Annotated in this window: 51 protein-coding genes (2 of these 51 cut by a window edge); 9 read left to right on the top strand and 42 right to left on the bottom strand. The window is 57.0% G+C overall.

Going from position 1 to position 57,671, the window contains the following annotated elements; all coding sequences use genetic code 11:
* The 12 genes from Q1K07_RS03865 to Q1K07_RS03810 form a co-directional block, all read right to left on the bottom strand.
* Positions 1 to 233, bottom strand: partial view of a type VI secretion protein IcmF/TssM N-terminal domain-containing protein gene (locus Q1K07_RS03865; RefSeq protein ID WP_300308108.1) — the 5' portion only. It extends 3,715 nt beyond the left edge of the window; the window shows 233 of its 3,948 coding nt (coding positions 1-233); its start codon is at positions 231 to 233; the stop codon falls past the left edge of the window.
* Between the two features lie 9 nt (positions 234 to 242).
* Complete coding sequence (gene icmH / locus Q1K07_RS03860) at positions 243 to 962, bottom strand: type IVB secretion system protein IcmH/DotU (RefSeq protein ID WP_300308105.1); 720 nt, start codon at positions 960 to 962, stop codon at positions 243 to 245.
* Positions 963 to 970: 8 nt separating this feature from the next.
* The gene (gene tssK, locus Q1K07_RS03855) at positions 971 to 2,314 is read right to left on the bottom strand and encodes a type VI secretion system baseplate subunit TssK (protein ID WP_300308102.1); all 1,344 of its coding nucleotides are present in this window, start codon (positions 2,312 to 2,314) and stop codon (positions 971 to 973) included.
* Between the two features lie 46 nt (positions 2,315 to 2,360).
* A complete protein-coding gene (gene tssJ / locus Q1K07_RS03850; RefSeq protein WP_300308099.1) occupies positions 2,361 to 2,960 on the bottom strand; it encodes a type VI secretion system lipoprotein TssJ in 600 nt (199 codons plus the stop codon).
* Positions 2,961 to 2,971: 11 nt separating this feature from the next.
* The gene (gene tssH, locus Q1K07_RS03845) at positions 2,972 to 5,599 is read right to left on the bottom strand and encodes a type VI secretion system ATPase TssH (RefSeq protein WP_300308096.1); all 2,628 of its coding nucleotides are present in this window, start codon (positions 5,597 to 5,599) and stop codon (positions 2,972 to 2,974) included.
* On the bottom strand, positions 5,596 to 6,675 hold the full coding sequence (tssG, locus tag Q1K07_RS03840) for a type VI secretion system baseplate subunit TssG (RefSeq protein ID WP_300308093.1): 1,080 nt from the start codon (positions 6,673 to 6,675) through the stop codon (positions 5,596 to 5,598). The genes tssH and tssG overlap by 4 nt, the downstream gene beginning before the upstream one ends.
* Positions 6,639 to 8,474, bottom strand: coding sequence for a type VI secretion system baseplate subunit TssF (tssF, locus tag Q1K07_RS03835; protein ID WP_300308090.1), 1,836 nt, complete (start codon positions 8,472 to 8,474; stop codon positions 6,639 to 6,641). The genes tssG and tssF overlap by 37 nt, the downstream gene beginning before the upstream one ends.
* Entirely contained in the window at positions 8,474 to 8,962 is a 489-nt protein-coding gene (tssE, locus tag Q1K07_RS03830; protein ID WP_300308087.1) for a type VI secretion system baseplate subunit TssE, read from the bottom strand. Before tssE ends, tssF begins: the two co-directional genes overlap by 1 nt.
* A gap of 132 nt (positions 8,963 to 9,094) precedes the next feature.
* Positions 9,095 to 10,600: a type VI secretion system contractile sheath large subunit gene (tssC, locus tag Q1K07_RS03825; RefSeq protein WP_300308084.1), complete on the bottom strand. Its 1,506-nt coding sequence runs from the start codon at positions 10,598 to 10,600 to the stop codon at positions 9,095 to 9,097.
* A gap of 15 nt (positions 10,601 to 10,615) precedes the next feature.
* Positions 10,616 to 11,146, bottom strand: coding sequence for a type VI secretion system contractile sheath small subunit (tssB, locus tag Q1K07_RS03820; RefSeq protein ID WP_149284526.1), 531 nt, complete (start codon positions 11,144 to 11,146; stop codon positions 10,616 to 10,618).
* 54 nt (positions 11,147 to 11,200) lie between these two features.
* Positions 11,201 to 11,950, bottom strand: coding sequence for a hypothetical protein (locus tag Q1K07_RS03815; protein WP_300308079.1), 750 nt, complete (start codon positions 11,948 to 11,950; stop codon positions 11,201 to 11,203).
* A 60-nt stretch (positions 11,951 to 12,010) separates the two neighbouring features.
* The gene (locus tag Q1K07_RS03810) at positions 12,011 to 12,532 is read right to left on the bottom strand and encodes a copper resistance protein NlpE N-terminal domain-containing protein (protein WP_300308076.1); all 522 of its coding nucleotides are present in this window, start codon (positions 12,530 to 12,532) and stop codon (positions 12,011 to 12,013) included.
* Positions 12,533 to 13,266: 734 nt separating this feature from the next.
* On the opposite strand from Q1K07_RS03810, the gene Q1K07_RS03805 reads away from it, so the two are divergent.
* Genes Q1K07_RS03805 through Q1K07_RS03795 form a run of 3 tightly spaced genes read left to right on the top strand, consistent with a single transcriptional unit; the run spans position 13,267 to position 15,189 of the window.
* Positions 13,267 to 13,656, top strand: a complete 390-nt coding sequence (locus tag Q1K07_RS03805; protein WP_300308634.1) for a PA2779 family protein — start codon at positions 13,267 to 13,269, stop codon at positions 13,654 to 13,656.
* 20 nt (positions 13,657 to 13,676) lie between these two features.
* The gene (locus Q1K07_RS03800) at positions 13,677 to 14,672 is read left to right on the top strand and encodes a PA2778 family cysteine peptidase (protein ID WP_300308073.1); all 996 of its coding nucleotides are present in this window, start codon (positions 13,677 to 13,679) and stop codon (positions 14,670 to 14,672) included.
* A 13-nt stretch (positions 14,673 to 14,685) separates the two neighbouring features.
* The gene (locus Q1K07_RS03795) at positions 14,686 to 15,189 is read left to right on the top strand and encodes a DUF488 domain-containing protein (protein ID WP_300308070.1); all 504 of its coding nucleotides are present in this window, start codon (positions 14,686 to 14,688) and stop codon (positions 15,187 to 15,189) included.
* Between the two features lie 126 nt (positions 15,190 to 15,315).
* Here Q1K07_RS03795 and sthA read toward each other — a convergent pair whose 3' ends face one another.
* The 9 genes from sthA to Q1K07_RS03750 all read right to left on the bottom strand — a co-directional run bounded on the left by sthA (position 15,316) and on the right by Q1K07_RS03750 (position 25,139).
* Complete coding sequence (gene sthA, locus Q1K07_RS03790) at positions 15,316 to 16,719, bottom strand: Si-specific NAD(P)(+) transhydrogenase (RefSeq protein WP_300308067.1); 1,404 nt, start codon at positions 16,717 to 16,719, stop codon at positions 15,316 to 15,318.
* 100 nt (positions 16,720 to 16,819) lie between these two features.
* Entirely contained in the window at positions 16,820 to 17,077 is a 258-nt protein-coding gene (gene nqrM, locus Q1K07_RS03785) for a (Na+)-NQR maturation NqrM (RefSeq protein WP_149284520.1), read from the bottom strand.
* Positions 17,078 to 17,366: 289 nt separating this feature from the next.
* Positions 17,367 to 18,599, bottom strand: a complete 1,233-nt coding sequence (nqrF, locus tag Q1K07_RS03780) for an NADH:ubiquinone reductase (Na(+)-transporting) subunit F (protein WP_300308063.1) — start codon at positions 18,597 to 18,599, stop codon at positions 17,367 to 17,369.
* A 63-nt stretch (positions 18,600 to 18,662) separates the two neighbouring features.
* The gene (nqrE, locus tag Q1K07_RS03775) at positions 18,663 to 19,280 is read right to left on the bottom strand and encodes an NADH:ubiquinone reductase (Na(+)-transporting) subunit E (RefSeq protein WP_149284518.1); all 618 of its coding nucleotides are present in this window, start codon (positions 19,278 to 19,280) and stop codon (positions 18,663 to 18,665) included.
* 1 nt (position 19,281) lies between these two features.
* Complete coding sequence (locus Q1K07_RS03770; RefSeq protein ID WP_300308058.1) at positions 19,282 to 19,950, bottom strand: NADH:ubiquinone reductase (Na(+)-transporting) subunit D; 669 nt, start codon at positions 19,948 to 19,950, stop codon at positions 19,282 to 19,284.
* A gap of 2 nt (positions 19,951 to 19,952) precedes the next feature.
* On the bottom strand, positions 19,953 to 20,780 hold the full coding sequence (locus Q1K07_RS03765; protein ID WP_300308055.1) for a Na(+)-translocating NADH-quinone reductase subunit C: 828 nt from the start codon (positions 20,778 to 20,780) through the stop codon (positions 19,953 to 19,955).
* Complete coding sequence (locus Q1K07_RS03760; protein ID WP_300308631.1) at positions 20,780 to 22,006, bottom strand: NADH:ubiquinone reductase (Na(+)-transporting) subunit B; 1,227 nt, start codon at positions 22,004 to 22,006, stop codon at positions 20,780 to 20,782. The genes Q1K07_RS03765 and Q1K07_RS03760 overlap by 1 nt, the downstream gene beginning before the upstream one ends.
* Positions 22,006 to 23,358 (bottom strand): Na(+)-translocating NADH-quinone reductase subunit A, encoded by a 1,353-nt coding sequence (locus Q1K07_RS03755; protein ID WP_300308052.1) that lies wholly within the window; start codon positions 23,356 to 23,358, stop codon positions 22,006 to 22,008. The genes Q1K07_RS03760 and Q1K07_RS03755 overlap by 1 nt, the downstream gene beginning before the upstream one ends.
* A 323-nt stretch (positions 23,359 to 23,681) precedes the next feature.
* On the bottom strand, positions 23,682 to 25,139 hold the full coding sequence (locus Q1K07_RS03750) for a glyceraldehyde-3-phosphate dehydrogenase (RefSeq protein WP_300308049.1): 1,458 nt from the start codon (positions 25,137 to 25,139) through the stop codon (positions 23,682 to 23,684).
* A gap of 181 nt (positions 25,140 to 25,320) precedes the next feature.
* On the opposite strand from Q1K07_RS03750, the gene mfd reads away from it, so the two are divergent.
* Positions 25,321 to 28,770 carry a transcription-repair coupling factor gene (gene mfd, locus Q1K07_RS03745; RefSeq protein WP_300308046.1) on the top strand — a complete coding sequence of 1,150 codons (3,450 nt, stop codon included), beginning with the start codon at positions 25,321 to 25,323 and terminating at the stop codon, positions 28,768 to 28,770.
* Between the two features lie 184 nt (positions 28,771 to 28,954).
* Entirely contained in the window at positions 28,955 to 29,998 is a 1,044-nt protein-coding gene (locus Q1K07_RS03740) for a L,D-transpeptidase family protein (protein WP_300308043.1), read from the top strand.
* A 351-nt stretch (positions 29,999 to 30,349) separates the two neighbouring features.
* On the opposite strand, the gene Q1K07_RS03735 is transcribed toward Q1K07_RS03740, so the two are convergent.
* The 17 genes from Q1K07_RS03735 to Q1K07_RS03655 all read right to left on the bottom strand — a co-directional run bounded on the left by Q1K07_RS03735 (position 30,350) and on the right by Q1K07_RS03655 (position 49,791).
* Positions 30,350 to 30,613 (bottom strand): Lpp/OprI family alanine-zipper lipoprotein, encoded by a 264-nt coding sequence (locus Q1K07_RS03735; RefSeq protein ID WP_149284512.1) that lies wholly within the window; start codon positions 30,611 to 30,613, stop codon positions 30,350 to 30,352.
* Positions 30,614 to 30,812: 199 nt separating this feature from the next.
* Positions 30,813 to 31,454, bottom strand: a complete 642-nt coding sequence (locus tag Q1K07_RS03730) for a L,D-transpeptidase (RefSeq protein WP_300308038.1) — start codon at positions 31,452 to 31,454, stop codon at positions 30,813 to 30,815.
* Positions 31,455 to 31,610: 156 nt separating this feature from the next.
* A complete protein-coding gene (locus tag Q1K07_RS03725; protein ID WP_300308036.1) occupies positions 31,611 to 32,084 on the bottom strand; it encodes a DUF6586 family protein in 474 nt (157 codons plus the stop codon).
* Complete coding sequence (topA, locus tag Q1K07_RS03720) at positions 32,081 to 34,726, bottom strand: type I DNA topoisomerase (RefSeq protein ID WP_300308033.1); 2,646 nt, start codon at positions 34,724 to 34,726, stop codon at positions 32,081 to 32,083. Before topA ends, Q1K07_RS03725 begins: the two co-directional genes overlap by 4 nt.
* A gap of 402 nt (positions 34,727 to 35,128) precedes the next feature.
* Entirely contained in the window at positions 35,129 to 37,780 is a 2,652-nt protein-coding gene (locus Q1K07_RS03715; protein WP_300308030.1) for a DUF3141 domain-containing protein, read from the bottom strand.
* A 352-nt stretch (positions 37,781 to 38,132) separates the two neighbouring features.
* Positions 38,133 to 39,134: a lipoyl synthase gene (lipA, locus tag Q1K07_RS03710; RefSeq protein WP_149284507.1), complete on the bottom strand. Its 1,002-nt coding sequence runs from the start codon at positions 39,132 to 39,134 to the stop codon at positions 38,133 to 38,135.
* 39 nt (positions 39,135 to 39,173) lie between these two features.
* Positions 39,174 to 39,854 carry a lipoyl(octanoyl) transferase LipB gene (gene lipB / locus Q1K07_RS03705; RefSeq protein ID WP_300308025.1) on the bottom strand — a complete coding sequence of 227 codons (681 nt, stop codon included), beginning with the start codon at positions 39,852 to 39,854 and terminating at the stop codon, positions 39,174 to 39,176.
* Entirely contained in the window at positions 39,854 to 40,162 is a 309-nt protein-coding gene (locus Q1K07_RS03700; RefSeq protein WP_300308022.1) for a DUF493 domain-containing protein, read from the bottom strand. Before Q1K07_RS03700 ends, lipB begins: the two co-directional genes overlap by 1 nt.
* Positions 40,163 to 40,342: 180 nt before the next feature.
* Positions 40,343 to 41,497 carry a D-alanyl-D-alanine carboxypeptidase family protein gene (locus Q1K07_RS03695; RefSeq protein WP_300308627.1) on the bottom strand — a complete coding sequence of 385 codons (1,155 nt, stop codon included), beginning with the start codon at positions 41,495 to 41,497 and terminating at the stop codon, positions 40,343 to 40,345.
* 151 nt (positions 41,498 to 41,648) lie between these two features.
* A complete protein-coding gene (locus Q1K07_RS03690) occupies positions 41,649 to 42,635 on the bottom strand; it encodes a septal ring lytic transglycosylase RlpA family protein (RefSeq protein ID WP_300308019.1) in 987 nt (328 codons plus the stop codon).
* Positions 42,632 to 43,648, bottom strand: coding sequence for a lytic murein transglycosylase B (gene mltB / locus Q1K07_RS03685; protein ID WP_300308624.1), 1,017 nt, complete (start codon positions 43,646 to 43,648; stop codon positions 42,632 to 42,634). Before mltB ends, Q1K07_RS03690 begins: the two co-directional genes overlap by 4 nt.
* A gap of 131 nt (positions 43,649 to 43,779) precedes the next feature.
* The gene (rodA, locus tag Q1K07_RS03680; protein ID WP_300308016.1) at positions 43,780 to 44,937 is read right to left on the bottom strand and encodes a rod shape-determining protein RodA; all 1,158 of its coding nucleotides are present in this window, start codon (positions 44,935 to 44,937) and stop codon (positions 43,780 to 43,782) included.
* Between the two features lie 2 nt (positions 44,938 to 44,939).
* Positions 44,940 to 46,853: a penicillin-binding protein 2 gene (mrdA, locus tag Q1K07_RS03675; protein ID WP_300308013.1), complete on the bottom strand. Its 1,914-nt coding sequence runs from the start codon at positions 46,851 to 46,853 to the stop codon at positions 44,940 to 44,942.
* A gap of 34 nt (positions 46,854 to 46,887) precedes the next feature.
* Positions 46,888 to 47,355 (bottom strand): 23S rRNA (pseudouridine(1915)-N(3))-methyltransferase RlmH, encoded by a 468-nt coding sequence (rlmH, locus tag Q1K07_RS03670; protein WP_300308010.1) that lies wholly within the window; start codon positions 47,353 to 47,355, stop codon positions 46,888 to 46,890.
* Positions 47,352 to 47,729, bottom strand: coding sequence for a ribosome silencing factor (gene rsfS / locus Q1K07_RS03665; protein ID WP_300308007.1), 378 nt, complete (start codon positions 47,727 to 47,729; stop codon positions 47,352 to 47,354). The genes rlmH and rsfS overlap by 4 nt, the downstream gene beginning before the upstream one ends.
* A gap of 71 nt (positions 47,730 to 47,800) precedes the next feature.
* The gene (nadD, locus tag Q1K07_RS03660; protein ID WP_300308621.1) at positions 47,801 to 48,445 is read right to left on the bottom strand and encodes a nicotinate-nucleotide adenylyltransferase; all 645 of its coding nucleotides are present in this window, start codon (positions 48,443 to 48,445) and stop codon (positions 47,801 to 47,803) included.
* A 47-nt stretch (positions 48,446 to 48,492) separates the two neighbouring features.
* Positions 48,493 to 49,791 carry a glutamate-5-semialdehyde dehydrogenase gene (locus Q1K07_RS03655; RefSeq protein ID WP_300308004.1) on the bottom strand — a complete coding sequence of 433 codons (1,299 nt, stop codon included), beginning with the start codon at positions 49,789 to 49,791 and terminating at the stop codon, positions 48,493 to 48,495.
* 94 nt (positions 49,792 to 49,885) lie between these two features.
* On the opposite strand from Q1K07_RS03655, the gene Q1K07_RS03650 reads away from it, so the two are divergent.
* From Q1K07_RS03650 to Q1K07_RS03640, 3 genes are read left to right on the top strand one after another with little or no spacing between them, the layout of a single operon-like run.
* Complete coding sequence (locus Q1K07_RS03650) at positions 49,886 to 50,749, top strand: hypothetical protein (RefSeq protein ID WP_300308001.1); 864 nt, start codon at positions 49,886 to 49,888, stop codon at positions 50,747 to 50,749.
* A complete protein-coding gene (locus tag Q1K07_RS03645; protein WP_300307998.1) occupies positions 50,746 to 51,717 on the top strand; it encodes a diguanylate cyclase in 972 nt (323 codons plus the stop codon). Before Q1K07_RS03650 ends, Q1K07_RS03645 begins: the two co-directional genes overlap by 4 nt.
* A 34-nt stretch (positions 51,718 to 51,751) precedes the next feature.
* Positions 51,752 to 53,161, top strand: coding sequence for a bifunctional DedA family/phosphatase PAP2 family protein (locus Q1K07_RS03640; protein ID WP_366945022.1), 1,410 nt, complete (start codon positions 51,752 to 51,754; stop codon positions 53,159 to 53,161).
* Positions 53,162 to 53,207: 46 nt separating this feature from the next.
* On the opposite strand, the gene Q1K07_RS03635 is transcribed toward Q1K07_RS03640, so the two are convergent.
* The 3 genes from Q1K07_RS03635 to mpl all read right to left on the bottom strand — a co-directional run bounded on the left by Q1K07_RS03635 (position 53,208) and on the right by mpl (position 55,944).
* The gene (locus Q1K07_RS03635; RefSeq protein WP_300307995.1) at positions 53,208 to 53,831 is read right to left on the bottom strand and encodes a LysE family translocator; all 624 of its coding nucleotides are present in this window, start codon (positions 53,829 to 53,831) and stop codon (positions 53,208 to 53,210) included.
* Positions 53,832 to 53,924: 93 nt separating this feature from the next.
* Positions 53,925 to 54,569 (bottom strand): flavin prenyltransferase UbiX, encoded by a 645-nt coding sequence (locus Q1K07_RS03630; RefSeq protein ID WP_300307992.1) that lies wholly within the window; start codon positions 54,567 to 54,569, stop codon positions 53,925 to 53,927.
* Positions 54,562 to 55,944, bottom strand: coding sequence for a UDP-N-acetylmuramate:L-alanyl-gamma-D-glutamyl-meso-diaminopimelate ligase (gene mpl / locus Q1K07_RS03625; protein WP_300307989.1), 1,383 nt, complete (start codon positions 55,942 to 55,944; stop codon positions 54,562 to 54,564). Before mpl ends, Q1K07_RS03630 begins: the two co-directional genes overlap by 8 nt.
* Before the next feature lie 395 nt (positions 55,945 to 56,339).
* On the opposite strand from mpl, the gene Q1K07_RS03620 reads away from it, so the two are divergent.
* Positions 56,340 to 57,599, top strand: coding sequence for a 6-phosphofructokinase (locus tag Q1K07_RS03620; RefSeq protein ID WP_300307986.1), 1,260 nt, complete (start codon positions 56,340 to 56,342; stop codon positions 57,597 to 57,599).
* Positions 57,600 to 57,662: 63 nt separating this feature from the next.
* Here Q1K07_RS03620 and Q1K07_RS03615 read toward each other — a convergent pair whose 3' ends face one another.
* Positions 57,663 to 57,671: the final stretch of a DMT family transporter gene (locus tag Q1K07_RS03615; RefSeq protein WP_300307984.1), read on the bottom strand. 933 nt of this gene lie beyond the right edge of the window; only the last 9 of its 942 coding nucleotides appear in the window; the start codon falls outside the window, past its right edge — the gene reads right to left on this strand; the stop codon is at positions 57,663 to 57,665.

Below are 57,671 nucleotides of genomic sequence, written 5' to 3'. Positions count from 1 at the left end.
TTGACTTCGAGCGTGACCAGCTCTTCGATGCCCCTGTCGGCACGCACTTTGCGATACTTGCGCAGCACCACGGCCAGCAGCCAGACGGCACTGAGCAGGGCCACGGCAATGGCCAGACGCTGGGGACCGCCACCGAGTCGTGGAATCCACCACACGCACAATCCGACACCGATCAACCACAGCACGATCGATACCAGCCAGAAACTCTTCAGAACTCCTAGTAATCGCCTCATGACACGCCCCTAGGAGCCATCGAACAGAGATTTCAGGGACTCGACCAGCGCATCGACACGAGCGTCGAGAATGCCGCCGAGAATCAGGTAAACCACGCCACACAGCAGGGCAATCAGCACGAGATAAACCCATACCGGCACTTCGTAGCGCAGCAACTGCCCTACCTGGTCAGGCAGTTTCCAATCAGGAGCCAGTTCCTGGGGCACCTTGCGATAGCGTGCAATGTCCTGTCCCAGGGTATTGGCGATATAACGCAACTGATCGCGGTGCTCGAGACGGAACTTGCCCTCGAATCCCAGCGCCAGGCACAGATGGTAGATCTCCAGCACATCAAGATTGCCCTTGACGTCGCTGCGCAGGGCTTCAAGGCGCTCGAAGAAGCCTTCTCCTGCCAGGTGCACGCCAAAGTACTTGTACTGGAATGGGTGCAGTTCGATGTGATGGCGAATATTGCTTTCCCCTGCTCCAAGCACGCTCTCGTCGAGGAAGGCACACAGCGCATACTGGGCATCACGGAACTGCTCCAGGGTATAACCAGCCGCCAATGCTCTTTTTTCCAGATCCTGGAAGTAGTTCTCGACCCGCTCGAGGAACTCGTCGACGCCTTGTGCTTCACTGCCACGCCGGACCATGAGCACCATGGAAAAGAAGTCCTGAGTCAGGGTACGCAGCGTTGCCTGGGTACTATCCGTCGCATCCTGCTCCTGGGTATGGTCTTGGTTCGCCACGTACTGGTTCATTTCAGCACCGCCATGAGTTCAATCTTGAGATTGGTAAAACCGCCTGGGACGTAGAAGGAGATGGCCTGCGCTGCCATCATTCGCTCGTACATCCGCCCACGCGGTTCGAGCGCGAAATAGTGGTTGTCCAGACGCACGGGAATGGCCACCGGCAGACGGCTGGCATGCACCAGGGTGCCGCCCGGCATGGCACTGTTGACCACGACTTCGATGTCCTCCGGAGAGCCAACCTTGAAGGCCCGGGGCACCAGCTCGATCAGCTTGGCACCCGGCATGTCCGCATGTACACAGACATAGAAATCCGCATCGACCAGACGTGGATCGTTCAAGCGGCCGACATAATAGGAAGGCTTGGTCTGTTCCAGGGCGATGGGGATGTACTGATTGGGAACGACGGTATCGAGCAGTTCCCGAGCCATGCTGTCCAGTTGGAAGAGGGAAGCGGCCGGATCTTCATGACGATACATGGGCAGATCGCTGAGTCGATGACTCATGGAGAAAGTCATCAGGCTGGCAACCAGATCATTGAGGAAGCGGAACAACTGCTCAGGGTGCAGTCGCGGATGCTGGAGCAGGTGCGCCAGATCGGGGTATGCCCGATTCACCGTGTACAACAGCCAGAACAGTGTGACGTCACTGGAACCGAACTCGGCGACCTGGTCCGCACGTTCTCGCCGACGGCTCGAAAGTGCCTCGTTCTTGGCCTGCAGCACACCGATCAGACGCTGAGCCAGGGACAGCAGAGTATCATTACTGCTCAGGTGCAGGCACGGTGGCACATAGTCCCGTTCTACGGAAAAACCACCTGCAGCGTTGCGCTTGAGCACCACCAACGGGCAATGACTGGTGCCATCCAGGTCGTCCCCTTCCAGCAACAACAAGACATTCAGCTCCAGCAGGGAAAGCTCGTTTTCCACTTCCCCCTCAAGCAGGTCCGGCACATGCTCGAAACGCTGTCGATAACGACGGTTATTGCCACGCCGGTGTTGCTCATCCACCACATTGGGCGAGTGCGGCTCGACCAGACGCAGGGCTGCGTAGATCTTGCACTCCGCCGTTCCATTCAGCTCTCCAAGGTCCCGCGCAGGGGGCAATGGGTCATGCTGTGGAGCATCGACCAGGGTGCCATCGGGGAATACCAACTTGAGCCGAGTCAGCTGCAAACGCCCCTGAGCCAGAGCGTCTTCATCCACGGCCAGCTCCTGCACCCCCCAATTGAAGGCGCCGCCCCGCGCACTGACTTCTCCAAGCTGGTGCTGGTGATACTCATCCTGATACTGAAAGTGTTGCGGCTGGAGGAACATGCCTTCCGACCACATTACACGGTTATGCTTGCTCACTGATCCCTTCCTTCCTGGTCGCTCACAGCGTGTGACGAGAGCATCATCAGCTGTCGTTATCCGCGACGAGCAACTCCAGGCTGTCATCGTCCGCAGGTTCGATGTAATCATTTGCCAGATGCAAGGCCACACCATCTGGCGATGTCAGAATGCCGTCCTTGCGCATCTCGGCAGCGTCGAATACCAGGCGCCAGCGTTGATCCGGTACCTGGCGGAAAAAAGCTGCCACGCCGACATACTTGGTGTCGGGATTCATGGGAGCACTATCCGTGACCTGTTTCCCTGGCAACATGACGGTTTCACGCTCGGCCAGCAGTGACTCCCCCAGGCTGTCCTTGCCGCTACGCCAGAGTTCGTCTGCCGACGCCGCATTGAAGGCCGTCAGCGAGTCAAGCTGGTAGATACGCACGACGACGGAAAGCGGATTGCCCTCGGCATCCGGATTAAGCTCTTCGTCGGCATCCAGCGCGACGATGACACGCTCATTCTTGCCGAACAGCACATCCCCGACCGTGCCGTCCATCTGGTTGCCAATACGCCCCCCCACACCGCAACCACTGAGCAGGCCCGTGACCACCAATCCCCCAACGATCAGTGGCCAGGCCCTATGGCGAATGAATGCTGAAGATTCCCTGCGTGATGTCATTTTTCTTTTTCCTACATCAGGCGATAGGTGAAATCGCTATGCTCGTCGACACCCACTACGATGCTGTCGATAGGCGTATCTTCCGCCATGCGCTCCAGAACCCGTTCAGCCAGTTGCGGCATCAGGGAGCCGGTCAGCAGGTGGTCGATGCTGCGGGCGCCGCTATCGGTCTGGGTGCAACGTTCGGCAATATGCCCCGCCACACACTCTTCGAAGCTGAGTTGCGCCCCATGGTTATGCGAGAAACGCTGTTGCAGGCGGGACAGCTTGAGATTGACGATTCGCGTGAGTACATCACCCTGCACAGGGTAATAGGGCACGATCTTGAGACGTCCGAGAAATGCCGGCTTGAAGATGGCATTGAGTGAATCACGCATTTCCTCTACCAGTGACTCTGCCTCTGGTAGAGACTCGGCCCCCAGGCAACGCTCCATGATCCAGTCTGTACCAACATTGGAAGTCAGCAGGATGACGCAGTTGCGAAAATCGATTTCGCGCCCTTCACCATCTTCCATGACGCCCTTGTCAAACACCTGGAAGAACAGCTCAAGTACATCCGGATGAGCCTTCTCGACCTCATCCAGCAGTACTACGCTGTAGGGTTTGCGCCTGACAGCCTCGGTCAGCACACCGCCTTCGCCGTAACCGACATAACCGGGCGGAGAGCCCTTGAGAGAGGAAACGGTATGCGCTTCCTGGTATTCGGACATGTTGATGGTGATCAAATTACGTTCACCACCGTACAGAGTATCGGCCAGCGCCAAGGCGCTCTCGGTCTTGCCGACACCACTGGGGCCGAGCAGCAGGAAGACACCGATGGGCTTGTTGGGGTCCTCGAGCTTGGCCCTGGAAAGGCTGATGCGCTTGCCAATCTCGACCAGGGCATGGTCCTGGCCGATGACACGCTCTCCCAGCAGCTCCGGCAGACGGCGCACGGTGTCGATTTCGTCACGTTGCATCTTGCCCAACGGAATCCCTGTCCAGGCAGCCACGACTGCGCCAATGGCATTGCCATCGACACAGGGGTGCACCATGGGGCGGTCACCGACGATATCTTCGAGCGCATGGCGCGCCTTCAGCAGGTTCTCGCGGGCGGCTTCACGGGCCACCTCGTCTTCTGCCTCGCTCAAGGCTTTCTCTGCATCACGAATCGCCGCGACACCATCGCGCTGCTGCTGCCAGCGCAGTTCCAGGTCAGCAATCGTATCGACAAGCTCCGCACGCCGGGTTGCCAGATCCTCAAGACGAGGGCCATGGCCATCTTCGCCGCGTTCCTGCTCATGCAGCAGCGCCGCCTGCTCGGCGTCGAGGTCACTCAGGCGCTGGCGTGCATCTTCCAACTCCGCCGGGGCTACTGCCTGCCCCAAAGCCACGCGGGCACAGGCGGTATCCAGCACACTGACCGCCTTGTCCGGTAACTGGCGACCCGTGATGTAACGATGGGACAGGCGTACTGCCTGGATCACGGCGTCATCGAGAATTTCCACACCATGGTGATCACGCATGCGGCCCGCCAGGCCTCGCAGCATGTCAATGGCAACCTCTTCCGTAGGCTCATCGACCTTGATGACCTGGAAGCGCCGCGCCAGCGCGGCGTCTTTTTCGAAGTATTTCTTGTATTCCGCCCAGGTCGTGGCGGCGATGGTGCGCAGCTCGCCCCGAGCCAGTGCTGGTTTGAGCAGGTTGGCGGCGTCGTTCTGGCCGGCCTGTCCGCCACTGCCGATCAGCGTATGCGCTTCATCAATGAAAAGAATGATCGGATGCAGGCTGCGCTTGACCTCTTCAATGACATTCTTGAGGCGCTGTTCGAACTCCCCTTTCACCCCGGCACCAGCCTGCAGCAGGCCCAGGTCCAGAGTGCGCAGCTCGACGTTGGCCAACGCATCGGGCACATTTCCGGCAACGATCTTCAGCGCCAGGGCCTCGACCACTGCGGTCTTGCCGACCCCGGCCTCCCCTGTGAGAATCGGATTGTTCTGGCGGCGACGGGTAAGAATGTCGATCATCTGACGAACTTCGCCATCCCGGCCAAGTACGGGGTCGAGGCGTTTTTCCCGGGCATTGGCTGTCAGGTCGATGGTGTACTGATCCAGAGCAGGCGTCTTGCCACCGCGGCGCGCTGCCCCCTCCTTCCCCGTTGCGGAGGATTCGGTCTGGACGGCATCCTGTTGCTCGGGGCTGGCTGACAGCAGATCATTGAAGTTCAGGCGCAGGTCGTCGGCATCCAGATGCTCCAGCTCCGGTGCACTTTCCACCACAACCCGACGCAGTTCCTGATCACTCAGCAAGGCCAGCATCAGGTGCCCGCTGCGAATGCGCGAGACTTCCTGCTCGATGGAGGCAATCACCCAGGCCCGCTCTATCAGGCGAGTGATATGCGGTGACAGCGCCGGAGTACGGGTACAGCCTGTCTTGAAGGTTTCCAGTGCCTGGTCAAGCTGATCGGCGAGCCGATCCAGGGCCAGTTCATAGTGGCGAGCAATGCGCAGCACATCGTTGTCATCAGCATCCAGCAGCTTGAGCAGCAGGTGCTCGACATCCACTTCGTACTGACGTTTAGCCAGACACAGGCCAGCGGCCTCTTCCATGGCACCGCGGCTGACATCATTGAGCTTGGCAAACAGTGTCTTGAGGCTCACGTTGTGGCTCCATTAAAGGGGATTTGGAAAAGTGCATGACCGTTGCATGTACGCGCCTGACTGCCCAGCCAACCCATGCGACCAAGCGTCACGCCATCGCTCCCGCCCAGGCGGGCCGCAGGCACTTCACGAGCTTCGAGCTCAAGTTCCACTTCAAAATCCAGCTCTGCACCGAGATAGAAGCGGATCAGTTCCACCAGTTGGGCGTAATCAGGAGAACCAGGCTGAAAGCGCTGAAAATCCATCCGAGAAAGTGGCCCCAGCGCTATCCGCACACAGGACTGGTAGTCCCACACTCGATTGCCTGCCACGGCTGACTGCCCCAACTGGGCGTTGCGCGAGCCCAGGCATGTACGCTCACGCTCGGGAATATCCAGCCAACGCCCCGAGAAAGGACGTACCTGGCAGGACACGCCAAAATAGAAGCCCAGCATCACCTGCAGGTTGTGGGTGTTGCGTGGACGTTGCCCGAGCAGACCGGCAAAGTAACCAAACAACTCCCTGGGCAGGTTTGCCTCGGCCTCATCCTTGGCGTGGCGATCAGTCAGCAATGCCGTGGAGCGCTCCGTCAGGCCCAGCAGTGCATGCAATTGACGTTCGAAGTCAGCTTCACCCTTACGCTCGTATTCGATGAAGAAGCGGTACTTTTGCCAAGCCTGATAGAACAGCGCTGTCATGCGATGCGAGAACAGGTCGAGAAACGCATGAGCGGCATCGTCACGCAGCTGTATGTGACGATCGATCAGCGTCTCGGTATAAGGCCGCGGTAGAACCCCCGAAGGCCCGACCAGGCCCATGAAGGTGACCTGGACCTCGGTCAAAGGCTGTTCCAGAGGTGACAGACGCTTGGTGCTTTCAAAGGTCAGATCACTGATTTCACTGGCCGGAAACTCCAGCGACAGCTTGGTACGAAAGCGCAGCGGATCCTCATGGGGGCGTGACTCAGGGTCAAGCCGCCCCTGATGGCTGTAATGCAGCCTGAGCAAGCGCACGAGCTGGAAGAAGCCGAACCGGTATGGCTCAGCCCGAGCTCGATCAATCAGACCAGGGGCTGAGAGCCGGTTCTGGGCGGCCATGTCACCACATCCTTCTCACGCTGGCGGCTACGCAAGGTGAGTTGAGTAAAGCTGTTGATAGAGCAGTACTGACCGAAGAAATGGTCCAGCACCATGCCAAACAGATAGATACCGCTACCGATGAACTGCTGCTCATCAAGTTCCAGAGTAATGCCCAGGCCACGCACGAACGCCGGGCGAGGATGCCCGATTCGAGTCATGGCCGGCTGGCTGTCAATCGACACGATGCCATTGACCTGGCGACGGGCCGCTTCCGTATCGCGATAGTTGTACAACGCGAGTATTTCCAGCAAGGCTTCACGGCCACGGGATACCAGTGACAGGTGATTGAGCGACAGATGAGAAATCAAGCGCCATATCAGCCCTTTGCCCAGCGGCGGACGCACCGCGGTGGTCGGCTTGCGCAGGCAACGAATGGTCTTGACGACTTGTTCCTGAGGTAGCGTGAAATCACCTTGCGGCTGCCCGAAGCCCAACTGCTGGGGCAGATCCCGGTTGCTGCATGTCAGCTTGAGACTGAGCACATCGTTGGCGGTATCGACCCGAGTCAGCTCTCGATCCACCAGGCGCAGTTGCAACTCGGTACCATTATCCTGGCGGCGTTCGGAAGGCACTCGCCTGGCGACCCAGTAACTTGCATCACGCTGGGTATCCCGGCGACGTGGTTCGAAGAATGGGTGACACACTGACACCACATCGCGCTCTGCGGTTTTCTTGACTCTCTTGACGCTGTCGATGGACAGGATTTCCACCCCATAGGGATGACGAACATCGGCCACCACTGGATATTCATGCTGGGTGTGGGTCAGCTTGATCGGCTCCGCCAGCTGCTGGAACAAGTTGATCACTGGGGTACAGCCAAGACGAAAATGATTGCGTCCGAGGTTCTGAGCCAGGCGTGCCAGACGTTCACTCTGGGTATAGTCCGCAAAATGAAAATGCAGTTGGAAGCCCGAGCCCTTGATTCTCGTCAGTACCCGTTCCAACCCCCGAATATCGAAGAACATGAATTTCTCCGGGAAGATGAAGTACTCATGCAACAGTCGATAACCGAGGAAAGAGCGCTCGGAATACTCGATAAGCCCTTCATCCACTCCAAACCCTACTGCCTGGATAGCATCGAGTGGCAGATTGACTTCACGGCGCTGGCTACCTTCATGGAAGCTGACGCTAAGCCGTGACAGGTTATTGAAGAGCAATTCATGCAATGGATGCATCAAGGCCCCTTCCCCATCGAGGAAGAAGCGCAGGCTATCAATACCCAAGGGTCCGACGCTCTGGCCTGACAGACTTGTCAGATCAAGATCCAGACGCGCAACGCTGTCCCGGTCGCGTCCATTGAAGGCCGAACGCTCCAGCAGGTTGAAGCGTGCCTGCTCCACCTTGATCGGCCAGACACTCACGTCGTAGCAGGTACGGAAGCGGCAGGCAGTGCCCCCAATCGCACGGGAAAACAGCTCAGTATGTCGTTGCACCCGATAGCGTGAATCCAGGGTCGACCGATCGCCAAGGTCAAACTGGGCAATCGACAGCGATGGCATGGGCCGCAGGTAATGGGGGTACAGCACATCAAGAAAGGACTCGACGATTTCCGGCAAGTCGTCATCGAGCTTCTTGTGGACACGGGCTGACAGGAAGGCAAACGCCTCGATCAGACGCTCGGTGTGCGGATCCGCGCATCCATCCTCCTCGAGCTGGAGACGAGCAGCCACTTTCGGATACTCACGCGCGAACTCCTGGCCCAGAAAGCGCAGGTGCGAAAGTTCCTTTTCATAATACGGCAGCAGTTCGTCTAGCATCAGGTCAGATTCTGTACTTTATAACTCTGGGTTTCGGCTTGAAGCACCGCATCAAAAGCGACTTGCTGAGAGGCATCCACCAGTACCAGCAAGGCATCCACACGAAAACGCAACAGACGGTCCTGGTTGTCCTGGTCGAGAAGCCGGACACGCACGTTGCGAAAACGACAATCGTTACTTTCGATGGCGTGTTCGAGTTGGCGCTGAATCAGTTGGCGGTCTTCACTGCTGTGCAGCCCCCTGCCGAGAAAGTCAGGTAAACCGAACTCCAGCAATGAACCATGCAGCAGTGGATATCCCGACAATTGTGATGCCAGGAGCTCTCGACGAGTGTTGACCAGGGATTCCAGGTCGCTCACGATCGAGGCCTTGTACTCCTCGAGTGAGCACCACTGCCTTTCCACGGCTTCCACACTGCGATGTGGTTCGTCATCAAGCAGACGATCCCAGAGCGTGGGCACGAACATCCTTGTGCCTTTGACTTGCACGGTTCACCTCATCAGCCATGGCCGATCTCGGGCGTTCCCTTGATCGGCGCAATCCTTCAGCCACACTCAGCAGCTTCTGTGCTCAACTGATGTCAGCGCCAACGACGTCAGCGCCAACGACGTCAGCCGCGATCAATTGCGAGTTGACTGGGGAAGCTCAGCTACCAGGCGCAGAGACGCGGTCAATTCATCAAGCTGATAGTGAGGACGCAGGAAAGTCACTGCTTTGTACACGCCCGGCTTGCCCGGCACTTCAGCCACTTCCACGCGTGCTTCACGCAGCGGGAACTGGGCCTTGGCCTCCTGGCTAGCGTTGTCATCGAGCAGCACATACTGGGACAGCCAGTCATTGAGATAGCGCTCAACGCTGGTGCGCGAAGCAAAGCTGCCCACCTTGTCACGCATGATGGCCTTCATGTAATGGGCAATACGTGAAGTGGCAAAGATGTACTGCAGCTGTGCCGACAGACGCGCGTTGGCGTTGGCCACATCCGTGTTGTACTGCTTCTGCTTCTGGGCGGACTGCACGCCGAAGAAGGCGGCATAGTCGGTACCCTTGCAATGCACCAGCGGAATGAAGCCAAGATCGGCCAGTTCCTTTTCACGACGGTCAGTGATGGCGATCTCTGTCGGGCACTTGAGGGCCACTTCCCCATCATCGGTCTGGAAGGTGTGAGTCGGCAGGTCCTCGACCAGCCCACCACCCTCGACACCGCGAATGGCCACGCACCAGCCATAGTTGGAGAAGGCATCCGTCACCCGGGCACCCAGGGCATATGCGGCATTCATCCACAGATACTTGTTGTGCTCACGGCCATCGACATTTTCGACGAAGTTGAATTCCTCGACCGGATCAGTATCTGGGCCGTACGGCAGACGTCCGAGTACATGGGGCAGGGTCAAACCGACGTAGCGAGCATCTTCCGAGTTACGGAAGGATTTCCACTTGGCGTATTCGACCGTGTCGAAGATCTTGGAGAGATCTCGTGGCCCGCTCATTTCGGTGAAGGAATCCCAGCCGAACAGTTCGGGGGAAGACGCCGAGATGAACGGGGCATGAGCCGCCGCCGCCACGTGAGATATCTGCTCGAGCAGATAGATATCTTCAGGGCTGCGAGAAAACTCATAATCACCGATCAGCATACCGAAAGGAGCGCCACCGAAAGTGCCGTACTCTTCTTCGTACACTTTCTTGAACAGTGCACTTTGATCAAATTCGGGAGCCGACTTCATGTCGCGAACCAGATCTTTCTTGGTCGCGTTGAGCACCTGAATCTTCATGTTGGTGCCCGTTTCACTCTGGTCAACCAGATACTTGAGGCCACGCCAGGATGATTCGAGCTGCTGGAACTCGTTGGCATGCATGATCTCGTTCATCTGCTCCGAGAGCATGGCGTCGATTTCCGCGATGCGGGCATCAAGGACGGCAATCAGATCCTTGCTGGGAAGGACTTCTCCTTCCAGCACCTGGGCAACCAGCTCTTCGATCAGGTCACGAGCGCGATTACGCTCAGTCTCCGAGCGAGCTACACGGCTTTCGGAAATGATACTGTCAAGCAGCGACGACTGTGGCGCATAAACCGTTTCCTGAACGTCCTGAGCCGCCGCTGCCTGGGTTTCGGTATTCTTCTCTGACATGTCGTGACTCCGCCGTTACTTGTCGTCGTCTGAGCGTACCGCTTGCTCGCGACCAAACTCTTCGCCCAGGGCCTTGAGTTTCTCGCTGTTCTGCAGCACGTCCATCAGCAGTTCTTCCAGCTTGTCGTTGCCGCCCATCTTGTTGCGCAGGTCGGCCAGCTTGTTACGCACTTCCAGTAGCTTGCGCAGCGGTTCGACCTGTTTGACCACGTTCTGTGGTTCAAAGTCTTCCAGTGCATTGAAGTTCAGCTCTACCGGCAATTGAGAACCATCTTTCGACAGCGTATTGTCGACCCGATAAGCCAAACGAGGCTTGAACCCCTTCAACACGCTGTTGAAATTGTCACGGTCGATGGCAACAAACTTGCGATCCTTGAGCTTGGGAGGCGGGCTCAGCGGATTACCGGTGTAATCCCCTACCACGCCGGCCACGAAGGGAAGTTCCTTCTGCTCCTGGCTATCGCCAATCTCCACGTCGTAGGTAATGTGAACACGCGGTGCGCGAATTCGTCCCAGTTTGTGTTGTGTGCTATCCCTTTCCGCCATGGCGTCGATATCCTCATGCGTTGATATGATTCGTTCGCTTCAGTGCCGACGACCTCAAATCGCGGCGATGGCCTTCATCAGGCGTTCCTTGACGGCATCTTCCATTTCGGCGACGTCCGCCTCGTCAATCAGCTCTTCGAAAGTGTTGTTACCAGCGATCTCCGTGCTTCTCAGGATCAGGCTTTCATCTGGAAGATGTGATGTCACTGGAGAACCTATGACACAGAATGGCATGTCACCAAAATCCGTCAGCTTCTCGAAACTGACTGGAAAACGCAGCCCCAGCAGCAGGCGCCCCAAGCCTGGCGCACGATTGATGCAATAAAAGAGCATCAGGTAATGCACGACAAAACGGAACAGTTCGGCGGTGCTGCGATTTGGGTCTTTGATAATCTGGCGAAACTGCTGTAGCTCGAAGCCCTTGAAACCGACGATCCAGCGCACCGGACTGGTGACGCGCAGGGGCTTGTCACGTCCCGCCAGGGACACGTCGTATTCGTAGGGGTACAGTTGGGGGGTAGAGCTGAGGATTTCCAGGGGAACGTCCAGTTCCTGGATCAGTCGAAATGGCGCTGCCCCGGCCGTGCTTTCAAACAGGGACTTGAATTCCTTGAAAGCATGCTGGGCTTCTCTACCACTGCCTCGTGGCGCACCTTGGAGATATTCACCAAAGATCGTCTGGGGGCGAATCAACAGTCCTAGCGTATCAAGGTAATCCGTTGCCTGTTCATGCAGGAGATCACCGACAACTCGCGTCTGTTTGCGAGCCTTGATGAACGACTCTATGTCAAACGTTCGTTCCATTTCCAGATTCCCTCCTGCTTCCCTTGTTTATTTATCTATTGATAAGACTAGTTGATGAAACTAGTACAAGGGTTCAGCACGTTTGAGTTCATAGGTCTTGATATCGGAACCGCCACTGGAATCTTGAACGGTATCGACCCAGCTCAACCGCTGACCATCATCATCCAGGCGCAAGATGAACGGCTGCAATTTGCCGTCGAAACGATAAAAGCGTTGCTCACCCGATACTGCTTGTTCCCAGTTCCCCCAGAGCGTTGAGGTGAAATCTCCACCAATCGCATCAACGTGAGTCTGCTGCAGAACATAGTTCATCGGATGTCCATCATCAGGATCGCGATGCAATGTCAGATCGGCACGAATCTCGCGGCAGTCATCGCAAGGCAGCGTACCTATATAGCGAGTCACAGGCTCCGAGTGCTGGCCTACCCCTAGTTCATCCGTCGAAGCACAGCCCCCCAGCGCAGCAAGGGCAACCCCCAGCAGCCCCCATGAAGCAGCCGTGTTTCTACTGTGAGCAGCACAGACGGAAACAAGCGATGAACGCGTCGCTACCCTGCGTAGCATTTGATTAATGTTAGACATAAGAGATCTGCCAGTCACAGACACTATCTATGAACAAACCCCATAGACACCATCCACAACCAAGACAGTAACACTCCATCATGGTCCATTAATTATTTAAAGAAGTGCTTCAATGCGCTTCTTCTCTTCCTTCCCGTTCGGTCAGCTTAATGCATCTATCACGGCGCAACTTGTTACACAGTGCACTTGTCATGTACATGACGACATGTGCAATACCTTCGCGCAACAGTGCCAGGATATGCAGAACTGCCAAACCATCCCCTTGCGGTGCACAATACCAGATGCCCAAGTACTCCGACAGCTTACCTACAAGTGGACATGTGTAAGCGATATATTATTTGTTTGTAAGAGATATCTCACACACGGCCCTTTTCTTCTTTTTTATCAGTGATTTCTGAAAATTTATGTGCACAAGCGTGCCTTTGCGTAAAGGAAGATCTCATGAAGATACATTGGCAATGTTGCAATTTGCGCAACGCCTCATGCCTTCATGCCTTCTTCCATCCTGAAGCAAGAGCAGATAGCCAGCATGAGAGGCGCCTTCCACACGCCTGCGGTTAGTGAAATGCCTCCCTCATGTTGGTTATACTCTATGAAGTCGCAACCGCGCCGTTTAGCCGGATGCTTGGCGCTGGCAAGTGCATCTCGTCCTACTGCTGCCCCTGCAGGCAGTAACAATGTTTAACCGATAACTCCAGGGCCCGTCGCCCATATAATCAAGGAAGCTGCAAATGATTTTCCGACTGCGCCGACTCCTTTGCTCCATGCTGATTGTTACCCTGGCCTTCGGTGCCATGCCGGTGATGGCCTCCGCATCCTCTACACCGCTGGCATCCACCGCCGATGTATTGTCTGCACAGAGCCAAAATGATGCGCGTGACCGTATCACCCAGGTCCTTGCCCGCGAAGACATCCAACGCCAGCTCGTCGCCCAGGGCGTCGATCCATCTGAAGTGGAAAAGCGTGTGGCAGCACTATCCGACAGTGAAGCTCAGCAGATGGCAGACCAGCTTGACAACATGCCAGCAGGTGCCAGTGTTGTCGGCGTACTGTTCGCCGTCTTCGTCATTCTGCTGGTGACGGATATTCTTGGCCTGACTGACGTCTTCCCCTTCGTCCGTTGATGATATCCAGCGAGCACCGCATGCCGCGTTTATCACACTCTTCCCATAGCGCCCGCCTCGCGGGCGCTATGGCATTGGCAGTCTTGCTCCTGCTGACGGGTTGTGCCAGCAGTCCAAAGCTTGATCCCGGGCTCAGCACCAGAATTCAGCCCAAGGTATTGCTCGAAGATGTCCCCTTCCACCCACAGCGGGACTATCAATGCGGTCCAGCAACTCTCGCCATGTTGCTTAACGACAGCAATGTAGATGTCAGTGTCGACACCCTGATTCCTGAAGTCTACGTCCCTGGCCGCAAGGGCAGCCTGCAGCCTGAAATGCTGGCTGCGACTCGACGCCACGGACGCATTCCCTTTGTGCTACCGGCTCGGCTTGATGCCGTACTGGGCGAAGTCGATGCAGGACACCCTGTCGCCGTACTGCAAAACCTGTCGCTACCTGCTTTCCCTTTGTGGCACTTTGCCGTCGTCAATGGCTACGACCTGAGCAATGAGGCACTGTCGATGCGCACAGGTGTTACTCGCCAGGATCACATAGCGTTCAGCCGCTTCGATGCCACCTGGGCACGCAGCAAGCGCTGGGCCTTCGTTGCCCTTCCTCCCGGCGAGCTTCCGGTCGATATCGAACCCCAGAATGCCCTGCAGGCCATTTCCGACTTTGAAAGCTCCCAAGGAGCTGCCAGCGCACTTCCAGCCTGGCGGGCCTTCACGGAACGCTTCCCGAACAATGCCATGGGCGCTTTCGCACTGGGCAACGCCTATCGTGCAACGGATGACACCGAGCACGCTATCGATGCCTGGCAGCAGGCAACCTTGCTTGACCCAATGCTGGCCCCCGCCTGGCTCAACCTCGGCCTGACCCAGGCCGACCTGGACCAGCAGAGCGCCGCACGCAACGCACTGACCCAGGCCGCAACCATCAGTGGACCATGGCAGGAAAGTGCTCAGCGTGCGCTGACTGAGCTCGATGCTGGCGAGCCGGATGATCGCAGCACATCACAACAAGACACCGGGACTTAAGGAGAAGCCCCTCATGAGCTATGACATCGTCGTCAAGCGCATCTATCAGCCCATCGACGAGTCCGACGGTGCTCGCATCCTGGTCGACCGTCTCTGGCCGCGCGGTCGAGCACGCGAGGCTCTAGCGCTGACCGACTGGTATCGTGACGCATCACCCAGCAACGCCTTGCGCCGCCGTTATCACGAAGAAGCGATCAACCGAACAGTATTTGAAATTCGCTATCGCGGAGAGCTACGCGACAATCCTGAGAACCTGGTGCCACTGATGCGCCTGGCCCGACGCGGACGCCTGACCCTGTTGACGGCGACTCGCGACGTAGAAGAGTCTTACCTGCCCCTTTTACGTGACGCCATCCTCGAAGCCCTGCACAAGGAAGACCAGGCTGATGCCCTGCCGTCTTCACCACCCTGCTACGGTAACGAGAAGCACTTCGGCGGAGAACACTTCGACGACAACCAACATCCTGATCAACCTTCCACCGGTGGAAATCACTTGGATGACACTTCATCATCCTGACAGACCAGAGCCCTGTTTCGGAGTGATACCCCAGAACGGTGGTCAAGACGCAAGACGGCGCCCCATGGGGCGCCGTCTTGCGTCTACATGTCTATTCGACAGACAATTCATGTAACAGGAACGGTCTCAGAACACTCGGTTCAGGCCATTCTGCGCGGCAACCCGATAGGCCTCCGCCATGGTCGGATAATTGAACGTTGTATTGACGAAGTACTCCAGCGTATTCGCCGCTCCTTCCTGTTGCATGATGGCCTGGCCGATATGCACGATTTCTGAAGCCTGATCACCAAAGCAATGAATGCCATATATCTCCAGTGTGCTCTGATCGAACAGGATCTTGAGCATCCCCACCGTATCGCCAGTGATCTGTGCGCGAGCGGTGTCTTTGAAGAACGCGTGACCGACTTCATAGGGCACCTTGGCTTCTGTCAGCTCACGTTCGGTACGGCCGAAGGAGCTGATCTCCGGAATGGTGTAGATTCCGGTCGGCACCTCTGTGATGTAACGGAACTTCTTGTCCAATAGCGTATTGCAGGCATTCAGCCCTTGGTCATAAGCCGCGCTGGCAAGACTAGGCCAGCCAATGACATCGCCGGCCGCATAGATATGCGAAATGGCCGTGCGATAGTGCTCATCGACTTGCAACTGCCCGCGCCCGTTGGCGGTCAAGCCAATATTTTCGAGCCCCAGTTCATCAGTATTACCGGTACGTCCATTGGCCCACAGAAAGGCATCGGCTCGTAGGCGCTTGCCCGACTTGAGATAGACCGTGACCCCCTCATCGTCGCCTTCGACTCGCTCATAATCTTCATTATGACGAATCAACACACCGTGCTTGCGCAGATGATAGGACAAGGCGTCACTGATTTCGTCATCAAGGAAGGACAGCAGGCTACCTCGGTTGTTGATCAGGTCGACCTTTAGGCCCAGTCCGGAGAAGATCGAGGCATACTCGCAGCCGATCACACCTGCCCCGAAGATGATCAGTGTCCGTGGAGTGTGCCCCATGCCCAGAATACTGTCGGAACAATAGATCCGCGGATGATGAAAATCGATATCGGCAGGCCGGTACGGACGAGACCCCGTGGCAATGATGATCTCCTCCGCAACCAGTTCCTCGTTTTTCTCGCTACTCCCTCTCACTACCAGCGTGTTCTCATCCTTGAAATGCGCCACTCCATGGTAAAGATCGATGCGATTGCGCGCATAAAAGTTGGTACGCATCGCCACCTGCCGATCGATCGTCGGCCGGGAGCGCTCACGCACCTTGGGAAAGGAGAACCAGCGTGGCTCACCGATATCACGGAACATGGTGTTCGTATTGAATGACATGATCTGGCGGACCTGGTGGCGCAATGCCTTGGAAGGTATCGTGCCCCAGTGCGTGCAATTGCCGCCAACACGGGCCTGCTTTTCGATGATGGCCACGCGTTTGCCATTCTTGGCAGCGTTGATCGCCGCACTTTCACCGGCAGGACCAGTACCAATAACCACGACATCGTACTTGTGCACCGAGCTGTGGACTACCATCGTTTCTCCCTTATTCCTGTCTTTCCCGATCCCCAGAACCGAGCACGGCGCCCCTCGGGGCGCCGCCATCATTCATTCGATTCAATCAACTGCCGCGCGATCAACGACGAGTGGCGTCGTAGCCCAGATCAAGACCACGATTCTCATCGGCACGTCGACGCGTGCTGACGGCACGCTTGCGAGACTCTTCCTCGCAAACTTCATCCTTGCCACCGCAGATCTCGCACCCATCCTTGAGCCCCAGAGCATTGAGGCCGCCACAGGAACCAGCAATGGGCTTGCGCCCCATGATGACACCAATGGCCATGGCAGCAGTAATCAGCAACATGGCAGCAAGAACAACGAAAAAAATGGTCATGACAGACTCCTTGCTATAAATCACAGGCAACACACAATGCACCCAGGCAACAGGAATCAACATCAACTGCTACCCATGGGGTTGGTTGCCGGAGCTGAGGGAACCTTACCTCAGATGGACATTGCCCCAGATATCGGACTGCTCATGACGGCGACTGGTTCCATCGCTTCTGGGCCTCATTATGCCAGATTTCAGTCCCTGATGCTGCGCTTTTATCGCCTACAAAACGTTATCACGCATAAAACAAAACCGGCCCAGAAGGGCCGGTTTTGTTGATGATACTGACGAATCAGCCACCAAAGTCGTCGAGCAGGATATTCTCGGGCTCAACGCCAAGGTCCAGCAGCATCTTGATCACGGAAGCGTTCATCATGGGCGGTCCGCACATGTAGAACTCGCAATCCTCAGGAGCCGGATGGTCCTTGAGATAGTTCTCGTAGAGCACATTGTGAATGAAGCCTGTCGGGCCTTCCCAGTTGTCCTCGGGCAGAGGGTCAGACAGTGCCAGGTGCCATTCGAAGTTCGAATGATCCTTGGCCAACTGGTCATATTCCTCGTTGTAGAACGTTTCACGCCAGGAACGAGCACCGTACCAGAAAGACATCTTGCGTGTACTGTTCAGACGCTTGAGCTGGTCGAAGATATGGCTACGCATCGGCGCCATGCCAGCGCCACCGCCAATGAAGACCATCTCTGCATCGGTCTTCTTGGCAAAGAACTCACCAAAGGGCCCCATCACAGTGACCTTGTCACCCGGCTTCAAGCTGAAGACATAAGTAGACATCAAGCCAGGCGGATGGCTGGAATTGGGCGGAGGCGTGGCAATCCGGATATTGAACTTGAGAATACCCTTCTCTTCCGGATAGTTGGCCATGGAGTATGCACGGATGACTTCTTCGGTGTTCTTGTGAGAAATATTGAACAGACCGAACTTGTCCCAGTCTCCGCGGTACTCGTCCTCGACATCAAAGTCGGAGAACTTGATGTCATAAGGCGGCGCTATCAGCTGAACGTAACCGCCTGCGCGGAACGCTACTTCCTCGCCCTCAGGCAACTTGAGGTTGAGTTCCTTGATGAAGGTGGCAACGTTGGGGTTCTTGATGACCTCACATTCCCACTTCTTGACACCGAACACCTCTTCCGGCACCTGAATCTTCATGTCCTGCTTGACAGGCACCTGGCATGACAGGCGCCAGCCGCTTTTCTTTTCACGCAGGGTGAAATGAGATTCTTCGGTCGGCAGGATGGAACCACCACCCTCTTCCACACGGCAACGGCACTGAGCGCAAGAGCCACCACCACCGCAGGCGGAAGACAGGAAGATGCCGTTGGCCGCCAGGGTGTTGAGCAGCTTGCCGCCTGCCTGAGTGGTAATGGTGTTGGCAGGGTCCCCATTGATCTCAATGGATACATCGCCGGTGCTGACCAGCTTGCTTCGGGCTGCCAGGATCACCGCCGTCAGACTGATGACGATGACGGTGAACATGACCACGCCGAGCACGATGACTGTTGTATCAACCATGTCGGTTTCCTATTGCTATTTGCTAGCGTTTCCTGGATCCGGCGGTGAACCGCCGGATCGCGCTCAGAGCTGGATGCCAGAGAAGGACATGAAGCCCAGGGACATCAGACCCACAGTAATGAAGGTGATGCCCAGTCCCTGCAGGGACGCTGGCACATCGCTGTACTTCAACTTCTCGCGAATACCTGCCAGAGCCGTGATGGCCAGTGCCCAGCCGAAACCAGCACCAAAGCCATAGACCACGGACTCACCGAAGTTGTAGTCACGCTCGACCATGAACAGAGTGCCACCCAGGATGGCACAGTTCACGGTGATCAGCGGCAGGAACACACCAAGAGCGTTGTACAGAGACGGTACAAACTTATCGAGGAACATCTCGAGAATCTGCACCAGCGCTGCAATAACGCCGATATAGGACAACAGCCCCAGGAACGTCAGATCAATGTTCTCTGCACCGGGAATACCTGTCCAGGACAGGGCGCCTTCTGCCAGCAGATACTTCAGGATCAGATTGTTCACCGGCACAGTGACGGTGAGAACCACCACCACGGCAATACCCAGGCCGATGGCCGAGGATACCTTCTTGGATACCGCCATGAAGGTACACATGCCGAGGAAGAAGGCCAAGGCCATGTTCTCGACGAACACGGAAGCAACGAACAGGCTCAGGTAATGTTCCATGTTACACAGCCTCCTTCGGCTCGGTGTTGTGCTTCATCACGAACTCGTTGCTCTCGACCTGATCCGGATGGATGCTACGCAACACCCAGATGATCAAGCCAATGATGAAGAACGCAGACGGCGGCAACAGCAGCAAGCCGTTGGGCACATACCAGCCACCGTTCTGAACGGTTTCCAGAATGGTCACACCGAACAGGCTGCCAGAACCGAACAGTTCACGGATGAAGCCTACGGTCATCAGAATGAAACCATAACCAAGGCCATTACCGATGCCATCAAGGAATGACAGGCCTGGGGTATTGGTCATGGCGAAGCCTTCTGCACGCCCCATCACGATACAGTTGGTGATGATCAGACCAACGAATACCGACAACTGCTTGGACATGTCGTAGGCATAGGCCTTGAGGACCTGGTCAACCACGATGACCAAAGAGGCAATGATGGTCATCTGCACGATGATCCGGATCGATGAAGGAATATGATTCCGAATCAGCGACACGAACATGCTGGAGAAAGCCGTCACTGACATCACGGCCAAGGTCATGACCAGTGATACGCTCAGGCTGGAAGTCACCGCCAATGCCGAACAGATACCGAGAATCTGCAGAGCAATGGGGTTGTTCCTGAAGAGAGGCGTCAGCAGGACGCCCTTGGGAGTCGGTTCAGCCATCATCAAGCTCCTTCGGTCTCGTCGGTGGTGACGGCAGCGGCCTGGGATTCATCAGCAGCACCGGCGTCGCCAGAACGGAAGCGCTCCAGATATGGGCCAAAGCCTTCTGCACCCATCCAGAACTGCACCAAGTGAGTTACGCCACGACTGGTAAGAGAGGCACCAGATAGTGCATCGACTTGGTTAGGGTTGCTCGCCCCACCCTTGACCAGTTCGATGGCTGGCGTATCGCCATCATCGGCAGCGTAGATTTCCTTGCCATCCCACTTGGCTTTCCAGCGGGGGTTATCCACCTCACCACCCAGGCCTGGAGTTTCGGAATGGGAGAAGAAAGTGATACCCGTGATGGTGTTACCATCGCCTTTCACGGACAGGTAGCCCTGCATCAGTCCCCACAGGCCTTGACCACGAATCGGCAAGATAATCTTCTCTGGGTTCTCGGTGTCCCCCACAAGGTAGACAGTAGAGAACTTCTCTTCACGACCGATACCGGCAATATCTTCGTCAGCCGTCAGCTTGCGAGATTGCTCCGGGTCCTTGGCAGCAGTCAAGCCATCATAGCTGGTCGCATCCACGGCATCGGTATATTCACCGGAAGCCAGCTCCACCGCCTTGGGTGTTACCGCCTTGGCAAACTCTTCCCCCACATTCATGCCCGGCTCAAGCAGGTCAGCAACGGCCAGAATGTTAGTCTTGCGGTCGAGTTCCTGATTTTCAGCCTGCTTGGAACGCAATGCCACGGCTGCCGTCGACACGATGATCGAGCAGACAAGACAGAGCGAGAAAGCAACCGTCAGGACTTTCCCAATAGAGTTATTGTCTTTAGCCATCACTCAGTCTCCTCGGCCAGGACAGCAGTACGCTTGGCACGACGCTTGATGTTGGCCTCTACAAAGAAGTGATCGATGAGCGGCGCAAACAGGTTGGCGAACAGAATCGCCAGCATGATGCCCTCAGGGAAAGCCGGGTTGACCACACGGATCAGCACCGTCATCACACCGATCAGCGCGCCAAAGATATAGCGGCCCGGATTGGTCATGGAAGCCGATACCGGGTCAGTGGCCATGAAGATCATGCCGAAGGCGAAGCCACCCACCACCAGATGCCAGTACCAGGGCATGGCAAACATCAGGTTGGAATCGGAGCCGACCAGGTTGAGGATGGAGCTCATCGCCACCATGCCGAGGAACACACCCAGCACGATGCGCCAGCTGGCAATGCCCATCGCCAGGAGCACGACACCGCCGATCAGGATCGCCAGAGTCGAGGTCTCGCCCACGGAACCCGGAATGAATCCGAGGAAGGCATCCCACCAGCTGTACTGATCTTGCAGTGCAGCCATACCACTCTGGTAGACAGCGGACAAAGGAGTCGCGCCGGTGAATCCATCAGCAGGAACCCAAACCGCATCACCGGAGATCTGAGCCGGATATGCGAAGTAGAGGAAGGCTCGCCCCGTCAGTGCCGGGTTAAGGAAGTTCTTGCCGGTACCGCCGAAGATTTCCTTGCCGATCACTACACCGAAGGTAATGCCCAGTGCGACCTGCCACAGCGGAATGGTCGCCGGCAGAATCAAGGCAAACAGCACGGAAGTGACAAAGAAGCCTTCGTTGACCTCATGGCCACGCTTGATGGCGAACAGGACTTCCCAAAAACCACCGACCACGAAGGTCACCAGGTAAATCGGCAGGAAGTATGTCGCGCCAAGCACGAAGTTGGACCACAGGCTGCCAGCATCGTGCCCACCCGCCAGAGTCAGCAGGACCATCTCACGCCATCCGGCCATGGACTCATAACCAGCAGCGATGGCTTCATTGGCCTGCCAGCCAGTGTTCCACATACCGAAGAACATGGCCGGGAAAGTGCACAACCATACGGTGATCATGATGCGCTTGAGATCAACACCATCACGCACATGAGAAGCCGTCTTGGCCACGCTTGCCGGAGAATAGAAGATAGTATCCACCGCTTCATACAGCGGATAGAACTTCTCGTATTTTCCGCCTTTATGGAAATGCGGTTCGAGATTGTCGAGTGTCTGTCGAATGCCCATCATCATACCTCTTTCTCGATCATGGTGAGGTTGTCGCGGAGGATGGGACCGTACTCGTACTTGCCAGGGCACACATAGGTGCACAACGCCAGGTCTTCTTCATCCAGTTCGAGACAGCCGAGCTGCATGGCAGTCTCGATGTCGCCAACGATCAGAGAGCGCAGAAGCTGCGTGGGCAGGATATCCAGCGGCATCACCTTCTCGTAGGAACCCACCGGCACCATGGCCCGCTCAGAACCATTGGTGGATGTCGTCGGAGCATAGTCACTACCAAGCCCCTTGAGGCTGGACAGATAGATACCCAGTACAGAGTGACGCTTTGATCCCGGAGACAACCAGCCCATGAAGTCACGCTTGTGCCCCTCTTCCAGCAGGCTCAGCTGCTGGCAGAAACGGCCCAGATAGCGCAGGTTGCCTTCGGCGGTGAAACCGGAGAAGACACTGCCGTTGATCACACGGGTATCGTCAGGAGACACGATCTCACCGGCCAGCAGCTCATCCGTACTGGCTCCCAGACGGGTACGCAGCAGGCGCGGCTTCTCGGCACGCGGGCCACCGATGGCAACGACACGGCTGACATCCAGTTTACCTTCTGCAAACAGCTTGCCGAACGCGATGACGTCCTGATAACCGATATGCCACACACGACGCTGGATGGATACCGGCGACAGGAAGTGAATATGTGTCCCCACCAGACCTGCGGGATGGCGGCCACCAAAGGTCTCGTGCTGAACACCACTGATGCCAGTACCGGGCATCTTGGCATCAGGAGCTGTACACAGGAACACTTTACCTTCGGTCAGGCGAGTCAACACCTTGAGACCATCCTCGAAGGCTTCCTGCTGCTCATTGATGATCACACCCGGATCAGCAGACAGCGGATGCGTGTCGATTGCGGTAACAAAGATGTCATACGGTACTGCGTCGAGTTCAGGAGTGCGGGAGAAAGGACGCACGCGCAGTGCTGTCCACAGACCAGACTCGACCAGTTGATCGACCACGACCTGGCGATCCAGCTTGTCCAGACCATCACGACCATGAGCAGTGAACGATTCGGCTTCCTCGTTCTCGTCGACCTTGATGACAACAGACAAAAGCCTTCGCTTCTCGCCGCGATTGACCGCGACGACTTCACCCGCCGCAGGCGACGTGAAGCGAACACCTTCGATCTTCTTGTCAGTGAACAGTAGCTGGCCCAGTTTGACCTTGTCCCCTTCCTTGACCGCCATAGTCGGCTTCATGCCGATGTAATCGGTTCCCAGGAGTGCCACGTGGCGCACCGGCCGCGCATCGTCAATGCGCTGCTCTGGTGCTCCCGTGATGGGGAGATCCAGGCCTTTTTTGACTTCGATCATAGTCTCGCCCAGTTGATGGATCGGTAGATAATTTGGACGGGGGAACGCCTGGAAATGAGAATTATTCTTTTATTGTAGTTTGTCGCATTACCAGTTACGCACAGGAGAGCACGAACCCCCCCGAAAAATCCCCAGCATTATAAAGACAAGGCGATGGAATGACTACAGGATCGAACGTAGCAGATCCATCCACTGACGACAGAACAGGTTCAAAAAGGCACAAAAAACCCCTTGTAGATCAATGGCTACAAGGGGTATCAGCATTTCCCGATAGACGCTCCCTTTACTTCCAAATGAAGCAGGAAAGCGCCTAATGTCCTTGATTAGTTGGCGCTATGCGGCAACTTCAAGAAAGATACGTTGGAAATGTGCTGCAAGATACGGATGACCTGGCAGCTATAACCAAACTCGTTGTCATACCAGACATACAGTACGACATGCTTGCCCTGGGCAATGGTGGCTTGAGCATCGACGATACCCGCATGGCGATTGCCGACAAAATCACTGGATACCACTTCCGGAGAGTCCACGTAGTCGATCTGCTTCTGGTAGTCAGAATCGATGGACATGCGGCGCAGATAGCCATTCAGGCTTTCTGTATCCACTTCCTTGTCGAGCGACAGGTTGAGAATCGCCATGGACACATTCGGGGTCGGCACCCGAATGGCATTACCGGTCAGCTTGCCACCCAGCTCAGGCAGCGCCTTGGCAACGGCCTTGGCAGCACCGGTCTCCGTCAACACCATGTTCAGCGGGGCACTCCGGCCGCGCCGGTCACCCTTGTGGTAGTTGTCGATCAGGTTCTGGTCGTTGGTATAGGAGTGCACGGTCTCGACATGACCATGCGTAATACCGTATTCGTCGTTGAGCACCTTGAGCACAGGCACGATGGCATTGGTGGTACAGGAAGCCGCAGAGATGATGCGATCATCGCTGTTGATATCACCATGGTTGATACCAAAGACGATATTCTTGACGTCACCCTTACCTGGCGCAGTCAGCAGCGCCTTGGATACCCCTTTGCACTCGAGGTGCTGGCTGAGCCCTTTCTCGTCGCGCCAGATACCCGTGTTATCCACCACCACAGCGTTATTGATGCCATAGGCGGTATAATCGATCTCACTAGGCGAATCGGCATAGATAACCTGAATGACATTGCCGTTGGCGATCAGGCTGCGAGACTCGACATCCACGCTGATGGTGCCATCGAAAGGGCCATGAACACTGTCACGACGCAGCAGACTGGCACGCTTTTCGAGATCCTTGGCGATATCACCACGGCCACGCACCACGATGGCTCGCAGACGCAGCAGGTTACCGCCCCCGGCTTTCTCAATCAGCACACGGGCCAGAATTCGACCGATGCGACCGAAGCCATACAGAACGACATCCTTGGGTTCGCCAGTGGCCTGAGGATCATGGCCGTCGACGATCTCGGCAAGTTGCTCGCGCATGAAGGCAACGGCATCGCCGCCCCCTTGCTTCTTGAATGCCACGCCCAGCTTACCCACGTCGACATGGGCCGGCCCCAGATTCAGCTCAGTCATGGCCTGCACCAGGGGGAAGGTATCCGTCACGGACAGCTCAGTGCCCTCGACCTTCCGAACAAAACGGTGGTCCTTCAGGATGCGGATGACGCTGCGATTGAACAGCGAGCGACCAAACATGGTGGTAACCACATTGTTATGGCGATATAGGCTGCCGATCAGTGGAATCATCTGCTCCACGATAGCCTGGTTATCGTGCCATTCCTGGAAGACTGCGTCGGATTGCTGGCTCACGGGATACCTCAATGTGGGGAATGGAAAACGCCTGTATTATCTGGCCCATACCTCACACTCGCAATCGCTGGATGGTCGCACAAGATGTAGGGATATTACAGAAATCACAGTTTGACTACAGGACGCAAATAGGGCTGGTATGATGCAACCCTCTTCACCCAGACAGCGATACGACGTCAACATGCCGACTTTTTCGCCGCTCGAACCTCCGCACCCCAAGGGCATTCGCGACACCCTCTACTGGCAGGAGCCCCAGGGATCTGCCACAGCTCTGGCCCTGTCGCGCCTGGCCAATGATGCCCCGCTGCTGGTCGTCACCGCCGATACTGCCGAGGCCCTGCGGCTGGAAAATGAGCTTGCCTTCTTCTCTACAGTACCTGTCCTGCCTTTCCCCGATTGGGAAACGCTGCCATACGATAGTTTCTCGCCCCATCAGGATATTGTATCGGCACGCCTGCGTACGCTACGCACTCTGCAGGATGGCGTGCATGGTATCGTGTTGGTACCGATCAATACCCTGATGCAGCGTCTCTCTCCCGTGGACTACATCGCGGGACGCGTGCTGACCTTGGAAGTGGGCGCCACGTTGGACCGGGAAGCCTTCCGGGACAAACTGTCCCGAGCGGGATATCGTGCAGTAGAAACGGTTTACGAGCCTGGAGAGTATGCCCTGCGGGGCGCACTGATCGACCTTTTCCCCATGGGTAATGATGCGCCACTGCGCATTGATCTGTTTGACGACGAAATCGACAGTTTGCGCAGTTTCGATCCTGATACCCAACGTAGCGCCGACAAGGTGGAAAGTATCGAACTGCTGCCAGCCCACGAATATTCGCTGTCACGCTCTGCCATCGCCTGCTTCCGCGAAGGTTTCGAGACACTCTTCGATGTGGATCCGCGCCAGTGCCCTCTGTATGTGGATGCGTTGAAGGGCATCCCCGCTGCAGGCCTGGAGCAATACCTGCCACTGTTCTTCGAGGAAACCGCTTCCCTCCTCGACCATCTGGCCGAAGGCACACGCATCGCGCTCATGCCCCTTGCCCGGGAAGCTGCCGAGCATCACTGGGCAGCCATCACCAGTCGCTACGAAAATCTTGGCGTCGATCCCACTCGACCACTGCTGCCCCCTCACCGGGCCTTCATTCCCGAAGCCGAACTGTTTGGCCTGATCAAGCAACACCCACGCATCGAGTTGACACGTGATACCGCACACCCGCATGCAGCAGCCTCTCTGACGGAAGCGCCGGCCGAGGTAGCCATCAACGCCCGGACGAAATCACCGCTGGCGGCCCTGCAGCAGTACCTGGCCAATCATCCCGAACGCCGTGTTCTTTTCGTTGCCGAGTCGCGTGGTCGCCGCGAAGCACTCGAAGAAACTCTGGCCCCAGTGGCGCCTCATCTACCACAGGTAGCAAGCTTCTCTGCCTTCCTGGAGAGTGACCAACGCCTGGCCATCGGTGAAGGCGACCTGGCGTCGGGCCTGACCCTGACCACACCTGACCTGGCCGTGATCACTGAAACCGAGCTGATCGGTGACGTCGTACGGCAGACGCGCCGCCAGGGCAAGGCTACAGATGACAACGAACTGGCCGTACGCCACCTGTCCGAACTACGGGAAGGTGCTCCCGTCGTTCACCAGCTCCACGGAATCGGCCGTTATCGTGGACTGGAAATCCTGGAAACCAGCGGCCAGGCAGCCGAATTCGTCTGCCTTGAATATGCCGAAGGCAGCAAGCTTTATGTCCCCGTGGATAGTCTGCATCTGATTTCTCGTTATTCTGGCGTTGACGAAGAGCTCGCCCCCTTGCACCGTCTCGGTTCCGAACAATGGGACAAGGCTAAGCGCAAGGCTGCCGAGAAGATCCGCGACACCGCTGCAGAGCTGCTGGATATCTATGCTCGCCGCGAAGCCAGAGAAGGCTTTGCCAATCATCCCCCGGATGATGAATATGCCCGCTTCGTCGCCAACTTCCCCTTCGAGGAAACGCCAGATCAGCGCCAGGCCATCCAGGCGGTGATCTCGGACATGATCACACCCAAACCCATGGATCGTGTCGTGTGTGGGGACGTAGGCTTTGGCAAGACCGAGGTTGCCATGCGCGCGGCATTCCTGGCAGTACAGTCCGGGCGCCAGGTGGTGGTATTGGTGCCCACCACACTACTGGCTCGTCAGCATTACGAGAACTTCCGTGACCGCTTCGCCGACACTGCAGTGGACATTGAATTGCTATCACGCTTCACCGGAGGTAGCGGCCAGAGCGACACACTTGCTCGTATCCAGGACGGCAAGACAGACATCATTATCGGCACCCACAAGGTGCTGTCGAAACAGCTACGCTTCCCTCGCCTGGGACTGGTCATCATTGATGAGGAACATCGATTCGGCGTCTCCCAGAAAGAGCACCTCAAGGGCCTGCGCTCCGAAGTCGATGTATTGACGCTCACCGCTACCCCTATTCCCAGAACATTGAACATGGCCATGAGTGGCATACGCGATCTGTCGATCATCGCCACGCCCCCTGCACGCCGCCTGTCAGTAAAAACCTTCATTCAGCAACGCGAAGAACCCACCATCAAGGAAGCCATCCTGCGCGAGATCCTGCGGGGCGGCCAGGTCTACTTCCTGCATAACGAGGTCAAGACCATAGAGGCGGCAGCTGAAAAGCTGCGCGAGCTGGTTCCCGAGGCCAGGGTCGGTGTCGCCCATGGCCAATTACCCGAACGCTCCCTGGAAAGAGTGATGTCGGACTTCTACCACAAGCGCTTTAACGTGCTGGTGTGTTCCACCATCATTGAAACCGGCATCGACGTGCCTAACGCCAACACCATCATCATTGAGCGTGCTGACAAATTCGGCCTGGCCCAGCTCCATCAGCTGCGTGGACGAGTTGGCCGCAGTCATCACCAGGCCTATGCCTATTTGCTGGCACCCCCTCCCCGTGCCATGACCCGGGATGCCGTCAAGCGCCTTGAAGCGATTAGCCAGGCAGAAGATCTCGGCGCAGGCTTCACACTGGCCAGTCACGATATGGAAATCAGGGGGGCTGGCGAACTGTTGGGCGACGAGCAAAGCGGCCAGATGGAAGCCATTGGCTACAGCCTTTACATGCAGATGCTCGACCGTGCAGTGCAGGCAATCCGTGAAGGTCGAACGCCCAATATCGAGGACCCTCTGGACAATGGGGTGGAAATCAACCTCAACCTGCCCGCATTGATTCCTGACGATTACCTCCATGATGTGCAGCAGCGGCTAGTCATGTACAAGCGTATTGCCAACACGACCAATGATGCTGAATTAAAGGAACTGCGGGTGGAAATGATCGATCGGTTTGGCCTCCTGCCAGGCCCGGTCAAGACATTGTTGCGCCAGACACGCCTGCGTCATCGTGCTGAGCGCCTGGGCATCAGCCGCCTGGAAGCAGGAGAGGAGCGTGGCCGCATCCTGTTTGGCCACAGGACAAATGTGGACCCTCTGACCCTGGTGGAACTGATTCAGAAGTCCCCCCAGATCTATCGCCTGGATGGTGCGGATATACTTCGTTTCACCACTCCCATGAGCAATGAAGAGGCTCGCTTCCAGGCTATCGAGCAATTGCTCGATGCTCTGAATCGAAAGGCTGAGGCCGCCTGACAGCAAGGTCGGCATGTGCGATTCGAGGCATTTTACCTGGCTTGGGAAGCGGACGGCGCCGATGTCCCCGGCCAGGGACTAGCGCCGCCGCGAAAGAGACGTCAAACTATGCTTATGCCATCCCGCTTTTCGCACCATCGAAGCAGGGAGCTTGCTGTTTTCCCCAATGTCGAGACTGATAGCAATGAAACTCAACTCTTTCCGACGGCCGTTGGCCATGATGGCCATGATTCTGGGCATGACCGCAGCCCTGGCCACTCCATTTGCGGCCGCAGAAGATCTGCGCCGCGGCTACTATCACCTACCCGAGAACGGCGATGTGGTCGGTAGTGTCTATACCGTGAAAGCCAAGGAAGAAGACACGCTGATTTCCATCGGTCATGAGCACGGTCTCGGCTATAACGCCATGGTCCGCGCCAATCCGGATGTGAGCATCTGGTACCCAGGCGAAGGCACCGAAGTCGTGATTCCTGGAGAGTTCATCTTGCCCGATGCACCGCGCAAGGGCATCGTGATCAACGTGGCGGAGATGCGTTTGTACTACTATCCGCCCAATGATCCCGGCATCGTCCAGACCTATCCCATCGCGGTGGGCCGCATGGACTGGAAAACGCCGCTAGGTGTCACCAGCATCACTACCAGAGAGCGCAACCCTTCCTGGGTCCCGCCGGCATCCATTCGTCGTGAGCACGCCGAAAAAGGCGACATTCTGCCGGCCGTAGTAAAGCCTGGCCCAGACAACCCCCTGGGTACGCGCAAGATGCGCCTGGGTATTCCTGGTTATCTGATTCACGGCACCAACAAGCCGGAAGGTGTCGGCATGCGCGTCACTCATGGCTGTGTACGCATGTTGCCAGAAGATGTCGAACACCTGTTCGACCAGGTATCGATTGGCACCCAGGTAAACATCGTCAACGAACCAGTCAAGATGGGTTGGCTCGATGGCGTTCTCTACACCCAAGCCTATCCTGTGCTGGATGAAGATGAGAAGCAAACTACTGATCTCAAGCGCGTGACTGCCGCTATCGATCAAGCGGATGCAGCAGCCAAGGATACTGACTTCCAGGTCGATTACGACATCCTGACGCAGGCCGTGGAAGACTCCAGCGGTTTGCCTGTTGCTCTGGTTCCTGGCGTTACAGAACCCCAGCCATTGCCTGGCTCACTGTATGACCATGTCGAACTGGTCCGCGCCGATGTCAAGGCCGAGGAAAAAGCCAAGGGCTAATTTACAGCCTGATGGAAAAAAGGCGCTCCCTTCAGGAGCGCTTTTTTTATGTTGAACGCAATATTTGATTCAGCCAGAACGCCCATAGAGGCGTTGTAAGGCGAAGTAATACTTCCCTGCACCTCTCCCTATAGAGGCCAGAGAAAAACTCTCTATAAGGCCCTACAGCCCACCTGACCAATTCTTTCAAACCACTTTACTGCATCAGGACATCAAACCAGGAGGATACAACTTTCCACCTCAGCATTATCCCTTTCCCACAAACGATTGAGGCCCCGCCAAAAAGGCGGGGCCTCAATCTGAATCGCGTTATCGTCCCGAGGGACAACAACAACGATCAACCAACCATGATTACTTGCGCATGGAGGTCTGGAACATGCGGTTCATCTCTTCGCGGTTCTGCTGAGACAGCTGCAGAGCTGCCTGAGCGTCACGCTGAGCCTGGTTCGCAGTGTTCTGAGCCTGAGTAGCGATGCTACGAGCTTCAGCAGCGTCAGCCTGAGCGGATTCAGCTGTGGTGCGAACTTCTTCCAGAGCGCTGGAGGAGGCGCAGCCAGCCAGAACAGCCAGAGAGGCAGCAGCAGCGGTCAGCTTCAGAGTAGTCTTGAGAGTCATGGTGTTCTCCTTGAGTCTTCCTTGGTACTACGTTTAATGATGCAAACATATCGGAGGATAGATTCACATCTGGCTTCCTGCAAAGGCAGGACTTTCTTGCAGCGACTGGTGCTGCGATAGCACACTGAGTCAAACGCTGTTTTATAACACACAACGGCGCTTGTCCAGAGCCTTGAATGCCCTTTGCACCCAATAAAGATTAGCGGATGACGACGCGGGTGCCAACATCAATTAATGATGCGAGCTCTTGAATTTCCTGATTGGACACGGCGACACATCCATTGGTCCAGTTAAAATTGCGATGGATGTTCTCGTCGCCTTCTCCAATACCATGTATTCCGATGTAACCTCCAAGCACCGTTTCCTGAGGCGGACTACTATGCAGGCGGTAGTAGTCGAAATAGGAATCGTAATCCTGTTGGGTATAAAGCCCACTCTCCAGGGCCATCCTGGCATGCCGCGGCGTTGGATAATCCAACCCGATGAAGATGTCGAACTTGCTATTGAAATTGAAGCGATTGACATGGAATTCCCCTTGCGGGGTCGCCCTGTCCCCCATCACGCGCTGCAGCTTGCTCCCACCCCGACCAATACGAACATCGTAAAAACGCGCCAGTTCGGCATTGCCACGATAAACGGTCAAGAGCGACTGTTGATCCTCGATCAGCACCCAGACCTCATTGGCTGAAGCGGGCGTATCCGCCTGACGAAGAAGCTCGCTCAACTGGACATCGCTACTGGTATTTGTATTGGTGCCGGTATACGCCCAACCGAGGGATGGCAGTAGCAAACCTGCCCCAAGTATCATTCGGATAATATGGCGACGAGAAAATTTATCCATGCGCATCAGACTCACTGTCGATAGTTGAAATCGTTGGTGACAGACCGTAAGTGCCATCCAGTAAGGTATGCCCGGATTGAAAATGATGCCAGCTCCCAATCTGAGCATGGCAAGAAAAAGGCATACCATGTGTCGCAAAAAAGGAACAAGGAAAACTTACCATTCCTCACTCGTTTCCCGCAGCGCAGCGACTTCTGCCTTCATCGAGGCAAGACAGCCGGCCAGTGACTCAGTCAAGGTTCCCCCTCCGGCTATCAAACGAGCACTTGCAGAACTCGCTTTACTGGCACCTTCATCACCATGCAAGGCTTCAATCCGAACTAATAACCAGGAAAGCCAGCTGTCAGGGTCCTCCGCCAGGCTGCGCAGACGCACCACTTCCGCCACTCCTGGAGCAGACTCATCCAATAACAGCTCACGCCAGTGATGCTGCGTCAGGTGAGCATGGAAAGTGACATCGCGCAGCAAGGCATTCAATGCCAGTTCCATCAAGGCCAGCGCCCCTTCCTCACGGGCGCGGCGACGAGCATCACTATGCTCATCAACAACCTCTCCACCATTTCCTGAAGCCATGGCGAGCAATAGTTCAGCCTGATAAAGCAGTTGATTGGTTCTTGCTCGCGGCGTCACTTACGCTTGTCCTCCACTTGCCAGGCCTTGCCATCCCAGGATGCTTTCCATCCCGTCGCCTTGCCATTGTCATCATCCGTCATCACGAACTGTTCCTTGAGCTTGCGCGAAAACCGAATCTGACTTGGGCGGCCATCGGGATCCTGCTCGGGGGCAGAGAGCAAGTAGTGATACTTTTCGGGCAGCTCATCTGCATGTGCCTTGAGTTCTCTGACCAACGGCGGACGTGTCTCGCGATTCTTGGGAAACTTGCTGGCAGCCAGAAACAGGCCACTAGCACCATCACGCAGAACGTAATAGTCCTCGACCTTCTGGCAGGCCAGTTCCGGCATCGAGATCGGATCCATCTTGGGCGGGGCCACTTCACCATTGCGCAGCAACTTGCGCGTATTCTTGCAACTGTCGTTGGTGCAGCCGAAATATTTTCCAAAACGCCCGGATTTGAGCTGCATCTCGGAACCACACTTGTCGCATTCGATGACGGGACCATCATATCCCTTGATGCGGAACTTGCCTTCTTCCACGGCATAACCGGCACAGTCAGGGCTATTGCCACAGATGTGGAGCTTGCGATGCTCATCGATCAGGTAGCTGTCCATGGCAGTGGAGCAGATCGGGCAGCGTTGCTTGGCACGCAGAGCATCCGTTTCGGCGTCTTCACCAGCATCTGCGGCCACCGCTTCATCACCCGGCAACAGGTCGATGGTGGTCTTGCAGCGTTCCTTGGGCGGTAGGTTATAACCACTACAGCCAAGAAACACACCTGTTGAAGCTGTTCGAATCTGCATCTTGCGCCCACAGGCAGGACAGTCGATATCCGTTGGCACTGGCTGATTGGGACGCATGCCCTCTTCGCTTTCTGCTTCACTCAGCTCGGCGCTGAATTCCTTGTAGAAGGCATCCAGCAAAGCTCGCCAGTTACGTTCTCCTTCAGCCACTTCATCCAGGTTGTCTTCCATGCGCGCAGTGAAGGAATAGTCCATCAGGTCGGGGAAGGATTCCTTCAGACGCTCAGTGACAATGTCGCCAAGCTTCTCTGCATAGAAGCGACGATTCTCCAGCTTGACGTAGCCACGATCCTGAATGGTGGAAATGATGGCGGCGTAAGTGGAAGGACGACCGATGCCACGCTTTTCGAGCTCCTTGACCAGGCTGGCTTCGGTATAGCGGGCCGGAGGCTTGGTAAAATGCTGCCTGGGGTCCAGCGCCTGCAAGGACATGACAGTGCCTTCGGCCAGATCTGGCAATGCCTGATCCTCCTCTTTGCGGCCAAGCGGTGCCATGACGCGGGTATAACCATCAAACTTGAGTACCCGCCCCTTGGCCCTGAGCTCATAGCCATCCACGGACACGGTCAGTGTGGTAGAAAGGTATTCTGCCGGCGTCATCTGGCAGGCAACGAACTGACGCCAGATCAACTCGTAGAGACGCTCAGCATCCCGCTCCATCCCTGCCAGGTCCGTACCACGACGCTGGACATCGGAAGGACGGATGGCCTCGTGGGCTTCCTGAGCACCTTCCTTGCTCGAATAACGGTTGGGAGCATCAGGCAGATAACGAGCACCGAACTCATTGCCAATGTAATCACGAACCGAATCCACCGCCTCCGCAGAGAGGTTGGTGGAATCGGTACGCATGTAGGTGATATAGCCCGCTTCATAGAGGCGCTGAGCCAGCATCATGGTCTTCTTCACGGAGAAGCCCAGGCGTCCGCTGGCAGCCTGCTGCAGCGTCGAGGTAATAAAGGGAGCCGTAGCCTTGGAACGGGTCGGCTTATCTTCCCTCGCAGTGATCTTCAGACTCGCACTCTTGAGAGCCTCAATGCGCGTGAGCGTTTCTTCTTCACTGGTCGGGCGGAAGGTTTCACCATTCTGACGTGCCAGCTCAAAGCGCACCGGCTCTACCTGACCGGCTACGCCCTCGGGCATCAGATCTGCATGAACATCCCAGAATTCTTCCGGCACGAAGGCACGGATTTCACGTTCACGTTCAACGATCAGACGCATGGCCACTGACTGCACCCGGCCTGCGGACAGGCCACGAGCAACCTTGGCCCACAGCAGCGGAGAAAGCATGAAACCAACGACACGATCGAGGAAGCGCCGAGCCTGCTGCGCTTCGACCCGTGGCATATTGAGCGAACCTGGGTCCTTGAAGGCTTCCTGAATGGCATTCTTGGTGATCTCGTTGAACACTACCCGACGGTAGCGGTCCTCCGTTCCACCAATGGTTTCGCGCAAATGCCAGGCAATGGCTTCTCCCTCGCGATCCAAGTCGGTCGCGAGGTATACCGTATCAGCCTTTGCAGCCAGTTTCTTGAGCTCGGCAACGACCTTTTCCTTGCCAGGCAACACTTCATAGTTGGCCTGCCAGCCATTGGCAGGATCTATTCCCATGCGCCGGATCAGTTGATCGTGAGCCTTTCGCTTCTTGTATTCCACCTTCTCTTCAGCAGACATCTTGCGTGTTGCAGCAGCCTGGCGCGCCCTCTCCTTGGGATCGGAGGCCGTCTTGCCAGAGCCACTGGTCGGCAGGTCACGAATATGACCCACGCTCGACTTCACGATGAAATCGCTGCCGAGATACTTATTGATCGTCTTCGCTTTGGCGGGAGACTCGACGATGACCAGAGACTTGCCCATAGCACTCCACAATAGTCGTGGCGTTGCGGTTGGTGCGCACGCCAATCTGAAAGACACGCCATCCAGAGGGCAATCCCCTGCGCTCCCCATGATCAGGATGACGGAAAAATGCGCTTACCCTACCCCAGCGTTGCACAACACGCCAGTCGAAGCCCACACGACATGGCATTTACCTGCCAATTTCATCATCTACACGGCATGTCTGTCTGCTCGCAATTCCAGACAAGGAAACCAGAAGCTTCGCCAAGAGACTAGACGCAAGGTACGCCTGACGACAACCCCGCTGCACTGCACAGCAGATGGAAAGCACTCTTTTTCAGGCATTTCTCTGACGAAAGATGCCCCCCAGAAACCCTGGAGGGCATCGGACCACTTCCTTTCTGACAACCAGAATCCCCTGAATCAGCTCTTGCTCGTACCTCGAGTCGTACCACGCCGACGAGAAGTGCTACGTGTCGCGGCCGGCACAGCGTCCTCAGTAGCGGCATCCTTCGCGGAAGACTTACCGGCATTGGTTGCCTCGGCACTTGCCTGAGCACTCTTTGACTGTGCGCTTTTGGGCGCAGTGCTCTTTGTGCGAGGGCTGCGTGCTCCGGAACTCCTGCCTGCGGCCTTGGTATCTGTTGTCTCAGCGCTGCCAGCAACAGCATCTGCTGACTTGATGTCAGTCTTCGCACTTGTCTTGCTACTTGCTGTCTTAGTGCCGACATTAGCACTTGTCTTACCGGTACTGCTGGCGGCACGAGCACGTGTCGACCTTGCCTTCGGCTCATGACTCGCTGGCTTGGACTTCATTGTTGTCTTAGTCGGGGCCCTGGCTGCAACGGCCGGCATTGTCGCTGTGGACCCACCACCGCCATCAGCCGTTGCTGCCGTGCGCGCCACGGCAAACAACGCCTTGACCTTGTCCAGGCGCGCTGCGGCATGGGTACTCAACTCGCCACTTGCTGCCAGTACATGTTCGATATGCTCGACATGAGCATCAATGACTTCTGCGCTTTCCTTCCTGAGCAAGGCAGGGATGGCGGCCAAGGCAGCCTCCTTGTCATGCTTGAGGATGAAGAACTGTTCACGCACCAGTTCCTTGAACAGCGCCATATCCAGACGCGGCTCCAACTCGGAACGCGAAGCACGCAGGCGACGGAAGTTCCGACCATCCGTTGCTGGAGCGCCACCCAGCACATAAATCACCGAGCGCATCACCGCCTCATGACTGCCGCCCTTGGCAACGCGTGCTGCAATATCTGCCTGGCGCAGTGCAATGAAGCGCAGATGCTCGGGCTCCTGACCCGGACGAGGCAGAACCTCCTTGCTGGCACCATGCAGACCGACCAGAGACTGCAACATAGGCTGGCCATAGACATCGAGAAAGACTTTCTCGATAGCGCTATCCCGAAACGCACGCCAAGCATCCAAGGAACGCGAAACCTGCTGGGAAAAGATATCCTCGAAGGCCCGAAAGATATTGTTCTCATCAAGCTGCTGACGATCCTTGCGCACCATCTCGGCCAGTACGGGTAACGGCGCCATCCAAGGACTACGGTCGGACAGCATGCGGTAGCCCAGACGGTTAGGATGCATCTTGCGCATCCAACGGGCACTCTCCGGGGTGGACAAGGCCTTGATCCAAGGCTGCAGAAACTGTTGATACAGCCCCAGATTTATCTCGGAGACACGAGCCACTGTGGCAAAGCGTCGTTCATCTTCGGGATTGTGCTGCACGACCTCATCAAGATCGTCGAAGTCACGGGTGGAGAACTCGAGCAGGTAATCGCGTTCGATCAGTTCTGCATCCGGCCTGTCCGCCGCCTTGGACACCGAAGTCTCATAGAGACCGGGCGGCAAGACATCGATGTAATCCATGTTGGCAGTGAACTCGGTATGCTCCTTCCGCGAGACACTGCCCGAGACAAAGATGCCGAGATGACCAGTCTTGTCATGCACGCAATAGACGATGGTCTGGTCGTTGGCAATGATGTCGTCAACACCAGCGTAAAGGTCGCGCACCCACCCCAGGGCCTGTGGCGGAGGAGTGATATCGTCCCCCTTCGAACAGAACAGCACGACGGGAGAGCGCAGATTGCGCAGGTCGATACGGCGCCCATCGGAGGTGACCAGCTTGGCCGTGGACAATCGATTACCGACAAACAGGTTATCCACGATGTACTGAATTTCCTGGCCACCCAGCACCACGTGCCCGCCCCACCAGCGCTCGAAGTTAAGATAGCGCTCGGCTTCGGTATCGACATTGGCATAAAGGCGATACTGCTTGTCCCACCAGGTGTTGGCCGGATTGAGGCGCTCAAAGTTCTGCACCAGCCAAGCACCATCAAACAGGCCATCCCCCATATCGGACAGCAGGTGGGTTATCCAGCTTCCGCCTGTCAGCCCTCCGGTATAACGCATCGGTGCATTCCCTCGCTCGCCCGCCCAATAGGAAAGCGGCGCACCAGCAATCAATATGGGACCGAACAACTGTGGTTCGAGGGCAGCCGCCATCATGATCTGCCAGCCAGCCTGACAATTACCGACGACGACAGGCTTTTCCGTATCGGGATGCAGCTCATTGACATGCTGAAGGAATGCGACCTCAGCTTCGACGACATCTTCCACTGTCTGCCCAGGTACCGGGTATGGCATGAAAGCGACGAAATAACAGGGGTGGCCAGCACGCAGAGCAACGCCAATCTCACTGTCTGGCTTGAAGCCACCTATACCGGGACCATGGCCTGCCCGGGGATCGACAACAACGAAAGGTCGCGCCTGCTCATCGATTTCCACCCCCTCCGGAGGATGGATGCGCAATAGTTCGTAGTTGACGGGACGAGGCAGATCCTGGCCGTACATGATGATGTCAGCATCGAAGCCAAGCACACTGGGACGAGTCTTCTCGATGTGCTCAAGATATTCATTGCCACGCTGGCGCATCACATCCCAATACAGGATGCTGCGCTCGACACTGTCGCGCCAGTAATCGACGGCAGCCCGCCCAAAACCAAAAGGATCGAATAGAGGATACAGCGGCTGAGTAACTTTCGACATCTGTGCAGTCATAGGAGCTCCCAAGAGGTACCCGGTGCGCTGGCACCGAAGAGGACGCCAGCCTTCACTGAGACTGTCTGCCAGGAACCTTTCCCACCAGCAGAGAACTTGTACAGAAGGTCATCAGTGCTTTTCATCGCACGCAGTGCTCTTCATTGCAGTGCTTGCGGTCACAGTGCTTGCTGTAAAAATCGCATTGTTGCACTGCAATATACCTAACCAGACCCAATCTGCAAAACCCTGGTGCGTCATCATGCATGTTTTTGCATGATCAGCGCTTCCGAGAAGCGGCTGTCCAAGCCCCACCCAAGTAGAGTCCATACCTAGAAAGACATCGCCCGGCGAAAGCCGGGCGATGTCATGTCTACTTGACTTCGATGCCGTGAGCCTGCTGATCGGCATGGTAGGAAGAGCGTACCAGGGGGCCAGAAGCCACATGAGTGAACCCCATGGCCTTGCCCTGCTCTGCAAACCAGTCAAATGTGGCAGGAGTCACCCAGCGATCCACCGGCAAGTGGTTTCGGGAAGGCTGCATGTACTGCCCAAGCGTCAGCATGTCCACATTATGGGCACGCAGGTCACGCATCACTTCGATGACCTGATCATCCTGCTCACCGACACCCAGCATCAAGCCCGACTTTGTCATCACTTCAGGACGGCGCTCCTTGTAGCCCTTGAGCAAATCGAGCGACCACTGATAGTCCGCACCAGGACGAACCTTGCGATACAGGCTCGGCACTGTCTCCAGATTATGGTTGAAGACGTCAGGCGGCGTGGTTTCAAGAATGTCCAGAGCAACATCCATGCGCCCACGAAAGTCCGGCACCAATACCTCGATCTCGATATTGGGACTATCGTTGCGAATCTCCCGGATACAGTCAGCAAAGTGCTGAGCACCACCATCACGCAGATCATCGCGATCCACAGACGTCACCACGACATAATTGAGACGCATCTCAGCAATGGCTTCAGCCAGTTCGCGAGGTTCGCGCTCATTCAGTGCATTAGGGCGACCATGCGCCACGTCGCAGAAGGGACAGCGACGCGTGCAGATATCCCCCATGATCATGAAGGTAGCGGTTCCACCATGGAAGCACTCGCCCAGGTTCGGACAGGAAGCTTCCTCGCACACGGTATGCAAACCATGACGGCGCAAGGTCTCCTTGATCCGCGTGACTTCCTTGGACACCGGCATGCGTACACGCAACCAATCCGGCTTGCGCGGGATCTCCTCGGTAGGAATCACCTTGACCGGGATACGCGCAACCTTGTCAGCACCGCGCAGTTTCACTCCCCGCTCGACACGGGCATTCTTCTTGGCCTTTGCGGCAGCGGCAGCCGCGGCAATGGCAGAACTGTCTGTCATGTCACTGTCCTGTGATGGATCGGCTCACAATGGCGCCGATCATTCGCTGATGAGTGTTTCGGGGGCGGCCATCATCGTGGGCAGGCCCTTGCGCGGTACCAGTTGACGCTCACCAAGACGCAGGGCCAACGTCCGCAGCAAGCGTTCGCTCTCGCTCCATAGATCTACCGGGCCTTCTACCAGGTCAGTCAGACGCGTCATGGCCAGACCAGCATAGCCACACGGATTGATCCGCGAGAAAGGCTCCAGGTCGAGACTGATATTCACTGCCACGCCATGAAAACTGGCGCCACGACGAATGCGCAACCCCAAGGATGCAATCTTTGCCCCATTGACATAAACACCCGGGGCATCACGACGTGCATAGGCCTCGATGGAATGCTCAGCCAGTGCATCGATGACGCTATTCTCCAGAGCGGTGACCAAGTCACGCACTCCCATGGGCGAGCGACGTACATCAAGCAACGGATACAGCACCAGTTGCCCCGGGCCATGGTAAGTCACCTGACCTCCGCGATCAGTGGGGATCACCGGAATGTCGCCGGGCATCAGTACATGCTCTGGCTTGCCCGCCTGCCCCTGGGTAAACACCGGATCATGCTCAACCACCCATATCTGGTCCGCGGTTTCTGCATTCCGCGTATCGGTGAGATGCCGCATGGCCTGCCACACAGGCTCATATGGCTGACGCCCCAGGTGGAAAACCTCGATCGCTGCCATTACACCACCATATGGACGCGGCCTGTCGCCTTGAGATCATTGAACAGTGCAGTTATCTGTTCTTCACCTGTGGCCCACAAGGTCAGGCGCACGGACTGAAAGCGACCATTGCGACTGTTGACCACTTCAAGCTTGCTGATATCGAAACCAGGATCGTGTCGCTTGACGATCAAACCCACGGTAGCGGCAAAGTCTTCGGCTGCATCACCCACCACCTTGATGGGATAGTCGCAGGGAAAGGTGATCGTGACGTCGGTTGGATTCGGTCCCGCCTCAGAGCGAAGATCGCGAAAGGAACTGTCGTTCATCATGGTCCCCGTGAAAGGATATCCGAGTATTTTACTCAACCGCACGGCACCAACCAAGGGAAACCCGGAAGTTCGCGACAAAGAAACCCAATACGATAAAGAAACCCAATACAATGGGGCAGCCCCGAGGCTGCCCCATGCTTGTCAATGTGGGCCTTATAGCCCTGCATAGCGATCGGTTCAGTCGAACCAGCCGCCGACAAGCTCAGAAAAGAAACGATGAACCTTATCGAACATACGCTTGAAGAAGCCACCTTCTTCCACGGCTTCCAGGGCGACCAATGGGCGCTCTCCAACGACTTCATCACCCAGGCGCACTTCCATGGTGCCAACTTTCTGTCCTGCAGCGATGGGAGCTTCCAGGTCAGCATCAATGTTCAGTTTGGCAGTCAACTCATCCTTGCGGGAGCGCGGCACGGTCATGGTGACTGCTTGGTCGACACCAACACGCAACTGATCAACGGCCCCACCCCAGATACGCGGGGTATCGAGCACAGCGCCCTGGTCATAAAGCTTCAATGTCTCGAAGTAACGGAAGCCATAGCTCAGCAGCTTCTGAGTTTCCTGGGCACGGGCTTCTTCAGAACTGGTCCCCATTACCACTGAAATCAAGCGCATGTCATCGCGCTTGGCAGAAGATACCAGGCAGTATCCTGCATCATCGGTCCAGCCTGTCTTGAGACCATCGACGCTCGGATCCCGCCACAGCAGGCGATTGCGGTTGTTCTGCTCGATGCCGTTGTACTTGAAAGTCTTCTGGCTATACATCGCATAATGGTCGGGATAGTCCCGAATGATATGACGAGCCAGGCGCATCAAGTCACGCGCAGAAGAATAGTGGTTGTCATGCGGCAAACCGGTCGCATTGGAGAAGTGCGTATTCTCCATGCCCAACTGCGCAGCATGCTGATTCATCAAGTCCGCGAACTGGGTTTCACCACCGGCCAGGTACTCGGACATCGCCACGCTGGCATCATTGCCGGAAACGATGATGATGCCATGCAACAACTCATTCACCGGCACCTGGGTACCGACTTCCACGAACATCTTCGAGCCACCGGTCCGCCAGGCCTTTTCGCTGATCGGTACCAGATCATCGGGTTTGATGTTGCCACGCTCAAGCTCACGCTCGACCAGATAGGCCGTCATCAGCTTGGTCAAACTGGCCGGAGACAGACGCTCGTCAGAGTTGTGCTCTGCAATGACACGTCCACTATCGGCATCAACCAGGATCCAGGACTTCGCCGCCAACTGTGGTGGCGACGGAATCATGACCTGGGGCTCTGGCACATCAGGCTTGGGCGCATCCGGCTGCGGATTGGTCTGTTGCGCCATGGCCCAGGGCGCAACCAGAGAACAGCACAGCAGAGCTGCCGGCAATACTCGGCGGCGAGAAAACAGCTTGGCAATCATCTTTGGGTGTCTCTCACTGACAGAAAATACGGCGACATGACATCGCCGGGTCTCGTCTTCGCGTCATGGAGCCTCAACGGTCTCCGACGACAAAGGTCTGGGGGTAACCTGCTTGGGCCAGTGCCTGGCGCAAGGGCTCTATCTGGTTTCGATCGGGCAGCGGTCCTACCTGTACCTTGTACATCCCTGCTTCGCTGGCAACACGAACATTGCGCTCAAGACGGCGTTGAAGATCCTTCTGCAAGGTTCGTGCGCCATCCTGGGAACCCAGGGCGGCGACCTGCACGAAAAGGTCCTCGCCGCCCGTAGAAGCTGCAGGCGCACTGGGTGCGGAAGCAGGAGAGTCACGCGGCGCCGCCGTCGAAGTGCCCACGGCGGAGTTTTTCGTTACCGGCGCTGCGGCCGGCGCAGCCCTGGCGACCTGCGTTCCCGAGCCGCCGGAGTGCTGAGCCAGCCATTGCTGAGGGTCAATGGCCGTCACCCGCACCCGGCCAGTACCATGATCAAGGATGTCCAGACGTGATGCAGCAGCGTACGAAAGATCTATTTCCCGGTCATCATGGAAAGGGCCGCGGTCGTTGACCCGTACAATGACCGAACGCCCGTTATCCAGGTTGGTCACCTGGGCATAAGTTGGCAACGGCAGTGTCTTGTGGGCGGCCGACATCTTGTACATGTCGTAGATTTCGCCATTGGACGTGGCGTAACCATGAAATTTATTCCCATACCAGGATGCCGTTCCTTCATGGCTGTAACCCGTCGCATCATCGAGTACATGGTAGGTCTTTCCCCATACTTCGTAGGTAGACCGATTACCCGCAGACGACCGAGCTTCTACCCTGGGTGTCGCATCCGGCACCTGACTGACATCCGGAGGTGATTCGGGATAAGCATCACCACTCATGGCATAGCGTCCACCCGCAGTCCCCGGAGCGGGGGCGCTGGCGGAAGCCTTGGGTTGGGCCGGGCCGGATGCCGCACCACTATCCCCATCACTCGCACACCCGCCAAGGGCCAGCAACAATGATAGGGTCGGCAGGGCAAAACTACGTCGATTCATGGTGCCGTCTCCTTCACTGTGGCATCCAGCCATCCGCCCTTTCCCATCTCGCCACCCTCCTGCTGTTCAAACGCAAGAGCAATGGCTTCGGACAGTTCAGTAACGGCCATGGCATAAAAATGACTGTGGTTATAACGGGTTATGACATAAAAATTATCACCGCCCAGGCGATACTTGGTACTGCCATCGGCCATTTCCAGAGCCAATGGAATGACACGCCGATCCGCGGCTATCGCTTCCTGGGGGTGAATACCCTTTGCAGCCAGCTCAGCAACACTCATGTACGGCGCCTTGGCCTGATTGAAGTCCACCGATGCTGGTGGTGTCGCCGGCCCTTCAGCTTCCCAGTAGATCGTGCCGCCTGGCTGCCAGCGATGTTCCGCAAAATAGTTGGCCACGCTGCCAATGGCATCGACCGGATCCGTCCACAGGTTGCGCTGCCCATCACCGTCGAAGTCCACGGCATAGGCCTGGTAACTGGTAGGAATGAACTGCGGGTAGCCCATCGCACCGGCATAGGAACCCTTGAGCTCGCCGGGGTCTACATGCTGCTGATAGGCAATGGTCAGAAAAGCCTCCAGTTCACCCAGGAAGAACTTGCCTCGACTCGGGTGATGGAAGGCCAAAGTCGATAGTGAATCGAGCACCCGATGCTTGCCCGTAATCTGACCGTAGCGGGTCTCGACACCGAGAATGCCGGCAATGATTTCTGGCGGAACGCCATAACGCGCCTGAGCACGCTCAAAGGCATCGCGATGCTCAGCAATGAAGGCCGCACCTTCCTGGATACGTTCTTCGCCCAGAAAGATGTCACGGTATTTATGCCACGTCAGATTGTATTCGGCCGCACCGCTCATGGCTTCGATCACTGAAGCCTGATAATGGGCCTCGCCCATGGCGTGGTTTAACCAACCTCGATCAATACCCTGTCCTGCCAGACGCTCTACCATGGCCTGAACCTTAGGCATCGCGGCGGGATCGAAATCCTGGGCCTGGGCCGCCAACGGCACCATCCACGGCAACCCTACCATCAATGTACACAGCGCTACACGAACGCCACCTTTTCCCTGGAACGGGGGCACTTTCATTCGTCCTCTCCCTGAATCAGCACCCGTTGACGCCTGCCTGCTTGCTTGAACAAGGGTTAGCGCGGCAACAAACGGCGGTGTGCGTGAACCGCCATGAGGATACCGAAACCAGCCATCAAGGTCACGCTGGACGTCCCTCCGTAACTCACCAGAGGCAGCGGAACCCCCACGACAGGCAGGATACCGCTCACCATGCCAATATTGACGAAGACATAAATGAAAAAGGTCAGGATGATTGCTCCACCCAGCAAGCGCCCGAAAGTGTCCTGCGCCGCTCCGGCAAGCCACATGCCTCGCGCAATGATCAGCAGATACAGTGTCAACACCACGAGCATGCCAATCAGGCCAAATTCTTCGCCTAGAACAGCGACAATGAAATCTGTATGACGCTCAGGCAGGAACTCCAGTTGCGACTGGGTGCCATGCAACCAGCCTTTCCCCCATATGCCGCCACTGCCGATCGCTGTGGTGGATTGAATGATGTTCCATCCGGCTCCCAGGGGGTCGCTTTCCGGGTCAAGGAAGGTCAATACCCGCTGCTTCTGATAGTCATGCATGTTCATCCACAACACGGGGAGTGCCGCTCCAGCACCAGCCACCATTACCCCGATGAACTTCCAGGACAGGCCTGCCAGGAGAATCACGAAGACTGCCGCAGCCGCCACCAGCAGGGAGGTTCCCAAGTCTGGCTGCCGGGCAATGAGCCCAACGGGGATAGTGATAAGTGCGGCACAGCCCAATAACACCTTCCAATTGGGCGGTAATTCATGACGACTGATCCATGCCGCCACCATCATCGGCATGGCAAGCTTCATCAACTCGGACGGCTGAAAGCGCACCACACCGGGAATGACTAGCCAACGCTGGGCGCCCATGCCGATATCACCAAGGATTTCGACAGCCAGCAGCATCAGGATGCCTACCAGGTAGGCAGGGAAAGCCCAGCGCATCAATGCCGACGGCGTAAACTGCGCCAGTACCAGCATCACCAGCAGTGCCACACCAAAGCGAATTGCCTGGGCAATGACCATGTGCAAGTTCTCACCACTGGCACTGTAGAGCACCACTAGTCCGCCCATCATCAACAGCAGCAACAGCCCGACCAGCCAGGGGTCAATGTGCAGGCGCTGCCAGATGGTCTTGCGCCGGGAAATACCGCCTACCGGAGGACGCACCGGGTATCCACGCAGGGAGCGCACGAAGTCCATTGGCATGTTCAGTCGTCCTCCCGGCGGGCAGCCAGGTCATCGCCTGCTGCTGCGCTGTCATCATCTACAGGGCGTCCAGAGTTGTGATCAATGATCCAGGCATCCGCCATGGCTCGAGCCAACCCTGCCGCATGAGTTGAGCCACCCCCGGCATTTTCCACGATTACTGCAATGGCAATCTGTGGGTCTTCCACCGGAGCAAAGGCCATGAAAAGCGCATGGTCGCGCAAACGCTCTCGCAATTCGGCAGCATTGTATTTTTCGTTCTGCCCCAGGGAGAACACCTGGGCGGTACCTGACTTTCCGGCCATATGGTATTGCAAGCCCGCGCCTGTGCGGCGCGCCGTTCCCTCTACCCCTGACAGCACCTTCTGCATCCCACTGAAGACACTATCCCAATAGGAATCATTGCCGATCTCGATATCCGGTGGTGTGTCGGGCAGGTTCACGGGTACGGGATTATCGCCTATCTCCTTGGCCAGACGAGGACGTACCCAATGACCACGATTAGCCAGCGTTGCAGTAGCGGCAGCCAGTTGCAACGGAGTGATCTGCAAATACCCCTGACCGATACCTACCGACAAGGTCTCTCCTGGATACCAGGCCTGATTGAAACGTGCCCGTTTCCAATCCCTTGACGGCAGCAGGCCATCTCCCTGCCCTGCCACGTCAGCAGCCACCCTGGTGCCAAAGCCAAAATCCAGCAGGTCGTCATGGATACGATCGATGCCCATTTCATGAGCCAAAGAATAGAAATAGGTGTTGTTGGACACAGCCAGAGCTCGTTCCAGATTGACTCGACCATGCCCCCAGCGCAGCCAGTTGCGATAACGGCGATCATCATTCGGCAGCTGATAGTAACCAGGGTCGAAAATCACCGTATCCGGCGTAATGACCCCTTCCCTCAGCCCACTGATGGACATGAAGGGTTTGATCGTGGAACCTGCCGGATAGCTACCGCGTGTCGCCCGATTGAACAGAGGAAGATCGATATCTTCCTGTAGATCGCGATAGGACTTGACGTCGATTCCCGTGACGAACTGATTGGTATCGAAGCCAGGCACCGAGGCCATGGCAATGATCTCGCCACTCTGAGGAGCAATGGCAACGATAGCTCCGCGACGTCCATCAAGCAGCTGATAGGCCAGTTGCTGCATATCCTTGTCGATGGTCAGAGTCAGGTCTGCCCCTGGCGTTGGATCGGTATGCCCCAGCTCACGCAGCACCCGACCACGCGCATTGGTTTCAACCTTGCGCAGGCCAGCCCGGCCATGCAACTGCTCCTCATAGAAGTACTCCACTCCGGTCTTGCCAATAAAGTGGGTACCGGCATAGTTGCCAGGATCCAGCTGCTTTAACTCTTCCGCATTGATTCGCCCCACATAGCCCAAGGCGTGCGACATGATCTCAGCATCCGGGTAATAGCGCAGCAACTGGGTCTGGACTTCAACGCCAGGCAGACGATGGCGATTTAACGCCAGCTTGGCGACCTGAATCTCGGTCAGGTCGGTCATCAATAATGCCGGTTGATAAGGGCGCTGACGCTGGCGTGAACGTTCACGAAACTCATCGACTTCCACCTCGGGCAGGTCGAGAAGATCGACAAGCAATTCAAGGGTGGCATCCAGGTCATCGACTCGCTCACGCACCAGCGTCAGGTTGAACGTTGGGCGGTTTTCCGCAAGCAGCTTGCCATTGCGATCATAGATCAGCCCCCGGGTCGGAGGGAGCGGCTCTACCCGTACACGGTTGTTTTCCGAGCGAGTGACATAAGTCTGGTGCTGGATGACCTGGAGATATACCAGGCGCCCCACCAGCGTAGCAGAGAGAAGAACCACGACAATCGCTGCCAGAGCAGCACGCAGACGGAAGGTACGCGATGCGTGTTCGGGATTTTTCAGGGTTTCACGACGCTCACGCATGCGAGAAGCAATCCTTGACAAACTCGTTCGGGAATCAACGGTGGTAGGGGTGTCCGACCATCAATGTCCAAGCTCGATACAGCTGCTCTGCGAGCACTATCCGTACCACGGGATGCGGGAGAGTCAGAGGAGATAGCGACCAGCGCTGGTGAGCCCTGGCCGACAACTCGGACGACAATCCATCCGGGCCACCTACCAGCAGCACCACATCGCGCCCCTCCATGCGCCAGGCATCGGCCTCCTGAGCCAGGCGCTCAGTCGTCCATGCCTTGCCCAGCACTTCAAGAGCGACGATGTGCTCGTCCCCCTTGAGGCGTGCTTCTATACGCTCGGCTTCCTGCGCTATTGCCCGCGCCACATCGGCATTCTTGCCACGATGACCAGGGGCAATTTCTTCAATTTCGAGGGAGAAGTCCCTGGGCAAACGCTTGCGATATTCCTCGACACCATCGCTCACCCATGCTGGCATGCGAGTACCGACCGCCAACAGGCGGATCTTCATGCCTTGACCTCTTCCCCGACTTCCTCAGTACCAACATCTGTGCTGTCCGTAGGGAGATCTGCCCACAGACGCTCCAGGTCATAGAGTTCGCGAGTCTGTGGCAACATCAGGTGCACCACCAGGTCGCCAAGGTCAACCAGTACCCAGTCGGCACCGTTTTCGCCCTCGACCCCCAATGGAGGAACACCATTCTCCTTGGCTGCTGTGATCACGCTGTTGGCCAGTGCCGAGATATGGCGACTGGAAGTACCACTGGCCACCACCATCCAATCGGTGACACTTGTCAGACGGGAAACATCGAGCATAGTGATGTCATTGGCTTTGACATCTTCAAGAGCCTCGATCACCAGTGTTTTTAGTGCGTCGATCTGCATAGTCCCTCATCAATGGGAATTACCGTAAACCGATATTGTAAACCTTTGGCTCGCAACTGGCAGCGCCTGATTCATCCTTCTCGGCAATCACATTGCAGATAAAGTCCCTTGGCCTGGATTTCCGCCTCCACTGCCTCTGCAAGCAGGTATCTGACACTTCCTCCTCGTGCCAGCCGCTCACGCACAAAAGTCGCAGAAATCGCCATGCGAGACGGTAGACACAGGCGCAGCAGTCGACCATGAGGGCGTGCCATCAGCGCCTCGACACTCTCCACTTCACGACCCGCAAGCAAGGTATGCAAGGCCGGCGGCAGAGGGCTGTCATGATCCGGCCGATCGACCACTACCAGATTGGCCAGCTCGAACAGGCGCTCTGGTTCGTGCCAGCCAGCCAGCTTGAGAAAGGCATCATGGCCCAGCGCCATGACCAGACGCGCACCGTTCCCATAGCGGCCACGCAGCACCGCCAAGGTATCAGCACTATAGGAAGGCCCTGCCCGCTCGAGTTCCAGAGGATCAGCCACGATCCCCGGCGTGTCGCCAATACCCAAGCGCAGCAAGGCCAGACGCTGCTCAGGAGACACTTGTGGCTGATCGCGCAGGGGGGGCTGGGCTGCAGGAATCATATGGACACCGTGCAACCCCAGCACCTCGCGCAGCTCGACAGCAGTGCGTAGGTGGCCTAGATGAACGGGATCGAAGGTACCGCCAAGCATCGCAATGCGTGCCGGTTCCTCCCCATCACCAACTTCAAACTTCAGTGTCACTGGCGAATCTGTCCATCGCCCAGCACAACGTACTTGCGCGTTGTGAGACCCTCAAGACCCACGGGGCCACGCACATGCAGGCGATCAGTGGAAATTCCGATCTCGGCGCCCAAGCCATATTCGAAGCCATCGGCAAAGCGTGTCGATGCATTGACCATCACTGAACTGGAATCCACTTCCGCCAGGAAACGCCGCGCCAAAGTATAGCTCTCAGTCACAATGGCATCGGTATGGCGCGAGCTGTAGCGCTCAATATGCGCCATGGCCTCTTCGATGCCATCGACGATGCGGATGGACAGTATGGGTGCCAGATACTCGGTCGCCCAATCCTCATCACTCGCTGCATTCATTTGCGGCACAATGGCACGGGCTCGTTCACAGCCACGCAACTCGACACCGTGCTCGAAATATACCTCGGCCAGGCGTGGCAACAGTTGCGCTGCAATAGGCTCATCCACCAGCAAGGTTTCCATGGCGTTACACACGCCATAACGATGCGTCTTGGCATTGATTGCAATGGCTTCAGCCTTGTCCAGGTCAGCGCTGGCATCCACATAGACATGGCAGATTCCGTCCAGGTGCTTTATCACCGGCACCCGGGCATCGGCGGATATGCGCTCGATCAGTGATTTCCCGCCACGCGGAATAATGACGTCCACGTACTCAGGCATCGCGATCAAGCGACCAACCGCAGCGCGATCCGTGGTTTTCACCATCTGTACAGCGGCGGCAGGCAACCCAACATCTGCCAGGCCTTTCGTAATACACTCACTCAATGCAATATTTGAAGCATTGGCCTCGGAACCGCCACGCAGTATGCAGGCATTACCCGACTTCAGGCACAGGCTGGCCGCATCCAGGGTGACGTTGGGGCGCGACTCGTAGATGATGCCAATGACACCCAGAGGAACACGCATCTGGCCCAGCTCAATACCACTAGGGAGTGTATGCAAGCCATCGATCTCGCCCACAGGGTCAGGCAAGGCCGCGACTTGATGCAGGCCTTCAATCATGGCATCAATGCGCGCATCATTCAGTGCCAGGCGATCAAGAAGCGCAGCATCCAGGCCTTTGTCTCGGCCACGCTCAAGGTCCTGGGCATTGGCAGCCTTGATCACCTCTCGGGCTGCAAGCAGATGTGCGGCGACGGCCAGCAAAGCCTGGTTCTTGACAGCAGTGCTGGCGCGACGAAGCTGAGTAGCCGCATCACGAGCCGACTGGCCCAGTTGTGTCATGTAGGCGTCAACATCGGCGACCTGGGTGATGGCATCATTGGCGTTGGCTTGGGCGGTCATGCCGAAAAGGATCTCCTCGGAGGGAAGCGCTAGCGACTTGTCAGTCAGCGGCTTCTCGAACTCTTGTCAATGGAAGGCACCATACTAAATCAGCATGCGCAACAAGTACAAAGTCGCCCTATTCAGGCTCAATCTTCTTATCGTTGCTGGCTTGCTCGGTTATCAGGCCGCCACCGTCGCACACCCCATAGACGCCGGACTGTTGGGTCTGGCAACCGTCTGGCTGGTCGTCAGCACCCTGTTGCTTGAATTCAGCCACAGGCGTCATGCCTACCGCCCATGGTTAATGGTGCCAAGCATTCTCCTGGCCAGCTTGCTGACCCTGAGTCCTGCACAGAACAGTGAATGGTTATGGGTCTGGCCATGCCTTCTGCTGCTCCCCCAGAACCAATGGATGCTGGTACTGAACATCTGCCTGGCAGGTTTCTCCTGGTGGTGGTTACTGGGGACATTGAGCTTGCATCATTGGCTGTTTGCCGGGGCCATATTGAGCATATTCATACTGCTTGCCGTGGCCCATTCCCTGCCTATCACTCAACGCCAACGCAGCTTCTTGCAGCGCGCACGGTTGGCTCCCGGATTGCCGCTCTGGCCACTGGCGCAACTCGAGCGTGACCTGCCCAGGGAAACCAGTCGCGCCACCCGTGATGGCGTACACACCGAACTGGTCCTGGTGCAGACCAGTCCCCTGCACCTGTGGCCCCTGGCTCACCACTTATGCAAGCTCATTCATCGCTTTGAAAACGTCTACCATCTGAACGGCCGGACGCTTGGCATGATCCTGACCAGCACCACATCGCAGCACGCCCAGCAGCGCCGTAATGACATGCTCGAAGCGCTCGACCACCCTGTCACCGTGCGCGTCGCCCAACTCTCCGGCCTCAACTCCCTGACCCAGGCCCTGGCCGCACTGGACAAGCAAGCGCCCTCAACACACGTTGTGGAGGGAGGCGCATGACCGACCATCCTCACTGGGCTCCCGAGTTACGGGCTGCAGCCGGTATCGTTGCCACATTGATGTTGGCCGGGTTATCACTCTGGCACTATCTCGTCGGCGACTATCGGCTGATTGCCCTGCCAGCAGCAGTGGCTTGCCTGCTGCTGATCTCCACTCTCAGCACGCTACGCCGACCTACCCGCACCATGGATTATCTGCTGTTGGTCTGCGGCTACCTGGTCACCTTCATGCAGTTCCCGAGCCTGGACGACTTCCACACCTTGTGGCTATGCGCCCTGATAGTATTCAACCTGATGCTCCTGCCGTTATCTCCCTTGCTGACACTGGCCCTGAACCTGGTGCTGATGCCAGTATGGATCGTCCGCCTGGAAGGCAGTTTCGCCGCATGGAATCACACCCAGCCCTACCTGACCATGGTGGCCATCGTTGCGCTATGTGGCTGGGAATTCCAACGCCAGCGGGCTTTGGCCCGGGCAACCGATCCAAACGACCCCGACTGCGATGCAGTCAATCGCCATACGCTGCACGAGCGCCTGGAGGGAGAGGTCGACAGAGCACGGCACCTGGAACAAGGCCTCGTCGTATTGATTCTGCACCTTCCTCAACTGGACATTACCAGCGAGCAATTCGGCCCCAGGGCTCAGCTGTCACAACTCGACCTACTATGCCGGGCCGTGCGTTCTCGTTGCCGCGACCATGATATTCTCGGTCGTCAGAATCACGCCGATTTCTGGCTGGTCCTGCCCAACACGTCAGAAAGTGGCGCGCTTCTGGTACTCAAACGCCTGGAGCAGATGCTGGATAACATCCGGCTTACCGATACTATCCCCGTGACCTTATGCTCATGTCTGTGTACCCTGCGCCCGAGCGAAACTTGGCCTGACTTCGAGCAGCGCCTGGAAAAGAGCACCTTCGACCTGAACATCTCCTGTCACAGCGGAACGCAAGCGCTCACGCCATCTTCTTGACATCGAGAGGCTGGCATGGGCCCACCAAGGAATCATGCAAGTGGATCTAGGGAACTGGCTGTACCAGATGATGCCATCTCCAGGCGTACTTCTGGCATTGATCATCGCAATCTCTCTGGTGGAGTCACTGGCACTGATTGGCCTGCTGGTCCCTGGCGTGGTCCTGATCACGGCAGCTGCGTCCCTGGCCGGGCACTATGAGATCTCACTGGCCTGGGTGATAACCTGTGCTTTCTTCGGCGCCATCATCGGCGACGGCGCCAGCTATACACTCGGTTATCGCTACCGCGATCAGGTCACTTCCATGTGGCCCTTGTCGAAACATCCTGAATGGCTGGAACGAGGCAAACGCTTCTTCGATCATCATGGCCCGCTTTCGGTACTCCTGGGCCGTTTCGTCGGCCCCGTGCGCCCCATCGTGCCGTTGATAGCCGGCATCATGCACATGCCACCAGCCACTTTCACCTGGGCAAATGTAGGGTCGGCAATGCTATGGGCGCCGGCTTACGTGCTGCCAGGTTACTTTCTCGGCAATACCTGGGACCAGTGGCAGGCACTTCCTGCGGCCCTGGATCCCTGGCTCATTGGCCTGGGCATTACCGTCGTGGTGCTTGCCCTGCTGTTTTCTCTGGTGCGGCATCATGCCAGCCCGGAGGGGCTGCTCTATCGCGGCCTGGCCTGGCTAACCGCCCGCCTGCCAGGTGGTAACAAGCTATGGCGCATTCTGGCCCCCCATCATGAGGACGAGCCTCCCCTTGCCAGTTGGCTGCTGTTACTCGGCTCCCTGGCCGGGTTGTCTGCCTGGACCCTGATGGTGCTGGATGCTGATGGTCCCATGCCCATGGACGCGCGACTGAATGCCATCGTCAGCGGACTTGATCTGCCATTACTACCGACATTTTCGGAAGTCATGGCCAAGGCCGGTGACATGCTCGGCATCATTGTCATCACATTGCCCTGGCTCGCCTGGTTGCTTGTGAAACGCCATTGGGCAGCTCTGGGCCACATTCTATCTGCCCTACTGGGCGTTGCCGCCCTCAATACACTGGGCAAGGAACTGATCGGTAGAGCAAGACCCGATACGCCAGACTATCTGGCCAATTCCTTCTCTTATCCCAGTGCCCACACCTCCACCAGCGTGGTGGTCTTTGGCCTGGCAGCCACTTTCATCGCCCAAGCCCTGCCGCGACACCAGCGCTATTGGCCATATTGGGCAGCCATTCTGATCGTGGTACCCATGGCTCTGTCGCGCATTACCCTGGGAGTGCATTGGTTGAGTGACCTGGTCGGCGGCAGCTTGCTTGGCCTGGTGGTATGCGCCATGACTCAGTTGGCGTGGTCACGCCAGGAACGCGAGCCTCTCTCGCCCTGCCCCCTGCCTGCCCTGCTGCTTGCTTCACTGCTGCTGGTCTGTGCAAGAGTGTTGTGGCTACCCCCAGTCTGAAGACCATTCGAGGAGAAGATCGCATTCGCGTTGTTTGCCTTCTCCTTCAGCCAAACGCCAGCCATAACCCCACGCCTAACATCAACGTGCCAGCGACACGATTAAGCAAGCGCACGTTACCGCCCTTGGCCAGCAGATGGCGCAGGCTCTTGCCACCACTGGCATATAACATCAAGGCACCGAACTCGATGGCCAGGATCATCACGATCAACACCAGCAACTGCCCTATAAATGGGCGTGAGGCATCAAGAAAGGGAGGCAGAAGCGCCACAAAAAAAGCCCACCCCTTGGGATTGGCAACCGCCGTGACAAACCCCTGCATGGCCAACTCCTTGCGGGCTGTCGGGGCCACGCCAGAGAGATCATCAGGAATGGCCATACGGCCTCTTGAACGCCACATTTGTATGCCCAGGTAGAACAGATAGGCACCACCAACCCACTTGAATACAGCAAACAAGGCCGGCAACTTGAGCATTAACGCTGCCACGCCAGCCCCGGCAGCAAAAGCCACCAGGCCAACGCCCAGCAGCTCACCAACCATCATCCACAGCGCACGCTTCACTCCCTGGGTCATGCCCAGCACCATCGCCAGGGTCATGCACATTCCCGGTGTCAGCGAAACGAACAGAAAGGTAGGAACGAAGACAGACAGTACCGCCAAAGAAGGCATCAGGTTTCCTTACCACAGCACATGGAATGAAGTTACAACGGAATATCGCCCGGATCATGAAGCTTGCCTGTCCGAGCCATCATGCCTGCCCCGTCAATCATCCCCCCAACGAGGCACCAATTGCTGCTCGATACCCAACTGATTGAGGATGCGAGCCACAATGAAGTCGACCATATCTTCAACGCACTTCGGTTGATGATAGAAGCCCGGTGCCGCAGGCAGGATCACGACTCCCATACGCGTCAGGCTCAACATATGTTCGAGATGAATCGCGGACAGAGGCGTTTCACGTGGCACCAGTACCAGCTTGCGACGCTCCTTGAGTGCCACATCGGCCGCCCGCTCTATCAGATTATTGCTTGCCCCCGTCGCCACAGCCGACAGAGTGCCAGTCGAGCACGGGCAGATGACCATGGCCGCAGCAGCCCCGGACCCCGAAGCGACGGGAGCCATCCAGTCCTCACGAGCAAAGCAGCGCAGCTGTCCTGGCGCCGCCCCATAACGCTCTCCCAGCACCTCAGCCAGACGCTCCGGCCTGGCAGGCAAAGCCTCATCGGTTTCCGTGGCAATGACCATATGGGCCGCCTTGGATACCATCACCCAGACTTCATGCCTTGCCGCCACCAGCATTTCTATCAGGCGCAGCCCATACTGCGCCCCGGAGGCACCAGTCAGAGCCACGCTGACGGGAGCATTGAAGCCCGCCGTCATTGACGGCTTGGGCGAGACGTCAGTCATGGGCAGCCTCCAATGCCTGCAATAGACGTTCGTGAATGCCCTCAAAGCCTCCATTGGACATCACCACGATACGATCATAGGGTCGGGCCTCTGCCACCACATCAGCGACCAACGCATCAATGTCACCCAGGCAGGCCGCCGGCACCGGCGACTCGGCAATCACCCCATCAAGTGACCAGTCCAGTCCCTCGGGTTGATACCACCATACTGCATCGGCACTCGCCACGCTGCCTGCAAGGCGTGAACTGAGCGTCCCCAAGCGCATGGTATTGGAGCGCGGCTCGATCACGGCCAGAAGCCGGCCTCGCTGAGTCGCTGCTCGCAAACCTTCCAGGGTTGCCTGAATGGCAGTGGGGTGATGAGCAAAATCATCGATGACCTGAATACCTGCCACTTCGCCACGCACTTCCTGGCGCCGGCGCGGAGTCTCGAAGCGTGACAAGGCCGCCGCGCTGCGCGCCAGATCAACCTTGAAATACGCCGCTGCCGCCAATGCCGCCAGCGCATTGCGAGCGTTGTAAGCACCTGTCAGTGACCAGTCCACCACGGCATCTTCCTCGCTACCATCTTGCTGACGATGGATGACCCGAAAACGACTGGCATCCTCGCGCTCCAGCTCGATTCTCCATGAGGAACCAGGCTGAGTGCCAAAACGCTCAATGGGTGTCCATGCTCCCTGGGCCAGCACACGGTCCAATGCCGGCTCACCATCCGCAACCAGCAGGCATCCTTTGCTCGGCACGGTACGCACCAGATGATGAAACTGGCGTTCGATGGCAGCCAGATCCGGGAAAATGTCAGCATGATCGAATTCCAGGTTGCCCAGTACCGCCACCGTTGGCCGGTAATGAACGAACTTGGAGCGCTTGTCGAAGAAAGCCGTGTCGTACTCGTCGGCCTCCACCACGAACGGCCCTTCGGGATCGCCAAGACGGGCTGAAACACCGAAGTTACGTGGCACACCGCCAATCAGAAAACCTGGGTTCAGGCCTGCACTTTCCAGGATCCAAGCGGTGAGGCTGGCTGTCGTGGTCTTGCCATGGGTCCCAGCAATGGCAATGACTGGCCGGCCGGGCAACACATACTCAGAAAGCCACTGCGCGCCGGAGACATAGGCCATCCCTTCATCGAGCACTGCCTCCACCTCGGCATTGCCCCTCGACAGCGCATTGCCAATGATCACCAGATCAGGCCGCGGAACCAGGTTATCGGCACAATAGCCTGACATCAGAGCAATGCCGGCCTCTTCCAACTGAGTACTCATGGGAGGATAGACATTGGCATCCGAACCACTGACCTGATGACCCAATTCCCGCGCCAGCAAGGCCAGGCTGCCCATGAAGGTTCCACAGATTCCGACAATATGAAGATGCATGGGGGGCGCCTCCGAGCGCACATGACCAACCCGAATCCGGCAGACTACCATGCCGCTCAGAAGGCCTCCAGCAGCGCCGGAGCAAGGACAATCCGTGCTATCCCGGATGCACCTGGGGAACCAATGGGCTAGAATCGCGCCTTACACAATTACGCTGGCGCCATAGATACCAGGGAAGCAATGAATCGATAGGCGAACGGGATAAAGCGGCAGAGAGAGGTGCTGCCGCTAACCATGTGGGAAGTTTTGGCGCGGAAGGTCACGCGTGAAAATGCACCACACCTGACGGGAGCGCAGACGCACGGAGCGTGTCTGGGTTCCCGCAGCCCCTCGTGCATAGCCCGTCATACACTGCTTCCTGGCGCCGAAGTCATCCCCTCAGGAGTCCCAGCCCCATGGCTCAGCACAACGCCTTCTACGCCCAGTCCGGTGGTGTCACTGCCGTGATCAATGCCAGTGCCTGTGGCGTCATTGAAGCCTGTCGCCGTAACAGTGACCGCATTGGCAAGGTATACGCCGGCCATAACGGTATCATCGGCGCTCTCACCGAAGACCTGATCGACGTCAACCAGGAGAGCGACGAAACCATCGCGGCCCTGCGCCACACGCCAGGCGGTGCCTTTGGCTCCTGCCGTTACAAGCTCAAGGACATCGACAGCCATCGTGCCCAGTACGAACGCCTGATCGAAGTCTTCAAGGCCCATGACATCCGCTACTTCTTCTATAACGGTGGTGGAGACAGTGCAGACACATGTCTCAAGGTGTCTCAGCTGTCTGAGAAGATGGGATATCCGCTGACCGCCATCCATGTGCCGAAGACGGTCGATAACGACCTGCCGATCACCGACAACTGCCCTGGCTTTGGCAGCGTGGCCAAGTACATTGCCACCTCCACCCTCGAAGCGTCTCTGGACATCGCCTCCATGTGCGCTACGTCCACCAAGGTATTCGTGCTCGAGGTCATGGGGCGCCATGCCGGCTGGATTGCAGCCGCCGGTGGCCTGGCTGGCCAAGGTGAAGGCGAGCCTCCGCATCTGATCATCTTCCCTGAGGTTCCCTTCGATCGTCGCAAGGTCATGGAGCGGGTCGAGTACGCCGTGAAACACTATGGCTACTGCGTGATCGTGGTCTCCGAAGGTGCCCGCTATGAAGACGGGACCTTCCTTGCCGACTCCGGCAACACCGATGCGTTCGGCCACCGTCAGTTGGGTGGGGTTGCTCCGACCTTGGCGGGCATGGTCAAGCAGGACCTCGGCTACAAGTATCATTGGGCCGTAGCCGACTATCTACAGCGTGCGGCTCGTCACCTCGGCGCCAAGACCGATGTGGAGCAGGCCTATGCCGTGGGCGAAAAAGCCGTAGAACTGGCACTGACTGGCCAGAACTCCATGATGCCAGCCATCAAGCGCATCAGTGATGCTCCCTATCAGTGGCAGATCGAAGCGGCTCCCCTGGCAGAAGTTGCCAACCGCGAGAAATTCATGCCGCCGGAATTCATCAGTGCAGATGGCTTCGGCATTTCCGATGCCTGCCGCTCCTATCTGTCTCCGCTGATTCAAGGCGAGGATTTCCCTCCCTTTGAAAATGGCCTGCCCAAGGTCGCCAAGCTCAAGCTTGCCCGCGTTGAAAAACGCCTTCCGGAATTCTCTCTGTAAGCCACTAGTGCAGCAGAGACATTCCTGACAGTCCCTCACCCCGCCGACGGCGGGGTGAGGCTATCATGTCGG

The organism is Halomonas sp. (assembly GCF_029263665.1).
GTDB lineage: Bacteria > Pseudomonadota > Gammaproteobacteria > Pseudomonadales > Halomonadaceae > Halomonas.
This window is presented reverse-complemented; position numbering and strand designations above follow the sequence as displayed.

What these genes read in the sequence shown, in the direction of transcription:
- tssJ (WP_300308099.1), bottom strand. Translation starts at nt 2,960, where the DNA reads ATGACATCACGCAGGGAATCTTCAGCATTCATTCGCCATAGGGCCTGG.
- tssG (WP_300308093.1), bottom strand. Translation starts at nt 6,675, where the DNA reads ATGGCCGCCCAGAACCGGCTCTCAGCCCCTGGTCTGATTGATCGAGCT.
- tssF (WP_300308090.1), bottom strand. Translation starts at nt 8,474, where the DNA reads ATGCTAGACGAACTGCTGCCGTATTATGAAAAGGAACTTTCGCACCTG.
- tssC (WP_300308084.1), bottom strand. Translation starts at nt 10,600, where the DNA reads ATGTCAGAGAAGAATACCGAAACCCAGGCAGCGGCGGCTCAGGACGTT.
- tssB (WP_149284526.1), bottom strand. Translation starts at nt 11,146, where the DNA reads ATGGCGGAAAGGGATAGCACACAACACAAACTGGGACGAATTCGCGCA.
- Q1K07_RS03815 (WP_300308079.1), bottom strand. Translation starts at nt 11,950, where the DNA reads ATGGAACGAACGTTTGACATAGAGTCGTTCATCAAGGCTCGCAAACAG.
- Q1K07_RS03810 (WP_300308076.1), bottom strand. Translation starts at nt 12,532, where the DNA reads ATGTCTAACATTAATCAAATGCTACGCAGGGTAGCGACGCGTTCATCG.
- Q1K07_RS03800 (WP_300308073.1), top strand. Translation starts at nt 13,677, where the DNA reads ATGCCGCGTTTATCACACTCTTCCCATAGCGCCCGCCTCGCGGGCGCT.
- Q1K07_RS03795 (WP_300308070.1), top strand. Translation starts at nt 14,686, where the DNA reads ATGAGCTATGACATCGTCGTCAAGCGCATCTATCAGCCCATCGACGAG.
- sthA (WP_300308067.1), bottom strand. Translation starts at nt 16,719, where the DNA reads ATGGTAGTCCACAGCTCGGTGCACAAGTACGATGTCGTGGTTATTGGT.
- nqrM (WP_149284520.1), bottom strand. Translation starts at nt 17,077, where the DNA reads ATGACCATTTTTTTCGTTGTTCTTGCTGCCATGTTGCTGATTACTGCT.
- nqrF (WP_300308063.1), bottom strand. Translation starts at nt 18,599, where the DNA reads ATGGTTGATACAACAGTCATCGTGCTCGGCGTGGTCATGTTCACCGTC.
- nqrE (WP_149284518.1), bottom strand. Translation starts at nt 19,280, where the DNA reads ATGGAACATTACCTGAGCCTGTTCGTTGCTTCCGTGTTCGTCGAGAAC.
- Q1K07_RS03770 (WP_300308058.1), bottom strand. Translation starts at nt 19,950, where the DNA reads ATGGCTGAACCGACTCCCAAGGGCGTCCTGCTGACGCCTCTCTTCAGG.
- Q1K07_RS03765 (WP_300308055.1), bottom strand. Translation starts at nt 20,780, where the DNA reads ATGGCTAAAGACAATAACTCTATTGGGAAAGTCCTGACGGTTGCTTTC.
- Q1K07_RS03760 (WP_300308631.1), bottom strand. Translation starts at nt 22,006, where the DNA reads ATGATGGGCATTCGACAGACACTCGACAATCTCGAACCGCATTTCCAT.
- Q1K07_RS03755 (WP_300308052.1), bottom strand. Translation starts at nt 23,358, where the DNA reads ATGATCGAAGTCAAAAAAGGCCTGGATCTCCCCATCACGGGAGCACCA.
- mfd (WP_300308046.1), top strand. Translation starts at nt 25,321, where the DNA reads ATGCCGACTTTTTCGCCGCTCGAACCTCCGCACCCCAAGGGCATTCGC.
- Q1K07_RS03740 (WP_300308043.1), top strand. Translation starts at nt 28,955, where the DNA reads ATGAAACTCAACTCTTTCCGACGGCCGTTGGCCATGATGGCCATGATT.
- Q1K07_RS03735 (WP_149284512.1), bottom strand. Translation starts at nt 30,613, where the DNA reads ATGACTCTCAAGACTACTCTGAAGCTGACCGCTGCTGCTGCCTCTCTG.
- Q1K07_RS03730 (WP_300308038.1), bottom strand. Translation starts at nt 31,454, where the DNA reads ATGGATAAATTTTCTCGTCGCCATATTATCCGAATGATACTTGGGGCA.
- topA (WP_300308033.1), bottom strand. Translation starts at nt 34,726, where the DNA reads ATGGGCAAGTCTCTGGTCATCGTCGAGTCTCCCGCCAAAGCGAAGACG.
- Q1K07_RS03715 (WP_300308030.1), bottom strand. Translation starts at nt 37,780, where the DNA reads ATGACTGCACAGATGTCGAAAGTTACTCAGCCGCTGTATCCTCTATTC.
- lipA (WP_149284507.1), bottom strand. Translation starts at nt 39,134, where the DNA reads ATGACAGACAGTTCTGCCATTGCCGCGGCTGCCGCTGCCGCAAAGGCC.
- lipB (WP_300308025.1), bottom strand. Translation starts at nt 39,854, where the DNA reads ATGGCAGCGATCGAGGTTTTCCACCTGGGGCGTCAGCCATATGAGCCT.
- Q1K07_RS03700 (WP_300308022.1), bottom strand. Translation starts at nt 40,162, where the DNA reads ATGAACGACAGTTCCTTTCGCGATCTTCGCTCTGAGGCGGGACCGAAT.
- Q1K07_RS03695 (WP_300308627.1), bottom strand. Translation starts at nt 41,497, where the DNA reads ATGGCGCAACAGACCAATCCGCAGCCGGATGCGCCCAAGCCTGATGTG.
- Q1K07_RS03690 (WP_300308019.1), bottom strand. Translation starts at nt 42,635, where the DNA reads ATGAATCGACGTAGTTTTGCCCTGCCGACCCTATCATTGTTGCTGGCC.
- mltB (WP_300308624.1), bottom strand. Translation starts at nt 43,648, where the DNA reads ATGGTGCCGTTGGCGGCCCAGGCCCAGGATTTCGATCCCGCCGCGATG.
- rodA (WP_300308016.1), bottom strand. Translation starts at nt 44,937, where the DNA reads ATGCCAATGGACTTCGTGCGCTCCCTGCGTGGATACCCGGTGCGTCCT.
- mrdA (WP_300308013.1), bottom strand. Translation starts at nt 46,853, where the DNA reads ATGCGTGAGCGTCGTGAAACCCTGAAAAATCCCGAACACGCATCGCGT.
- rlmH (WP_300308010.1), bottom strand. Translation starts at nt 47,355, where the DNA reads ATGAAGATCCGCCTGTTGGCGGTCGGTACTCGCATGCCAGCATGGGTG.
- rsfS (WP_300308007.1), bottom strand. Translation starts at nt 47,729, where the DNA reads ATGCAGATCGACGCACTAAAAACACTGGTGATCGAGGCTCTTGAAGAT.
- nadD (WP_300308621.1), bottom strand. Translation starts at nt 48,445, where the DNA reads ATGCTTGGCGGTACCTTCGATCCCGTTCATCTAGGCCACCTACGCACT.
- Q1K07_RS03655 (WP_300308004.1), bottom strand. Translation starts at nt 49,791, where the DNA reads ATGACCGCCCAAGCCAACGCCAATGATGCCATCACCCAGGTCGCCGAT.
- Q1K07_RS03650 (WP_300308001.1), top strand. Translation starts at nt 49,886, where the DNA reads ATGCGCAACAAGTACAAAGTCGCCCTATTCAGGCTCAATCTTCTTATC.
- Q1K07_RS03645 (WP_300307998.1), top strand. Translation starts at nt 50,746, where the DNA reads ATGACCGACCATCCTCACTGGGCTCCCGAGTTACGGGCTGCAGCCGGT.
- Q1K07_RS03640 (WP_366945022.1), top strand. Translation starts at nt 51,752, where the DNA reads ATGCAAGTGGATCTAGGGAACTGGCTGTACCAGATGATGCCATCTCCA.
- Q1K07_RS03635 (WP_300307995.1), bottom strand. Translation starts at nt 53,831, where the DNA reads ATGCCTTCTTTGGCGGTACTGTCTGTCTTCGTTCCTACCTTTCTGTTC.
- Q1K07_RS03630 (WP_300307992.1), bottom strand. Translation starts at nt 54,569, where the DNA reads ATGACTGACGTCTCGCCCAAGCCGTCAATGACGGCGGGCTTCAATGCT.
- mpl (WP_300307989.1), bottom strand. Translation starts at nt 55,944, where the DNA reads ATGCATCTTCATATTGTCGGAATCTGTGGAACCTTCATGGGCAGCCTG.
- Q1K07_RS03620 (WP_300307986.1), top strand. Translation starts at nt 56,340, where the DNA reads ATGGCTCAGCACAACGCCTTCTACGCCCAGTCCGGTGGTGTCACTGCC.